Origin of the sequence: Corynebacterium amycolatum SK46 (genome assembly GCF_000173655.1) — a bacterium.
GTDB lineage: Bacteria > Actinomycetota > Actinomycetes > Mycobacteriales > Mycobacteriaceae > Corynebacterium > Corynebacterium amycolatum_A.
In genome coordinates this window covers 57672-99072 of record NZ_ABZU01000011.1, presented here as the reverse complement: position 1 = coordinate 99072, position 41401 = coordinate 57672, and the positions used below count along the sequence as shown (strand labels likewise).

27 protein-coding genes (1 of these 27 running past the window's edge) are annotated in these 41401 nt (G+C 55.4%); 17 read left to right on the top strand and 10 right to left on the bottom strand.

Annotated features, from left to right (window positions below; genetic code table 11):
* Positions 1-90: 90 nt before the first annotated feature.
* The gene (locus CORAM0001_RS11090; RefSeq protein ID WP_081451119.1) at positions 91-1095 is read right to left on the bottom strand and encodes a tyrosine-protein phosphatase; all 1005 of its coding nucleotides are present in this window, start codon (positions 1093-1095) and stop codon (positions 91-93) included.
* Positions 1096-1442: 347 nt separating this feature from the next.
* Between CORAM0001_RS11090 and CORAM0001_RS08125 the strand changes: the two genes are divergently transcribed.
* The 14 genes from CORAM0001_RS08125 (at position 1443) to CORAM0001_RS08065 (ending at position 15424) form a co-directional block, all read left to right on the top strand.
* Positions 1443-2450 (top strand): siderophore ABC transporter substrate-binding protein, encoded by a 1008-nt coding sequence (locus CORAM0001_RS08125; RefSeq protein ID WP_005511302.1) that lies wholly within the window; start codon positions 1443-1445, stop codon positions 2448-2450.
* A 39-nt stretch (positions 2451-2489) separates the two neighbouring features.
* Entirely contained in the window at positions 2490-3437 is a 948-nt protein-coding gene (locus CORAM0001_RS08120) for an ABC transporter permease (RefSeq protein ID WP_005511296.1), read from the top strand.
* The gene (locus CORAM0001_RS08115; protein WP_081451118.1) at positions 3430-4473 is read left to right on the top strand and encodes an iron chelate uptake ABC transporter family permease subunit; all 1044 of its coding nucleotides are present in this window, start codon (positions 3430-3432) and stop codon (positions 4471-4473) included. Before CORAM0001_RS08120 ends, CORAM0001_RS08115 begins: the two co-directional genes overlap by 8 nt.
* Positions 4470-5228, top strand: a complete 759-nt coding sequence (locus CORAM0001_RS08110; protein WP_005511226.1) for an iron ABC transporter ATP-binding protein — start codon at positions 4470-4472, stop codon at positions 5226-5228. Before CORAM0001_RS08115 ends, CORAM0001_RS08110 begins: the two co-directional genes overlap by 4 nt.
* 44 nt (positions 5229-5272) lie before the next feature.
* Positions 5273-6178 (top strand): RNase H family protein, encoded by a 906-nt coding sequence (locus CORAM0001_RS08105; protein ID WP_005511261.1) that lies wholly within the window; start codon positions 5273-5275, stop codon positions 6176-6178.
* 94 nt (positions 6179-6272) lie between these two features.
* On the top strand, positions 6273-7418 hold the full coding sequence (locus CORAM0001_RS08100; protein ID WP_425265865.1) for a hypothetical protein: 1146 nt from the start codon (positions 6273-6275) through the stop codon (positions 7416-7418).
* Positions 7419-7538: 120 nt separating this feature from the next.
* Entirely contained in the window at positions 7539-8579 is a 1041-nt protein-coding gene (locus CORAM0001_RS08095) for an HAD-IIA family hydrolase (protein WP_005511288.1), read from the top strand.
* 6 nt (positions 8580-8585) lie between these two features.
* A complete protein-coding gene (locus tag CORAM0001_RS11085) occupies positions 8586-8867 on the top strand; it encodes a hypothetical protein (protein WP_005511229.1) in 282 nt (93 codons plus the stop codon).
* Positions 8868-8872: 5 nt separating this feature from the next.
* The gene (locus tag CORAM0001_RS08090; protein WP_005511300.1) at positions 8873-9712 is read left to right on the top strand and encodes a TlyA family RNA methyltransferase; all 840 of its coding nucleotides are present in this window, start codon (positions 8873-8875) and stop codon (positions 9710-9712) included.
* Positions 9705-10691: an NAD kinase gene (locus CORAM0001_RS08085; RefSeq protein ID WP_005511257.1), complete on the top strand. Its 987-nt coding sequence runs from the start codon at positions 9705-9707 to the stop codon at positions 10689-10691. Before CORAM0001_RS08090 ends, CORAM0001_RS08085 begins: the two co-directional genes overlap by 8 nt.
* Before the next feature lie 58 nt (positions 10692-10749).
* Positions 10750-12489, top strand: coding sequence for a DNA repair protein RecN (gene recN / locus CORAM0001_RS08080; RefSeq protein ID WP_005511222.1), 1740 nt, complete (start codon positions 10750-10752; stop codon positions 12487-12489).
* 25 nt (positions 12490-12514) lie between these two features.
* The gene (gene steA / locus CORAM0001_RS08075) at positions 12515-13699 is read left to right on the top strand and encodes a putative cytokinetic ring protein SteA (RefSeq protein ID WP_040361640.1); all 1185 of its coding nucleotides are present in this window, start codon (positions 12515-12517) and stop codon (positions 13697-13699) included.
* 89 nt (positions 13700-13788) lie between these two features.
* The gene (locus tag CORAM0001_RS08070) at positions 13789-14697 is read left to right on the top strand and encodes a copper transporter (RefSeq protein WP_005511253.1); all 909 of its coding nucleotides are present in this window, start codon (positions 13789-13791) and stop codon (positions 14695-14697) included.
* Positions 14698-14986: 289 nt separating this feature from the next.
* The gene (locus tag CORAM0001_RS08065; protein WP_157752544.1) at positions 14987-15424 is read left to right on the top strand and encodes a hypothetical protein; all 438 of its coding nucleotides are present in this window, start codon (positions 14987-14989) and stop codon (positions 15422-15424) included.
* Positions 15425-16797: 1373 nt separating this feature from the next.
* On the opposite strand, the gene CORAM0001_RS11540 is transcribed toward CORAM0001_RS08065, so the two are convergent.
* The 6 genes from CORAM0001_RS11540 to CORAM0001_RS08035 form a co-directional block, all read right to left on the bottom strand.
* Positions 16798-17103 (bottom strand): IS110 family transposase, encoded by a 306-nt coding sequence (locus CORAM0001_RS11540; protein WP_050773632.1) that lies wholly within the window; start codon positions 17101-17103, stop codon positions 16798-16800.
* 665 nt (positions 17104-17768) lie between these two features.
* Complete coding sequence (locus CORAM0001_RS08055; protein ID WP_040361636.1) at positions 17769-18305, bottom strand: hypothetical protein; 537 nt, start codon at positions 18303-18305, stop codon at positions 17769-17771.
* Positions 18306-18330: 25 nt separating this feature from the next.
* Positions 18331-20676: a 3'-5' exonuclease gene (locus tag CORAM0001_RS08050; protein ID WP_005511246.1), complete on the bottom strand. Its 2346-nt coding sequence runs from the start codon at positions 20674-20676 to the stop codon at positions 18331-18333.
* A 23-nt stretch (positions 20677-20699) separates the two neighbouring features.
* Positions 20700-27053, bottom strand: coding sequence for a DEAD/DEAH box helicase (locus tag CORAM0001_RS08045; protein WP_005511234.1), 6354 nt, complete (start codon positions 27051-27053; stop codon positions 20700-20702).
* Positions 27054-27059: 6 nt separating this feature from the next.
* Positions 27060-31622, bottom strand: coding sequence for an Eco57I restriction-modification methylase domain-containing protein (locus CORAM0001_RS08040; RefSeq protein WP_005511321.1), 4563 nt, complete (start codon positions 31620-31622; stop codon positions 27060-27062).
* A gap of 9 nt (positions 31623-31631) precedes the next feature.
* Complete coding sequence (locus CORAM0001_RS08035) at positions 31632-34646, bottom strand: DEAD/DEAH box helicase (protein WP_005511295.1); 3015 nt, start codon at positions 34644-34646, stop codon at positions 31632-31634.
* Positions 34647-34729: 83 nt separating this feature from the next.
* On the opposite strand from CORAM0001_RS08035, the gene CORAM0001_RS08030 reads away from it, so the two are divergent.
* The 3 genes from CORAM0001_RS08030 (at position 34730) to CORAM0001_RS08020 (ending at position 38464) form a co-directional block, all read left to right on the top strand.
* Positions 34730-35716 carry a restriction endonuclease gene (locus CORAM0001_RS08030; RefSeq protein WP_040361655.1) on the top strand — a complete coding sequence of 329 codons (987 nt, stop codon included), beginning with the start codon at positions 34730-34732 and terminating at the stop codon, positions 35714-35716.
* 82 nt (positions 35717-35798) lie between these two features.
* A complete protein-coding gene (locus CORAM0001_RS08025; RefSeq protein ID WP_244262033.1) occupies positions 35799-36680 on the top strand; it encodes a ParA family protein in 882 nt (293 codons plus the stop codon).
* A gap of 113 nt (positions 36681-36793) precedes the next feature.
* Positions 36794-38464, top strand: coding sequence for a hypothetical protein (locus CORAM0001_RS08020; RefSeq protein WP_157752542.1), 1671 nt, complete (start codon positions 36794-36796; stop codon positions 38462-38464).
* Positions 38465-38593: 129 nt separating this feature from the next.
* Here CORAM0001_RS08020 and CORAM0001_RS08015 read toward each other — a convergent pair whose 3' ends face one another.
* The 3 genes in view from CORAM0001_RS08015 to phnE are tightly spaced (at most 45 nt apart) and all read right to left on the bottom strand, a layout consistent with a single transcriptional unit that may run on beyond the window.
* Entirely contained in the window at positions 38594-39670 is a 1077-nt protein-coding gene (locus CORAM0001_RS08015; RefSeq protein ID WP_005511276.1) for a zinc-binding dehydrogenase, read from the bottom strand.
* A 41-nt stretch (positions 39671-39711) separates the two neighbouring features.
* A complete protein-coding gene (locus CORAM0001_RS08010) occupies positions 39712-40380 on the bottom strand; it encodes an HAD hydrolase-like protein (RefSeq protein WP_005511264.1) in 669 nt (222 codons plus the stop codon).
* Between the two features lie 45 nt (positions 40381-40425).
* Positions 40426-41401 carry the 3' portion of a phosphonate ABC transporter, permease protein PhnE gene (phnE, locus tag CORAM0001_RS08005; protein WP_005511287.1) on the bottom strand. 728 nt of this gene lie beyond the right edge of the window, so the window shows 976 of its 1704 coding nt (coding positions 729-1704); the start codon falls outside the window, past its right edge; it ends in the stop codon at positions 40426-40428.

Sequence of the window (41401 nt, the reverse complement as noted above, 5' to 3'; positions counted from 1 at the left end):
TCCCCTGTTGTGTGGGGGGTTGGTGGCTGCGGCCCGCTTTTTGTTTTACCCACAAGTAAACGTAGTTCAATTATTGGGTAAGGCGTGGCGCTATACCAAGTACTTCTGGCGCAATTGGTTGATGTCGGCGTCGGAAAGCCCGATGCCCTGTCGTGCGAAGTTGTCGAAAGAACCGTAGTTCTCTTCGATAGCGTCCCACGACATCTTGAGCCACTCTTTGTCTACCGCGTTCTCGCGATTCAGGTAAGCATTGCTGGCCAGGAAGTCCTGCTCGATAGCTTCGTAACTAACTCCTAGGATAGCCAAGAAGAACGCGGCACCGAGGCCTGTTCGATCTTTGCCCGCACTGCAGTGGAATACAACGGCACCGTCTTCGTATGCGAGGGCTTGGAGGAGATCTTTCCAAGCGGTTCGCGGTGCTTCTCCGGTAATCATCAACTCATAGCCAAGCAGTTGGCCGAAGTACTTCACTTCATCGTCGAAAATCTCTGCATCGTGCGCTTTGATGCTTTCTCCCGCCGCTTCGTAGAACTCCGGTGCATGGCCGTAAAGCTGCTCGCCAGTTGTTGCGACAGGACTTTTCACGAAGCCCAAGCCATTGCGAACATCGATGATGTCCGCTACTTGGTAAGTCACGCTGTCGGGCAAGATATCTGGGGCTTCGTTGCGCTCTTTAATGTTTCGCAAATCGACGACGCGTGTCACGCCTGCCTGCGTCATCCGGTCAAGGTCTTCGTCACTAGGTTCTCGTAAGGCGTTTGACCTGTATCCCAGGCCGCGGCGGATGTGGCGACCGTCCTCGGTCATGATTGGGTTGGCGCTACTGCCCGCTACATCGCGGAAGTTACTGAGCGAGGAAAGTGAGCCGGACTCGATAGGGGCTGGGGATCCGGTTGGCGCTGTGGCGGTTGTAGTCTGCCCGGTGACCTGTGTCTCGGTCGCACTAATTCCTAATGTGGCTGCATTCAACAACGAGGCGTCAGGGCTAGCCGATGCGGCCGATGGGGAAATAGTGCCGAGTGGTAGAAGAAGGGCCGCGGTTAGGGCAGCGGCTTTAGCGCGATAGTTCGCGCGGCTCAGGTTAGTTGTATTCACAGGTGTTGAGGTTAGCGTGCCTCAGGTTTTCGGCAACTTATAAGAAAAGCTCTTTCGTGCATAGCCATGCCCGCACAACAGACCGCTCTGAAACGCGGTAAGAACGTAACAGGGGTACCTGACTGCATTACTCAGAAAAGGCTCTCTACCAGCGCAAATTAGCCAACGCTAATCAAAATCTGAAACATGCCCTAAATATTGCGCAATTTCATAACGTATTTACTTGTTAAATAGGGAATCCTAAGCTAAGGTTGCGCAGGTAATGATTACCTAAGTAAGTGATTGGGTAATGGCGTCTAAGTGACGTTTGCTCAACAATCCTACTGTGACCGAAGGGATGCCTTTCAGTGGCGCGTTCTAACTCCGGCCGTATTCGTAACATTGTAGTCGCATCTGTTGCCAGCTTTGGACTCGTTCTTGGCGCATGTTCAACCGATGGCGGCAACGAGGATAAGTCTGCAGCTGCAGGTAACGAGGCAACTGTTACCGTTACCGACAACCACGGTGAGCAGACCGTACCGGCCGAAATTGACACTGTTGTGGCCACGGACAACCGTTCCTTCGAGATGCTCGATCAGTGGGGCATTAAGCTGGCTGCAGCTCCGAAGGCGATTATCCCGTTTACGGTTTCCGGCTACAAGGACAATCCCGACGTTCAGGACATCGGTAATCACCGCGAGCCGAACCTCGAGATCGTTGCAGCCGCCGACCCGGATCTGATTGTCACCGGTCAGCGTTTCGACAAGTACTACGACGACCTCAAGAAGCTCGCTCCGAACTCCGCCATCGTGGACTTCGAGCCACGCGAGGGCAAGCCGCTGGATGAGGAGCTCAAGCGTCACGCCAAGGGCATGGGCACCGTCTTCGGTAAGGAGAAGGAAGCCGACCAGCTTATCGCGGACTTCGACAAGGCTCTGGAGCGCGCCCGCAAGGCCTACAACCCGGACGTGACGGTCATGGCACTGAACTCGTCGGGCGGCACGCTCGGCTACATTGCTCCGACCGTTGGCCGTACCTTTGGTCCGCTGTTTGACCTGATTGGCATGAAGCCGGCGTTGGAGGTCGACAAGGCCAGCGATGACCACCAGGGTGATGAGATTTCCGCCGAGTCCATCGCTAAGGCGAACCCGGACTTCATCATGGTTCTCGACCGCGATGCTGGCACCTCGGTCCGCGGTACTGATGAGTACCGCTCGGCGCAGTCTGTGGTCGAGGAAGCTGCTCCGCTGAAGAACGTGAAGGCCGTCAAGGAGGGCAAGATCTACTACGCCCCAGAGGACACTTACACCAACGAGTCCATCATCACGTACACGGAGATTCTGAACGAGCTTGCCGACGCCTTCGAGCAGGCCTAATAGTTCTCTGACCAGTCACAGGAGTACCTCACCAACTCTATGCAGAAGTTACTGGAACCCCGATTAGCCATTGGGATTGCCTTCGTGGCAGTCCTGGTGGCTATGTCGCTGTTTGTAGGTCAATACGACATCCTGGGCGCCGACGACGGCTGGGAGATGTTCGCCACTACGCGTATTCCGCGCACCATTGCACTAGTGCTCTCGGGTGCCGCGATGGCGATGTGTGGCCTGGTCATGCAGCTGCTTACACACAACAAGTTCGTCGAACCCACCACCACGGGAACCACGGAATGGGCTGGTCTTGGCCTAATTTTCGTAATGTATTTCTTCCCCTCGGCGTCGTTGCTCGGCCGGATGAGCGGCGCGATTATCTTCGCTTTCATCGGCACAGCAGTGTTCTTCCTGTTCTTGCGCCGAGTGACTTTGAAGTCGAGCCTGGTCGTGCCCATTGTGGGCATCATGCTGGGCGCGGTAGTCAGTTCGATTTCGACTTTCTTTGCGTTGCAGACAGACATGCTGCAGTCACTGAGCGTCTGGTTCGCAGGCTCCTTCACTGATATTTATAAAGGGCAGTACGAATTCCTGTGGCTGGTCGTCATTGTGGTCGCAATCGTCTTCGTATTCAGTGATCGGCTGACGGTTGCGGGGCTTGGTGAGGATATTGCGACCAACGTAGGCCTGAACTACAAGCGAATCGTGTTCCTGGGCACGGGACTAATCGCTATTGCAACAGGCCTGGTCACAGTAGTGGTGGGTAACCTGCCGTTCCTGGGTCTTATCGTCCCGAATATCGTCTCCATGTTCCGTGGCGATGATCTGCGCTCCAACCTGCCGTGGGTGTGCCTGGTGGGAATTGGCACCGTGACAATCGCGGACCTGATTGGCCGCGTCATTATCGCCCCGTTCGAGATACCGGTATCGGTGATTCTCGGCATCCTGGGAGCTGCCATTTTCGTCTATCTGATTGTGGAGCGGCGTCGTGCTTAATCTCAGTTCAACTCACACGGTGGCCGACCAGGCTGGAACGCAAACGACGTCGTTTAGCACGGGTGCCTCGGCACGCAGGTACTGGATCATCATTGCTGTTCTAGCTGGCTTGGCGACGTTGTTTACCGCGGGCCTGCTCGCGTGGGACAACCCGTTGCCATTCGGTACGGATGGCTTTTGGCTGATTGCACGTCGACGTCTCGACGCCGTAATTGCCATGATCGTGGTTGCCTGCTGCCATGCCGTCGCGACAGTGGCGTTCCAGTCGATTGCGAATAACCGAATTATTACGCCGTCGATTATGGGTTTTGAAGCGCTGTACGTGGCTATTAGTACCGTTGCGGTGTACTTCTTCGGGGCGACGGGTCTGATGACTGCCAACTCGGTTGGGGCGTTTGTGCTGCAGCTCGTACTGATGGTGGGGCTGTCGCTTGTGCTGTATGCGTGGCTGCTGACTGGGCAGGGCGCGGATATGCACAGCATGCTGCTGGTGGGCATTGTCATCGGTGGCGGGCTGGCTTCGCTGTCGACGTTCATGCAGCGCATGCTGACGCCTTCGGACTTTGATCTGCTGACGGCGCGGCTGTTCGGGTCGGTCAACAACGCCGATCCGGAGTTTTTCCCGGTGGCGATTCCGCTGGTGATAGTGGCAATCGTGGTGATTGCACTGCATTCGCGGGCGCTCAATGTCATGTCGCTGGGGCGTGAAGTCGCGACGAATCTGGGCGTGAACTACCAGGTTCGGTCCATCACTGTGCTGGTTGCGGTGGCAGTGCTGATGGCAGTATCGACGGCTATGGTCGGCCCGATGACCTTCCTCGGCTTCCTGGTCGCGACCATTGCGTACCAGGCTGCGGATACCTATGACCACCGCTTTGTACTGCCGATGGCGGCGCTGATTGGCTACGTCACACTTGCCAGTGCGTATTTCATCCTCAACCACGTTTTCTATGCCCAGGGCGTGGTGTCCATCATCATCGAGCTGGTTGGCGGTTCGATCTTCCTCTACGTCGTTTTGAAGAAGGGACGGCTATGATTCTCCTCGATAGTGTGCGCAAGAGCTATACCAGCGAGGTGTCAATTGGCCCCGTTGACCTGGAAATTCCAACCAACGCGATTACGGCTCTGATCGGCCCGAACGGTGCAGGCAAGTCCACGCTCTTGACTATGATTGGCCGCCTCCTTGCGGTCGATTCGGGCGACATCAACGTCGGCCCATACAACGTGGGCAAGACCAAGTCGAAGGATCTGGCGAAGGTGCTGTCGATCCTGCGCCAGGACAACCACTTCGTCACGCGTCTCACCGTGCGCCAGCTGGTCAGCTTCGGGCGCTTCCCGTACAGCCAGGGGCGCCTGACCGCCGAGGACGAGCGCATCATTTCCCAGTACATCGAGTTCCTCAATCTTGAGGCGCTCCAAAGCCGCTACCTCGACGAGCTCTCCGGCGGTCAGCGTCAGCGCGCGTATGTCGCAATGGTGCTCTGTCAGGAGACGGATTACGTGCTTCTCGACGAGCCGTTGAACAACCTGGACATTTCCCATTCGGTCGACATCATGTCGTACCTGCGCACTGCAGTGCGCGAGTTGGGTCGCACCATGGTGGTGGTGTTGCATGACATCAATTTCGCGGCTCGCTACGCCGATTACATCTGTGCGGTCAAGGATGGCCAGATTGTTGAGCACGGCCCAACCGCAGAGCTGATGCGTTCGGAGGTTCTGAGCCCAATCTTCAATACCCAGATTGACATCGTCCAGGGGCCGCACGGCCCGGTCGCCTGCTACGGCTCTTAAGGCAATTCCTGGCCGGCCCCACGCAGCCGATACAATCTAGCCTCATGAATATTACTGCTGCCGTTGACGGTTCTGCCCTGCACAATCCCGGACCTGCCGGGTGGTGCTGGTATATCGACGACAGCTGCTGGGCCGCCGGCGGATGGAAAGAGGGAACCAACAACCGCGGGGAGCTCACCGCTCTTGCCGAGCTTCTCCGCGCCACCGCGCACATCCCCGACGAGCCGCTTTTCGTACTGTGCGATTCGCAGTACGTGATCAACTCCGTCACTAAGTGGATGCCGGGATGGAAGCGCAAGGGCTGGAAGAAGCGCGACGGCAAACCTGTCCTTAACGTCGACATTTTGCAGGACATCGACCAGCTTCTCGTGGGCCGCAACATTCACCTCGAGTGGGTCAAGGGACACTCTGGCCACGACATGAACGAGGCCGCTGATCAGCGTGCCCGCGCCGCCGCCACCGCGTATCAGAAGGGCACCGCCGTGCCGGAGGGGCCGGGTTTCGGCGGTGCGGGGAGTCGCGTCCAAACCAACAGCTCGCATCCGAAGAGCGCGCCCGCCGCCACCGCCACGCCTGCTTCCGACTCTAGGGCGCCCAAGACCGCAACCTTCGAGCAAGAAGGCCTCTTTGACCTCGCCGTCGACACCACCGTGACGCCCGAGGATGCCGCCAAGACCGCGCTCACCGTTTTCCGCCGCGCTGCACATCGCGCTGAGCAGGGCAACGCCCGCGCACTCAAGGCATTGCTTAACGACGCCCTGGGCGCCAACCTCGCGGTGCCAGACGGGCTTTCGGATGCCGAGCATGAGCTGCGCGTCGAGGGAACCACCGCCACCGCGCAGTTCACCACCGACGACTGGGTTGGCCTGGCTGTCTGGGATTTGTCCGAGGCAGTGGGGAAGGCCACAGGTTCCGCACGTTTGCTGGGCTGGAATGTGGGCAGGTCTTAGCAGTAGTATGAAAGTTTGGTCTTTTAGGTAGACCGCCAGGCAATCCGGGGTTACTGGTAGCCTGAAAACACATAAATTCTTTTACTCATTACATATAAGGAGCTCCGACTTCATGGCTGAGCACGAAGGTCCTCGTTCCGGCGAAGGCCGAGGAAATCGCGGAAACCGCGGGTCTAACCGTTCCCATGGTCGTGGTGAGGGCGGCTTTAACGGACGCAACCGCAACGATCGTCGTGGACAGGGCGGTGGCCCAGGTGGTCGTGGCCGTGGCGGTCACGGTGGTCATGGCGGTAACCGCGATTCCCGTGGTTCGCGGGGCTTCCGTCGTGATGATCGCGATGATCGTGACTTTAACCGCGGCGACCGCAATGAACGCAGTGAACGCGGTGGCCGTGGCGACCGCAATGAGCGTCGCGGCCCGGGCGGACGCGGTGGCCAGGGAGGCCGCAACTTCGACCGTCGCGGTGGCAGGCCACGTCGTTCCAACCGTGGTGGCCGCTTTCAGGATGAGAAGCGTACGCACCGCACCGGCCCGCAGCGCCCTGGTTTCCGCGAAGAGCGCATTGAGGCTCGCAAGAACGAGCCGAAGCTGCCAGATGACATTCGCGCAGACGAGCTCGACCCGAGCGTGCGCCAGGATCTGAAGAGCCTGGCTAAGGACAACGCCGACAAGGTTGCTCGTCACATGATCATGTCCGCAATCCTGATGGCTGAAGACCCTAAGCGTGCTCTGGAGCACGCCCGCGCAGCGAAGGACCGCGCAGGTCGCGTCGGTGTCGTTCGTGAGACCGCTGGTGTTGCCGCTTACCACGCAGGTGAGTGGAAGGAAGCCCTGGCGGAGCTGCGTGCTGCTCGCCGTATCTCCGGTGGCCCGGGCATGCTCGCGGTCATGGCTGATTGTGAGCGCGGCCTCGGCCGCCCAGAGAAGGCCATTGAGCTGGCTCGCTCCGAGGAAGCCAAGGAGCTGGACAACGAGTCCAAGACTGAGCTGGCTATCGTCGCCGCAGGTGCTCGCCGCGATATGGGCCAGATTGATGAGGCTCTGGTTGAGCTGGAGACCCAGGATCTGAACCCGGATCGCGAGGACTTCGAAGCAGCTCGTCTGTTCTACGCCTACGCTGATGCGCTGGCCGAGGCCGGTCGTAAAGACGATGCCAAGGTGTGGTTTACCCGCTGCGCCAAGATCGATGTGGACCAGATGCTCGATGCTCGCGAGCGCATCGAAGAGCTGAACAAGTAATCAGCCCGGCCGCCCGGTTCGTAGAACCAGCCACCGCTGGCGCACCGCTGACGCAATCCAGCTGCGCATCTACAATTCGTCGTAAAGCGTTCCTATTTCGTAAAAGGAGAAATGCACCTCATGGCTTCTGTCGCTTCTTCCTATGATGCCGCTCTGCTGGATCTGGATGGCACGATTTACGAGGGCGGCGCGGCGATTCCGAACGCGCTGGAGGGGCTGACCGAGGCGGCGCTGCCGATGGTGTTTATTACGAACAACGCCTCGCGCGCGCCGCAGACGGTGGCGGATCAGCTCAATGGGCTGGGCTATGACGTTCACGCGGAGGATGTGATGACGTCGGCGCAGGCGGCCATCGAGATGGCGGCGGAGGTCATTGAGCCGGGTTCAAATGTTTTCGTGTTGGGCGCGGAGTCGTTTAAGCAGTTGGCTCGTGAGGCGGGGTACACCGTGGTGGATTCCGCTGATGACAGCCCTGCGGCGGTGTTCCAGGGGCTCAACCGTGAGATGACGTGGAAGCAGATGTCGGAGGCGGCGCTGGCGGTGTCGCGAGGTGCGCGCTTCCTGGTGTCGAATTTGGATACGACGTTGCCGTCGGAGCGCGGTTTCCTGGTTGGCAATGGTTCGGTTGCTGCGGCGATTTCGACGACCACGGGCGTGGCGCCGCTGTCGGCGGGTAAGCCGAAGCCGCCGATGTTCATTAAGGCGGCGGAGCGTGTGGGCGCGAAGAAACCGCTGGCGATTGGGGACCGCCTGGATACAGACATCGCGGGCGGCAACGCTGCGAAGGTAGACACGTTTATGGTGGTCACCGGCGTTTCCACGCATATGGATGTCGTCGCAGCGCCGCCTGAGCACCGCCCGACGCTTATCGGTGCTGACATGACCGCGCTGAATCGTGAACTGGATCAGGCACGTCCGGCTCCGCAGGCTGGTTTCACCGCGCGTTACGACGACGCGGAGGCCGGTGTCATCGTTCTTTCTGGCGGTGACAGGGAAGATCCTCGGTTGGCGAACCCAGCGGAGGCCGCGGTGGCGGCGCTGCTGACGGTCGCGGATGCGGTGTGGAACTCTGAGGCTGGTCGTGCTGGCGCGGTCGAGGTCGCGCAGGTCCGCGCGGAGGGCCCGGCTGCTGAGGCGGCGCTGGCTGCCTGGCGGAAGTGATAGCCGATGAGTGAGGTTGCACCGAAGCCGGGGCAAGGGCTGGGGCAGGGGTCTGGTGTTGGTCCGGTGCCGGGACCGAAACCGGGTCCTGCATCTGTACCGAGCCCTGCGCCTAGCCCGGCAGCGATGCCCGGTGCGCGTGAGGTTACTCCGGAGCAGGTTCGCGAGCAGGTGGCGGCAGCATTGTCCGCGCCTGCGCCGACTCCGCAGGAGAGAGTCGCGCAGTTTGAGCGGGCGCATGAGATTTTGTATGAGGCCCTGGGCTCGTCACGCAGGGAAGGAAAGTGAACGCGGTGGCAAAGAAAGCTCCTAAGCGCAGGCTCGATGCGGAGCTGGTGCGAAGGAAGATTGCTCGCTCCCGTGAAGCGGCAGTGGACATGATTAAGGCCGGCCGAGTGGAGGTCGGTGGTTTTGTCGCCTCCAAGCCCGCGACTGCGGTGACAGGCGATGTGTCCATTCGCGTCAGTGGCCTGGAAGAAGACGAGAACTGGGCTTCGCGCGGTGCGCACAAGCTGCTCGGGGCACTGGAGGCTTTCGAGCCACAGGGTCTGGACGTGAAGGGCCGGAAGGTGTTGGATGCCGGTGCCTCCACGGGCGGCTTCACCGATGTGTGTTTGCGTCGCGATGTCGAGACTGTCTACGCCGTCGATGTCGGCTACGGTCAGCTGATTTGGCGCCTGCAGGATGACCCGCGGGTGGTTGTGCTCGACCGAACTAACGTCCGCACGCTGACCCCGGAGATTCTCGGCGGCACGGCCGATGTCATGGTGGGCGATCTGTCGTTTATTTCTTTGAAGCTGGTCCTGCCTGCGATTGTCTCCTGCCTCGATGACGGAGCTGACCTGCTGCCGATGGTCAAACCACAGTTCGAGGTAGGTAAGGAGCGGCTTGGCTCCGGTGGTGTCGTGCGCAGCGATGCGCTGCGCCAGGAAGTTGTCCAGGAAGTCGCCGAATACGCCCGCACGCTGGGGCTGTCCTTCCGCGCAGCCGTGGCCAGCCCGCTGCCGGGTCCGAGCGGCAACGTGGAGTTCTTCCTGTGGCTGGTGAAAGACGGCGGCGCCAGCGATATCGGTGATGAGGCTATGGCGGCGGCCATCGCTAAGGCTGTTGAGGAGGGGCCGCATAATGGCTAGCGCGAAGACCAGCTCACCGACCAGCGCCAAAACGAGCTCACGGGATAGCAAGCCCAAGACCAGCGCCGGCAAGCGCGAGATCCTACTGGTCCCGCACACCGGCCGCAGCGCCAACCTGGAAATGGCCGCCGAGGCCGCCGAGCTGCTTGAGGCCGCGGGTATCGATATCCGCGTGCTGGCCGGTAAAAACCCGGAGGCGCTGGCCGCGCACCCAACGCTCGGTAAGTACCCGCGATACTGGCATTCCCCGCAGGCGGCGTCGGGATGCGAACTCGTCCTCGTCCTCGGCGGCGACGGCACCTTCCTGCGTGCCGCAGATATCGCGCACTCGGCTGACCTGCCGGTGCTCGGCATCAACATGGGGCACGTCGGCTTCCTCGCCGAGTGGGAGCAGGAGTCCATGACGGAGGCGATTAGCCGCGTCATTAAGCGTTCCTGGCGTATCGAAGACCGCATGACCATCCGAGCCACTGTCCGTGACACCACCGGCCGCGTGATCGGCTCGGGCTGGGCGCTGAATGAAGTCAGCATCGAAAACGTCAACCGTCGCGGCGTGCTGGATGTCATCTTGGAAGTCGATGGTCGCCCGGTGAGTTCTTACGGCTGCGATGGCGTGCTCATTTCCACGCCAACCGGTTCCACCGCCTACGCCTTTTCCGCAGGTGGGCCCGTGCTCTGGCCGGAACTCGACGCCATGCTGGTCGTGCCCAACAACGCCCACGCGTTGTTCTCCCGCCCGCTGGTGATCTCCCCGCACTCGACCATCGCCATTGAGACCAACCACGACACCGCCGAGGCGGTCGCGGTGCTCGACGGCTTCCGCAACATCACCATGCCGCCGGGCAGCCGCATTGAAATCGAGCGCGGCGCGCAGCCGGTGCGCTGGGTGCGTCTGGACGATCAGCCGTTCGCCGATCGGCTGGTGCACAAGTTCCGCTTGCCGACGTCCGGGTGGCGCGGCCCCGCCGAAGCTCAATAGCCCCTAAACACGGCAGACGAGACCCGACACTTCAAGGGAAGGACTGATTGCAGGCGCCATGCTGACTGAGATTTCCATCCGCGACCTCGGCGTTATCCCCGACGCGACGCTTGAATTCAGCCCAGGCCTCACTGTACTGACAGGTGAAACCGGTGCGGGTAAGACCATGGTGGTCACCAGCCTCAAGTTGCTCTGTGGCGCGCGTGCCGACGCCGGCCGCGTGCGCACCGGCGCAGACAAGGCCCTGGTGGAAGGCCGCGTGTCCACCGAACACCTCTCGGAGGAAGAGTCCACCACCATCGATGCGGTGGTCTCCGAACTCGGCGGCGAGCGCGATGAGAACGATGAGTACCTGCTTGCCCGTCAGGTCTCTGCGAAGGGACGCTCCCGGGCGTGGGTTGGTGGCCGCAGTGCGTCGGCTGCTGCACTGGCGGATGTCTCCACGCGACTGATTGCGATTCACGGCCAGAATGATCAGCTGCGCCTGCAGAGTGCCGATGAGCAGCGTGCGGCCATCGACCGCATGGATGCCGAGACTATCGCGCCGACGCTGGAAACTCACCGTCAGCAGCGCGCACACTGGCGCTCCCTGGTCAAAGAACTGGAAGAGAAGACCTCTAAGCGCCGCGAGTTGGCCATGCGTGCCGACCAACTCAGCTTCGCCATCGAGGAAATCGACGCAGTCTCGCCCGAACCAGATGAGGACCAGGACCTGGCCTTCCAGATTCGCCGTATGCAGGATCTGGATGGTCTCCGCGACGCCGCCGCTGTGGCGCTTGCCGCCATCGACGGTGCCGCCGCCGTGGGCGTGACCGGTATGGATGCCGCCACCGAGGACTCCGGAGCCGCCGAACTTCTCGGTGCCGCAGCAAATGAGCTCGCCGCCGCAGACGACGAGGAACTCACCGAGTTTTCTAACCAGCTCAATGAACTGACCAGCCAGCTCTCCGAAATCTCCGCTGGTCTCGGCGCGTTTCTCTCTGGCCTGCCGGAGGAAACCGAGTCCCTGGACAAACTCATGCAGCGCCAGGTGGAGATTAAGAATCTCACCCGCAAGTACGCCCCGGATATCGCAGGTGTGCTGGCTTGGCGGGATAAGGCGGAGCGCAAGCTCGCCACGCTGGATGTCTCCGGCGAAGCGCTGGACAAGCTCACCGCGGAGATCAAAACCGCGGAGAAGAAGCTCGGCACCACCGCGCGGAAGCTCTCCAAGGCCCGTGCAAAGGCCGCGAAGCACCTGGAAGAGGCCGTGACCAAGGAACTCACGGGCTTGGCCATGCCACACACTTCGCTGGTGGTGGAGATCACCAAGGCCGACACCTTTGGCCCCGCTGGCGTGGACAACATCGAGTTCAAGCTCCGTGCCCACGAAGGTGCCGAGCCGCGTCCGCTGGCCTCCTCCGCATCCGGCGGTGAGCTCTCCCGCATCATGCTGGCCTTGGAAGTTGTCCTCGCCGAAGGACAGGCCGGGCACACGATGGTTTTCGATGAGGTCGATGCCGGTGTTGGTGGGCGCGCGGCTGTGGAAATTGGCAAGCGCCTGAAGCAGTTGGCGGTGAATAACCAGGTGATCGTCGTCACGCACTTGCCTCAGGTGGCGGCGTTTGCGGATACCCACTTGGTGGTCAGCAAGGATGCGCGTTCGGGTGCGGTGTCGTCGAAGGTGACGAGCCTGGGTGATGAGGAGCGGATTGACGAGCTCGCGCGGATGATGGCGGGTTTGGACGATTCCGACTCCGGACGTGCGCACGCGCAAGATCTTCTGGATCAAGCTCGGCGCGCCTTCTCGGCCAAGTAGCTGCACTTATGTTTCACTAAGTGCCATGAGTCTGTTCTCTCGGAACGAAAAAGATCTTCCTGGCATTTCGGGGACTGTGCGGGATGGTTCCCGCCTGGATCGTGCGCTCAAGCGCATGGGCGAAGGCGACATCGTGGTGATCGATGCGCCGGATATCTCGCGTCCACTGGCACAGCAGTTGATTGATGCCAAGGTCGCCGCAGTGGTGAACACCGGTGCGTTTACCACGGGGTTTGTGCCGAATTACGGCCCGCAGATGATGCGCGACGCCGACATCCAGATGGTGCAGAGCGTCGGTGACGAGGTCTTTGAGAAGCTCAAGGACGGCAAGAACGGCAGGCTTGACGACGGCAAGCTCTACCACGGTGACCGCCTGATCGGACAGGGCGACGCAGTCGACCAGGACGAGCTCGAGCGCGCCTTTGATGAGGGCCGCACCAGCATGGTCGACCGTCTGGAGGCTCTCTCCGGCAACTTGGTGGAGTTCGCCAAGACCGAGTCTCCGCTCTACATCGATGGCTTGGGCATTCCGGACGAGACAGAGCCGCTGCGTGGCCGCAAGGTCGTTGTGGTCAGCCCTGGTGAGGGACACCGCAAGACGCTGGAAGACCTAAAGAACTTCATCCGCGAGTACGAGCCGCTGCTCATCGGCGTCGATGCAGGTGCCGACACGCTCTTTGATCTCAAGTACCAGCCGGACTACATCATCGGTGATCCGGAGAACATCAATTCCGAGGCGCTGCGGTCTGCCGGTTGTGTGATCCTGCCTGCCGACCCGGACGGTCACGCGGTGGGCCTTGAGCGCATTCAGGACCTTGGCATTGGCGCCATGACGTTCCCGGCGCTGTCCGATTCCGCCACTGACCTGGCGTTGGTCTTCGCCGCGCATCACGATGCCGACATGGTTGTCTCCGTCGGTGCCTCGCAGAACATCGACAGCATTTACCACGCTGAGAATCAGAGCGGCGTGCCGTCGGCGCTGCTGTCGCGTTTGAAGGTCGGGGAGAAGCTTGTCGACGGTCGCATGGTCGCCGACCTCTACCAGGTAAACAGCCGTGGTTTCGGTGTGGCCTGGGCAATCCTGGCTATCTTTGTCGCCGTTGCGGTGATTTTCGCTATCGCTGGTACCTCCGGTGATGGTTCTGTCAGCGAGAATCTGATCGATACCTGGAACTCCATTGCACTGTGGTTCCAAGGGTTGTTTAAGTAGTTTTAGCGGTATTAGAGCACTACGAGCGCCTAATGCTCTCGGCTGTCAGAGCTGATTGAGGCGTCGGCGAAAGGAAAAAGGGACAGGCGATGGCGAAGAAGCGCAGGAGCGGGAAGTTTACAGCCGGTGTGACAGGCGCTGCCCTCGGTGTTGCGGCAGGTGCTGCGCTGGGTGCTTATGTGCTGAACCCCGCTGGTGCTGGCATTGATTTCGGCACTGGTGCCGCCTCTGAGCGCGATGCCGCTGTCGTACGTGCCGATGCGCAGCAAGCGCGTGCCGATGAAGCCAACCGCATCATCGAGCCCATCGTCGGGGAGATCGTCAAGGACGCTTTGAAGGATGTACCCGTCCTTGTTGTCGTCACTCCCGATGCCACGGATGAGCAGCTTGCGGGGGTTTCCGAGACGCTGCGCGCTGCTGGTGCTCCGGACGCGGGCGTGCTGAAGCTGACCGATAAGTTCCTCTCTTCCGCTGGTGCGGATGAGCTGAAGGACACGGTTTCTACCTCGCTGCCGGCTGATGTGCAGCTGGATCCGGAGCGACGCGAGCCGGGCCGCCAGGCTGGCCAGGCGTTGGCTCCGGTGTTGGAGCTGGATAAGGATGGGGGAGAGCGAGCTTCCGCTGCTGACCGGAAGCTACTTCTGGAGGCTCTGAAGGGCGGCGGGTTCGTCGAGTACGAGGAGGGGACGTTGCGCCCGGCTGCTGGCATTGTGATTGTTGGTAATCACGGCACTGTCTCACGCGCTGCGATTGATAAGGGCGAGGACCCGGAGTTCGGTGCTGGACTGGTTGCGGATCTGGCTGTGGCGCTTGCTGAGGGCTTTGGTGCTGGTGATGACGTGGCTGGTCACGTTGTGGTGGGGACAGATGGCTTTGGCCGTGAAGGTGTCAGTGCTCTGCCTGATGAGCGTTGGGGCGCCGACCCTGCCGTGAAGCGTGTGGACGCTGTGTCGGATGCTGCGGGGCAGGTTGGGGTTGTTGGGGAGCTAAAAAGGTAAAAAGTTTAGTATTAGTCTGCTGGTCTTTAATTAATATTTTTTCCAGATTCACGTACCAGTATTTGAGAAGAACTGTTTGCGGCGGGGCTATCTTTAATTTTTTAGGCATTAAGGTGAGTAAAGATTGGGTAATATATTCTATCGGGTCGGTCCGACGCCTGATTATATTTACGATAAATATACTCGAATTATCGCCGAATCGTCATATTTGAGAAATATATTCTCACCACGATTCGGGCTATGCGGGCTGCTTCTTGTTAGGTTATCGGTATTTCTAATTACAGTGCTTTTGAGCATTCGCTTTAGTGTGCAAGAGCTAATAAGTAATAACGATAACCTTGCAGAATTTGAAAATGGGTACTGTTTCAGCATGGCTTTATTTTATCTTATTTTTACGGTTGGTTTGATTGTAGTTTTCATTGGATATGGAACAGTCGATATAGGAGCAAAGAGGATATTTTATTTTATCAGTTTTATTTTTATGGCATTTACTCTTGCTGTTGTAAATAACATTGTTATCTCGGCGGTTGTGGAAGATGGCTTTTTAGTCGGATATTTGCTGGCTGGAGTGGCGGCAATCTGGTTGATAACAGAATTCGTCGCGATGAGAATGCAAGAGGATTTCGTTAATGCAGAAGTCGTTCATATGATTGAAATTAAAGAAGATTTTTATATTGAAATATTACTAGCGAATCAAAGAAAAGAGCAGCGGTTGAATGGTGAATAGCGTACTTGATGTGTGTGGTTGTACTTTTAATAGAGTAGGTCGACGTGAACTATACTTGCCTCTTGTAGTTCTTGCATCCTATTAACTTTGATGTTCAAGAATGTGTTTGGATGCTTTTAGGGATATAATTCTTATTTCTGCTATAGTCGCAGACTCTAGTGGAGATTGTTGAAGCTCCGAATACTTGGTGGTATCCGGTCTTGATTCTATTGCGCGTGTAGCATCCAGTGTGTTGAAGACGTGAAATATAAAGAATACAATTCGAGAGATGTTATTGCAGGATGTGTGAATGCTGCTATTGTGAAATCTGTATTGATTCCCCTTCTCTCTTTTGGGTCTATCCCTATGTTTTTGGCAATCCGTTGTCGTGATTTCTGAGTGAAATTCTCGGGGATAGATTCCAAGTACGGTGATATGGCCCATTAACAACTGTTGATGGGCCTGGTTTTCGCGGGGGTTAGGTTGCGACTGGTCGACCAGTCGGTTTCTCTCTGTAGTACTCCTTGTTCTTGAGCAGCGCGTAGATGACGTTGTACCGGCGTCTAGTTAATCGCATGAGCGGGGTGCATTATGGCGCTCGCCTTCTGCTCGTTTGCGCACGTAATAAGTTCGGGATGTTACATTACTTCGGACGGCAAGAAAAGCTTCAGTAGAACAGTGGATTGTTCAGTCATTTATTCCCTGCCCTAGCTGAATCCTCTCCGCGAATTGATGAACCTAATCGTCGTGTCACAGGGGCAATTCTTATGTAGGAGGCCAAATGGACCGAATGAGGAAAAGTCGGATTCGACACCGATAGAAAACCGGATCTGTGCTGCGGTCTTGATCCAGATTCCTGGGCTGCTTGATTCAGGACCTGGGAAAGAGGGCAATCCACGATTCTGTTCTCGACTTGGTTGGCAATAGTATCTCGTTGGGCTCTCAGTGTTTTAATATTGGCTGCCAATTTTTTCTGGGGGGGCAAACTCGGTGGCCTCAGCGCCTGGAACAGTAACGGTTTGCGCTGCTAACGCCGCGAAGATGTTATCGACCAGTGTTGCTGTGGTTTTGGTGGGGGCGACATCCAGTTGAGCCCCCTTGCCCGCCCCCTCTTTTTAGCCCTGTTGGACCCTTGTAGTGGATTAGTAAGTCCAGTACTGGGGTTCGGGTAAGTGTGTTGCCAGCGAAAGCATGCTCCAGGCCTAGGTAGATTTGGGTAAGGATACTGTGCAACCGGTAAACGATTTAGGTGCAGTCGCGGGCAATGTCGTCATCGAAGACGGACAATATATTCAGCTCGGAAAGTACTTCATCGTTGAGACTTACCGCACGTGGCGTATGGGGCATTGTGCGGGTGGTATCGGCGATGAGCGAGGTGCCTCGCGTTTGTCTGTTTACGCACACCCCGGGTGGAGGTCGGCAGCTTTGCGCAACGCCAGGCCGAGTAGGTATGCGACTTCGCAGTTACAGTCACGAGCTACAGCGATGGGAAGCGCATTAATAGTTTTGGGTTGGTGGGCGGTAGTTAAGGCTGCGCCTCGATCCTGAAAGTCATTGAACAGTGCTGCTAGTTCGGATTTGAGTTGTGGTAGCGGTTTGTCGAAAACCTTGTTGCCTTCACGGTCGAAGGTACAGGTCTGATAATTAGATTTTCTGATGTCTAGGCCGAGGAATATGTCAATGGAATGCTTCGGTGACATGTTGAGCTTCTAGAAAAAGGAGTTGGGTATGTCGTTGTTCGAGTTGCTGGCGTCATGACATTCGGGAAGCACACCCACGTCTACACTGAGGCCTGGATATAGGTTCCGGTCGTGTTCCTATTAGCTGTCATCGAATTTCTTGGTGTCGGGCGGTACCACCTCGGATTATTGAAACTACGTGACGATTGAGCCATACCGGGACCAGCGGCTATCCCCATTATCGGGGATGTTCTCAAAGTAACGGAGCAGCGAAAACTGTGCTTTGGCATTGCAGATTGTCTCGCGTTGCTCCGTGTTTGAATTCGAGTGGGGGTATGCGATTTGGTCAGAAAACGCAAATCCCGTTGGTTGAAGATGTTGATTCTAATGGAGGTAGGACGGTATGTATCGCAAAGAGCTTAACCGCTGTTTAGGCGAACCGTTGTGGACCGATACCGCAATCATTTTGTAAAATGACTACTTAACTCGTTTTAATTATTCCTGCGAGCAATGAGTATTTGGTTAAACTTCAAATTATATTTGCTTTTAGTATGTGTGATTAAGTTTCGATATAATTTTATCTGAAAGAAAATAGCTTTACCAATTAATGAATCGTGGTTTTATGGTCTCTTGAATACCTGAAAAAGGTCAAAGATAATAAGTGGTTTGTAAATCTTTGATCAAATTCAAATCCTGGATCCTTTGTTAGGCTGTGTAGTAGCAACGGTTGCACGAAGGTTTTCGAGAAGCTGATCAAACTTAACCTTCTCATTTGATTGTCTTCCAAGTATTGGGTCGTACATGAAGTTAGTTACTGGAAACTGTTGAGAGAGGAATTCTCCAAGCTCGTAACTGGCTTTGCGTACGTCGTGGTCGACAAGATCAAGATCCATTATTTCCCAAATTCCAAAAAGTCTTCGCTGGAATTCGTTTCGTGCTCGTATTCCTTCTTCACATAGGGTTTTGTGGTTAGGAGATACTTCCACCGTTTGATTAAGTTCGGGGCTCGTCATTTCTGACTGTAGGTTTCTCAAGGATTGAAAGAAGGTCTTAACTGCATCCTTTTGATTTTGTGATAGTTTTCTTTGGTGTGCCTTCACTTCGTCGTCGTTTCGTTGTTTGTCGTCGTGAAGGATCTTCAAATAGTTCATTCCGAATGTCATCACTGATCCAATAAAAGCGGTAATTGTAGGAATCAGGGTGTGCCAGATTTCTATTTCCATTTCTCTCCCGGCTTTGCAAGGCGCCTTAAGGCAACAGCTCCGAAGGCGCACCAACCATCGTTATGACCAGCTGGTCACGAGCACGCGAGGCCGCTACGTAGAGTAGTGCCCGCTCACGCTGCAGTGCATCGTTTTGCTCGGACTCGGCGAGGGCATTGAATCCGAAGATCTTCGGCATATTGTCCAAGGAAACATCCGCGAGAATGACATTGGTAAATTCCATCCCCTTCGCATTGTGCATGGTCATCACCGACACCTCGTTCTTCAATGTGACAGCTCCGGAGCGATCTCCGGAGACCGAGATACCCCTCTCACCGAGGAATGTCTTTAGCTCATCAGACTGTCGGTTGGTTCGGGTAAGAATACCGACATGCATCGATGGGGAATCAGAGTCGAGCCACTGTTTGACCGTGGTTGCGATGATGTCGAACTCTTCCTGCTTGTCAGCTGCGTGCGCGATGATTGGCGCCGGGCCATTGGCAAGCGAACGGTAGCCAACGAGAGTATCGTTTTCAGCTTCCGAGTCAATCCACTCTGCACCCTCCAGAATCGAGGTTGCGTAGGAGAGATTTTGCGCGGTGGTTCGGTAGTTGACGCGGAGTCGTTTGGTTGCACCACCTCGGGTTTCAATACCGTAGTTTCGCAATATAATGCGGCGTCCATAGATTCGCTGGTGAGAGTCCTCTGCGATGAAGATGTCATCTGCCCCCTTGGCTACCGCTGCCCGAAGGAAACGCCAATGACCTGCATGGAAGTCCTGGGCTTCGTCGATAAGCGCATGCTCGAACATTGGGACGCCGCGGTGCTCGAGCACTTCGGCACCGACGACGGCGAGGGCGGGGAAAGGGAGCTGCTCTTCAAGCTCGCAGGAACGCAGGAATGAGCGGCAGATAGCCCACACCTTCTTGCGTTCGGCGCGGTTGAGCGAGGTACCGCGCCCCTGACGGGAAACGCGCAGGTACTCCTTTTCGGTGCTGATGGATGAGGTGAGGATGACATCGACGAGCTCGCCGCGGAGGAATTCCGGCTGGAGCTTAGAGGGATGCATGCCTTCGCCGTGGAGCTCAGCGGCTTCCTGCCACATCTGATCCTCTTGATAATCGCCCAAGGGCCGGGGGACGAAAGAACCGTGGATTCCCAAAGCGGATTCCATAGCTGCTTCAAGTTCTGAGGTCTGGGCGTTGTCCAATACCCGGCGGACAAGTGCATCGATGCCAGAGATCCACAGACCCGGAGCGCCGTGGGAGGAAGCTTCCGGGAAGGACGGATCGAGTGTGCTCATCAGGGTCTTCAACTGGTTTGCGAGACCTCGCGTAAAGGTAGTCAGCAGAATGCTAGAACCGGGGTACTTCTCCGCCAGGTACTTCGCGCGGTGAACAAGCACAACCGTCTTGCCAGTACCCGCGCCACCTACGACGCGAGCGGAACCCTTGTGATCGCCAAAGGCGGCCTTGCGCTGGGAGTGGTGCAGGAATACTCGCCACTCTTGGAAGGAGCCCTTCTCCCAAATCTCCTGAAGCTCCTCTTCGGAAGCTTCAAACACAAGTCCCTTTTCCTTGAGCTGAGTGACAATCTCGTCACCGCCAAGCTCGGCTTCGTCGGTGGGAGAAGCGGGGGCCAGACCGAGGTCTTCCTTGACCTCATCAATGGTCAGTCCCGCAATCAGGCCGACGATGGCATCCTTCTCCCAATCTGGGCTCTTAGCCAGCAGAGATTCGAGGTCATCCTCAGATTCGGCCCGCCACGTCGCACCGATGGAAACCTTGGAGATTCCAAGCTGAGTTTCCAACGCTTCTTGGTCAATCCCCGCGTCCATCAGTGTCTTACGTGGGGGAACGGCTGGCATAACGACGGTCGTTGTCTCACCCTGTTGCGTCTCCGTTCGCGACGCAGGTGCCTCCGCCTCACTGTCCTCCGTGCTTTCAGATTCATCGTGGGCGGCTGCAGCCTCCTGTTCTGCCTGGAGTTTCGCCAGCTTTTCTGCTGCTAGCTGCTGAGCACGTGATTCGATTTCGGCCGCGACATCGGCTTCATTGTCTTCGGTTTCTTCGACGACAAAATCAAGAACACCATTGACAGGATTACTGCGAATACGAAGTCTGGCCGCATAAGCGTTGGCCTCATCGTGGTTGTCAATCTTCATCAGAAGAAAATGACGCTGTTTGGATCCTTCGAGCTCAATCAGCACAGCTCTGTACTGGTCTGTGACTCTCGCCGTCCGCACACGAGGATCTACGGCATTCTTCAGTGGCTTCACTTTTAGAGAAGGGTTTGACGGATTCTCCCGCAGCTTCTCAATGAACTGCATCGTTTGCTTTTCGAAGCCCTTAATGGACTTGAAATCGCTTGCAAAGAAAACGTTGGCGGACATTTATTTAGACCTTTCTGTACTAGCTACGAGAGAAGAGAATCAGGAATAGCAGATGTTGTGAATCCATCGGAGTCGATGATTGTCCAACCATCCGCCACAGCAGCGGCAAAGGACTTTGCATCGCCAGGGAAAACCAGGGCTACATGCTTATCTGGCCAACTTACCGCAGTGGGAATGCCGTTAATCTCTCCACCGATGTCTGAAGGCTCGATGACATGTGAGGCCACCATAAGTTGCAGTGCTGCGACGACCTCGGACTCATCGCCTCGATACTCATCGATAGCCTCTGCCCACATGCCGGTCGCTGTTAATGTTTCCACCACAGATTCGTCATGGTCTGTCACTTCGGCAGCCCCGAAAGTCTCGGACAATGTGTCAGTCATGCCAGGCGCAGTCGGTGTTGCGGGCGTGGCACTTGGAGAGACATTTTCCACGCTAATGACATTGCGGCCAGCCGCATAAGCATTGAGGTAGAGCAAATTAGCCAAGTTCAGGAACCAATTCCAGATTTCTGTATTTGGAGTGCCATCCTCAACACGGAAATCGAGGAAGAACTGTGACCCCTTAACGCCGCACTCAATCAGTGGCCCAAATGCGCCTGGGGCCGTCGATGCCTTCGCCAACGTGTGCAAACCAGCAGCTTTAGAAAGGATGTCCCAGGGCTTTCTCGGGTTCTCGAGTATGGCCAAAAGCTGCGTCATTGGGTCTGCCAGTAGTAAGGCGTGCAAGCTGTCTTCGAGGTTTAGCTTCCCGTTGAGCGGTTGACGGAAACTATTAACGAACCATGAAGGGGCGTTAGGGATATTCCCTTTCACTGTGTTTTGGCGAGCTTCCAGGTCCTTCATGGTCAAAGACCACGGCACGATACCGTCAGCGTAGAGCGCGTTACGACGAGCAATATCGTCTGCCACACGATTGTGAGTGGTACTCGCATGGAATTGCACACCGTCGACGTAAACAGCAATCCGGTCGAGATCTGCACCATCTACATCAAAGTAAAAATCCGGTATTGTGATGGAACCCAAGTTACCGGGGAGCTTCTTCTGCTCTTCCATCTTCCATGTCATCTTGGAGTTGGGGAACTTAATGGTCCATAGAGCATTAAGTCCGCGAGTCGACTCGTTGACCACTGCACCTGCAGATTTCAAGTCGGCACGCAGTTGCTCGAGGAACATCGCTTCCAGCTCAGACCTTTCAGACTGAGCTGGCTTCTCATTGGTGATACGGCCGTGCCAGGAGTCCTCTGGAATGTGTGCATCAGAATCTTCTGGGTGCGCGTCGTCGAGAAGAATTTTGATCAGGGTCGCCAGGGCAGATTCCCGTGAGACGACATCCACATCACGAGCTGGTGTGAAAGGTAACAAGTAATGAGGGCAGGCCTTTAGCGAGGTCTTGCCGCACTCACAGTTGCGGAGTTTGTTATAAGCCTTAATCAGTAGGCGATGAATATCAGCGGAATCGGTGAATTGCGAAAGATAACCTGTTCCGCCAGGAATAGAGTCGTGGAGCAGCAGCATCTGGTGGACGCTGCCGTTTGATGCAGTGAATACTGAAGTGACATCGAGATGATTGGGATTGCCACCCAGATATTCCTTGAACCCCATCTTCAGCGCGGCAATTAGCGACGGGATAGCGCTAGTGTCTGTCGTCGATACAGAGGTGGGAAGGTGCATGAGAACACCCTGTGTTTGTAAACGACGGCCTAGAGCGAACTCGATAGTGTCTTCGTCACGAGCGTGTCGCAGAGAACACCAGGGTTTGTGATCCTGCCAGCGGTTAGCGCCTGCTTCAGAATCGACGTGTCCGCACTCGCGACATACTCGGAACATTGGTGCTTCAACTTCAGTGCCGGCAAGGTATTGACGGGCGCCGCCAGCAGGTTTACCTAGATTCAGCCAGCGCAATTCCACTGTGGGGAGATACTGAATACCGAAGCCCGTGTCAGCCAGGTACCAGCTTTCGCCCAACCCTCCATCTGGAATCACCATCGATAGGGCTCGCTCAAATCGTGTTGGGCGGCGATCATCGAAACGGTCCGTAATAGCCGAACGCGAGTAGTCCACTGATGCGGAAACTTTCCGCATCTCGACGACACTCTTAACTTGCGAAATATCGCCGAATTTAGCTTCACCGCACTGTGGGCATGGCCCCTTATTCGGTACCTCTCCTGCACCTGGATAAATCGCTGAATAGGAGCAAGACGGGCAGATTCGCCACTTTTCTAAGGCTGAATTCTGTGGCCCAAGATCTACTGAATCCACAGTGGCTGCAATGCCTTGGGCATAGAACGTCGCGCCGGGCGCAAGCTCGAACAGGGCAGAGGAAATACCACGCGAGTATTCGCGTGCCTCTGTTTGAAATTCACCCGTCGTTGCGTCCGTCCTAGAAATTGAGACTGAGAATTCCACAGAGTCATCAAGCAAGGTGAAGTTTGGCAAGATACCAAATCGCTCTAGCGCGGAGACCCAATGCTCGGAGTCAAAAGAGTCCTGCAGTTGAGCGCGAGTGAACCTGTAAGCGGCGCGTGTTTTTCGCAGCTTCAACCTGATTTCATCATCAGCAATAGCTGTTTCAGCTTCTCTCTCAAGCTGGTCAAGCAACTCTTCGAGGACTTTACGGCGGCCGATAAGTACCTGACGTGCCGCGCGCCAGTCCTTTTCAGCCCTGCGCAGCTGCTCGGCGAAGCCTTCCCGTACCCATTCGCGAAGTTCATCGAGAACGCTCGGGCGGGTTAGTCCCTCAATCGTGGACGCAAATTCGTCAACTAGGCTCTCAACTCCTGCCTCGAGCCGCTGGACCAGCTCAGAAACCAGGTTCTTGCCGCCGATACCGAATACTGAATTCGCATAGCGAGGTTTCACTTCGGTTTGAGTGAAGTCAATCGAATCAATCAAATAGCCTGCAAATTGGCGATGAAGAATTTCGCGTGCGGAAAGAAACGCTGCCGGCGGTTGGACTTCGCCGCCGATAGTTTCGGTCGGGTTCGTCAGCCGAGCAAGTGCTTTCTGGCGGCCGACTACCATGGCCAACACCAGGGAATTACCGGTGAGACGCCCGGCGCGGCCAACTCGCTGTACGTACGACGCGACCGTGTCTGGCAAAGAGGCCAGCATCACCGTAGATAGGTCACCGATGTCGATACCCATTTCTAGCGTTGGGGTAGCGACGAGGATATTCGGTGCATCTGCGTTTTGCTTATCGACCGGTTTTTTGAATTCTTTTTCCAGCTCGACTCGTTCATCAGAGTCGAGAAGACCAGTGTGTTCCTTGGCCACCACGGTTCGTGAGTTTCGGGAGTGGTAGAGCCGACGGTAGTAATTATCGTGATTTTCGGTGATACCGAAAGTCCCTTCACATCCCAGGGAAATACACGGTGAGCCATCGAGCAGTTCACGTCCGTGGGAATCGACCGCAAGACGACGCTGGCACACTGAGCACTCGAGAATCTCGCTCCTTTCTTCGGGGCAGATCACGATACGGGATGGCGATAGCGTATAAATTGTTCCACCGCTATCGGTGGTCACAGCATTGACAATTGCCCGGTCAGCCAAAGTCTTGAACAGCGAAGTTACTAGGTGTGCTGCATCGCTGGTTGAAATCTTCAGCATTGAAGCGGTCCACCGCGCATACGCGCCGCGTGCACTGGAAAGTGGGTTGAACGAATAGTCTGTTTTCTCAGTTGGAAGGGGTTTACCGACGCGCGGGAAAGAAGGAGCGCCACCACGGGGGAACTTAGGGATTCCTCGAGCCGATGCTTCACGACGGTTCAGAAGATATGCATTGCCGTCATGCTTCAAGTAACTCCGAAGCAGGTTAGTCTCGATGCCACCTGCTTGACGCATGTATTCCAATATGCCTCGAGCCCAAGCAACGTCCCGTGCTCCGAGAGATTCCGCTTGCGATGCAGGACTATCTTCGCGGAGCATTCCCAGTTCGCCGATGACCTCATCGAGCTCTGCATCCGATACGTCGACGCCGACACTCAGAGCGCCGGTTGATACAAGAGATCGAGACAGATCAGAGCGATCACCAAATTCCAATGCCAAGTCGAGTTCGAGAACATCGCGCAATAGCTCGGTAGCGCGCTCTCGATCCTTTTTACCGGCAAGGGGGTCCCAGAATCCGCGGAAGCGTTGATTCTCGGCGACCCAAGGTGGCAACAGCTCAAATTTGGCGCGGCTCGGGGAGGAATCCTGATCCGTCGAGTCAATCAACTTACTCGGCAGTTCGCTGAGCCGAATTGGGGTATCGCCAACCATTTGTCGCGTGCGGGTTCGAATTGCAAAGGTGCGAGCTCGGGATTGCACAAAACCAGCTCGGTGTGCGGCATCCTGGACAGAGTCGACAAAGACAAGAGATTTCTTCTCACTATCATCCAGGTCGCCCATGCCGAACAGGTTCGAAATTGCTACCGAAAGTAAGGTTGCGACTGATGAGCCGAGGTAGCGAATGGAATTGGTTTCTCCGCAGGACGGGCATGACTGTTTCTTGGCTAAATCCTCTGTATTCTCGCCTGAATAAGTGAGTACAGGAACGATACCGCCCTGTTCTTTTTCCTCTTCACTTGGTTCCGAAGTTGAGAGTTGCTCTTCGCGGACATTGAGCCAAAAAATTCCCGCCGATTCATCTTCTGTCCTGTAGTGCCCGGACGTAATTTCGCTCGTGGCATCTAGCAGGGGACGCATGAGGAAACCATTGTAAATCGACTGTTGACGAATTTTTTTGCCGCTGGTTTCAATTGATTCTTCGCCAGCGGCCAGGGCAGTCATCCAGCCCGAGCGACCGCAGTTGCGGCAGTAGCATGCGGGGAGCCAGTAGCTCTCGTTGTAGGAATTTTCGGTGCCGTTATCCGACCAGCGGAACATCGCGTCATCATCGTTCAGACTGTCGGTTGCTCCCAGGCCCACACGCCGATCCACGCGGGAGACTTCTCTTACCCAGAGATGTGTTTCTACACCAGGAAATTTCTTACCGTTCCATCCGTGAAGCCCACCAAACTTCGCACGCAAGTACGCAATCTCAGTTAAAGCATGGGAAAGAAACTCGGCAGCACCATTGTCGGGTAGACGCTGCACTTCGGCATCGAAAACAGCTTCGACCAAAGTTCCATCGGAAGAATCAGCGCTTCCTAGCTGAATTGGAGTGGAGGTGTTTTCCAGAATTTTGACTACGAGCTCGCTTGTCGACGCTGCCGCGACCGCCACATCGACATCTTCATTGCATCCAAATACCCGCTCGCAGAACACGCGATGCACAATCGCATCATGCTCAGCGGTGCCTTCGGCGGATTGATGAGCAATTTCATCATTGATGGCCACCACAACATCGCGAGAAGGCATCGATGTAGATGTGGAGGCCACACCAGTAAAGTCTGCGATTGTATTTTGCCAGCTTGGAATATCCAGTGTGGTTTCACGAACAATGGCATCCGGAGAAAGCTTTTCACCAAAAATGGTGTGGGCAAAATGGAGGATTTCCTCGGTGGCTTTCTCTCCACTACCCAGCGTGGCAGAGGTTGCCACGGGCGTAATCTTGCCTAGCGGTCGTGCCGATTCAGCCTCATTGAGAAAACCTTCGGGCTGATGTTTCTTTAGACGCAATCCCATCCGGCGCAGCAAGAGTGCAACGTCTGTACCCTGAGCGCCGTCATAGGTGTGGAACTCATCGAGCGCCACGTACTGAAGTGTGGTGGCAGACCTCTGCCAGATTTCGGCATCTGCATCACGAAGCAATAGCTGATCCAGCATTTTATAGTTGGTCAGCAGGATATCTGGTGGCGATTGCCGCATTGTCTCGCGGTCAGTAATTAGCCCAGTTTCGCTGGCCGACATCTGGTCGCCCTGATTCTCACCGGTGTAAATACCTGCTCGAATCCCAGCTAACTCAGGCTCTGTAGAAATCAGCGAGGCCAGTCGTGCCGCCTGGTCATTAGCCAGCGCGTTCATAGGGTAGAGGATGAGCGCCTTTACACCGCCTGAACGACCGCGTAGTCGTTCCCGTCGGCAATGATCCAGAATCGGGTACAGGAATGACTCGGTCTTACCTGAGCCAGTACCTGTGACCACCAGAGTTGGTTCGGGGCGACGCTCTTTGCCATCGCTTAACGACGACAACCTTCTAAATGCTTCAGCTTGGTGGCGGTACGGAACAAACCACTCCGGTAGCCACTCCAGCAGGCCTTCCCATCGCGTTGCCGGTGCATAGGGTAGACGCGTGCGGATGTAGGGCCCGTGGAACATTCCATTGACTGGGTCTTTGAGGAAGCGCTCTAGATTTTCAGCAGTGTTTCGTTCGGCGAGCGAAAAACTCGTGGTCAAATATTCGCTCAACCCATCGAGTACATGCTCGGCAGCGTAGGCAGGCAGAAGGCTGGACACGGCTTTCTATAGCTCCTTCTCAAATCGTGCGTAGGCTGCGCGAAGATCTGCTTCGCGGTCTAGTGGCGCGAATGGATACTCAAAAGTGTATGTCACGCCTGACTGAGGATGTGTCCATTTCCGCTGTTCTTCGCTTAATTCCTCTCCGGGCTTCAGTTTTCCTTCGAGTTTTGCGATGTCCTTCGGAACCTTTCGCCCATTCGCGTCATACAGGTCTTCCTGGTCATACCGCCGCATCACAGGGAACTGAGTGCGGTAAATCATGCATAGTTCATCAGCCGTTACGCCAAGGGAAAGCGCGACAATTGCATCAATTTCATTTTGCGCATGCCATCGTTCTTTGGCATTCCGCAGCGGAGTATCCGTGGTCCACTGCTCACCAGTGATTTCTTCCCACAGTGGGGCATATGCAGACGTCAGACAGTTAAGGCGTAGATACCGCTGATTTAGCTTCCCCTGGAGGAAATCTGTCCTAAGTGGTGTGAGTTCGATGATTGCCGGCCATAAGTGTGAGCCAATTGCGCGAAGTTCGAAATCGGATAGGAAAGATGAGAGGAACGCTCCGACCGTTGCGAGATTGTTCCAAGGCACATTCGCGTCGAGCAAACCCGTAGAGATGACTCCATTAACATGTTGCGTGCCGGGAGGAATAAGGGATGGGTACATCGTTCGGAACCCTGTAAGTGCAGCCATCTGACGCCAGGCAACTCGGAACTGCTTGGAAACCAGCACCGGTCGATTTTCTGATTTCCAAGAGCCATAGTCGGCATCGTAGGTCGGTTTTTCGTCGCGGTTCGGAGCATAGGCCGTTGCCGGAATGAAGTCCTCTGGAATAGCCTCGAGATCGATTTCCGACCAGTCCTGGTTATGCTTCATTGTCGGATTGGGTTGCTTAATCATCGGAGTCGATACGCCGAGGTGAGGACCTTGAAGGATGACATCGTTCCATGACTCTGGGATCTGCCAAGAAGAATCAAAATATCCCTTCTTCTTGTCAATCGATTCATCCCATCCTCGAGAGAATTGCAGTCCAAGTTTTTTCACTCGTGGTGCAGCAGAGAGTTTTTTCAACACGGCAGCTGCATCAGTGTTGACTGTGTAGACAGTTCTCGAATTGATAATTGGCGACTCAGGTTCTTCGAGAATAGAGTGCCAAAGCTTCAGAGTGTCCATGTCTACCGTAATGATGCGATCGCGGTGTGGGCGAAGGTCCCAGTTGCCGTTGTCATCCTTTAGACCAGGTAGCGGACCGGTGCCATCGTGGCGAAGGGAATCGAGAACTGTCTTTGGATGATATAGCGAAGCAGCACTAATAAAACATGGTTCTTCCGCTTTAGTGCCATAGATATGAATCCCGTACTTAACTAGATCATGGACGTCAAAAAGGACGAGTTCATTGATAAATTGCCAATGCCTCCGGAGACGTCGATAAGCACCTGCACGCAGCGGTGCAGCTTTCTTCTCGGTGAAATGCGACTCCGGGTGAATCAGCGAAACAATACCGCCATGAGCTGCGTTAGCCCAGGTTCGTTCCATGAATCCTCGGTAGAGATCTGGCTGCTGACCAACTAAATGCGGAAAGCGAGTAGCGTCGCCAAGCACAGCAGAGGTCACGACAGAGTCCGACAATCCTCGTGCAAGGGTCGCCAGAACGCGTTCATCGTTTGCTAGCTGCTTTCGGCGAGCCTTTTTATCCGTCTGCGTTGGCTTATGAGCAAGGCTAAACCATGGGTCGTGTTCAGAATATAGAGCATCGACATCGGTGCGCGGACGAACCCAAGGCGGGTTACCGACCTGGAAACCGAAGCCTCCCTCAGCCATCACCGCAGCGAAATCAAGATCCCAATGGAAAAACGCCTGATCAGCTGACACTTGTCGAGCGGTTTTCAGCCAAGGATGCGCCTCAATCAACTTGGAATAGGGGAGTGCACTGAACTCCAGCTGCTCCACAGAATTGAGCTCATCCCACTTCAGGTCATAACCGATTGAGTACTGGCCCGTTTTGGCCGTCGATTCCGTAGAAATACCAAGAGCATCGACGAGTGTTGACAGCCATTCGTCCTTCGATGGAAGAAGACTGACCTCAGTCAGTGGCCAGAACCACAGTGCATTCCACGCATCCATCACTAAGCGCAGACGCTGATAGGCACCGTCCATGTTGCCGAAGAGCTCGTGTTCTATCTGCTCTCGAGTGACGGATTGACCGGATTCAGCAACTTCTTGTCCCCACACCGAAACGGTTCGGCTTACCTGGGATTCTGCGATACGCAGGCGTACTAGTGCCAGTTGCCACAGTCTTTCCACCCGTTCACTTAGTTTCTTCAACTGCTTGATCTCAGGTGCTGCGAAGGCTCTTTGAATGGACTTGCGCCAATTCTTCATGGAAGCAACTTCTTCGGGTGCGACCTCTTTGAGATCCTTCGAATCTGCCGCTGCACCCCAACCAGTTGATGGCACAAGGAAGTGGTGCACCCGACCAGCGACAGACGGATCTGGCTGGCCACTTTCAATTGCGCAAGAAATAGATTCCACTGAATGGTGTCTTGGAGTTTGTTTTAAGTAATCCCGTTTTTTCAGTGATGCTGAAGGAAAAGTCGAACGCTGGGCTCCAATCAGGGAGTTACCGTGACGCAGGTGAAGTCCGAACCATGGTGCCTTTAGCTCGGCAGACATTGTGTCGAGCCACAACGATATTTCAGCGAGCTCGACAGCAGTTTTATTCAGGTCCACTCCGTAAACCTGGTGGAGTGCGATAGAGGCCTTAACTTTCTGCAATTCTTCTGTAAGACGCTCAGGTTCAATCTTTTGACCGAGCTCTTCTTGCTTTTTGTTCAGGTAGAGCTCCGCTAACTGATTCACTGCTTCCACGGCGAAGGCGCCGGAGCCCATCGCCGGCTCACAAATACTGAGCGTGAGGATATCGTCAGCGGTATCGATGCGATGGGCAGCTTTGAGTTCCTCGATAGCTTGGCCAACCACAAATTCGGTAATCACCGGTGGCGAGTAGAAAGACGCGGAGCGCTCACGATCTCGGGATGACTGCCGGAAAACGAAGTCGCCTGGCGCATAGCGTCGGTTTCGAGTTGTGCCATCCTCGAGCTTTTCCTGAACGAATGAATCTGCTGGCAGGTTTTCTCCGAGCTCAGGTGTTACTAGCCACGTACCTTTGGAAGAATCTCCCTTTGGGGCGACCTCAAACATTTCTTCTTGAGCAATTGAGCCAGTAAAGGACATTAGTCCCTCGTAGACCTGCCCCAGCTGGGTAACCCCTAGGGTTGCGTAGGAGACATAGCCGCGTTCTTTCCCCGCGGCTTCACGAGTTAACAGAAGGTTTTGCAGTACGCGGTGAAGTGCAGCATTAGACAGCTTTGAACGAGAGATGTACGCGATAGCGCTAGGCACAAATAAATCAGCTGACAGATTGCGGAAGGTCAGGCCTTCTTCTGCGTGAGCATCATGCAATGGGTTTTCTTGGTCATTCGGATCGTGACCGGTATTGACCAAGTTAAACAGCAGATTCAGACTGTCATAAAGGTATGTGCCATTTGCCGCACGATCGGTGGGGGGCTCGACCAAGATCTGGTCTCGTAGATTAGCGAGCCCATAGCCCTCGTCATAGTCAGGCACACCTGTAGGCAGGATATTGAGTTCAGGGGACGCCTCGGCGAAGAGCAAAAAGAGAATGCGGTAAAGGTAGCGTAGAGCCTGCTTGGACAACTCATTTCCGTCGACATCATCGACGTCGAAGCCTTGATGGCGGTAACGGTCAAGGACATCGTTGCCGATAATCTCAATCGACTCTTTAATCGCTTCGCGCAAGTCTTCGGAGACTTTCACCGCATGTTCGCGGGATTCTTCAATCGTCTTCTGCCACCATGTTGTTCCGTCAGCAGCGCGCTCAATGTGTTCGCGGGCCAAGGAAGCGACCACCAGACTTAACTCGCCGCGAGCCTTCGTATCATTGCGCTCTGCAGCCAGGGCCACATCGATTGCTAGGAATCGGCCGAGAGGCCACGATTCCCGCTCGGCTAAGACAACCATGTTGCCTGCGATTAGAACGACAAAAGTCGGAGGGTGTTCAGATAGAAATACCTCAGTGATGATTCTTGAGACCGGTACGTCCCAAGGTTTTTCATTCTTAGTAGCTGCCTCGAGCGGTTTAGTGGTGGGAAGATCTTCTACGTCGGCAAGACAATCGGTACGTAAATAAAGCGTCGTTCCTGCTGCATCGCGTGCGGCAGACAGTTTGATGGCGTCCCCGGAGTAGTCGATGGAAACTTCTGTCGGCGGGGGATAGCCGAACGTCTTCTCAATTTGTTCGACGGCATTGATGACACTGATTTTCACATCGGCATCAATGGTCGACAGCGCAGTCTGCAGCTGGTTGCGATTAGAGGTCATTCGCCCCCACGGTGAGACCGCGGCGCCGCTTGACTTATCGTCAGCTTTCCACTGTTTAATTGCGGCATCGGCTCGCTTACTGAATGACTCACCCTTTTTGTCGTCAGTAGTGAGGTAGTAGTCGCTAATCCACTCGTCGACGTTGATGATGGAATCAAAACTTGCCATGGGAAGCTCCTACTTCTCTGTAGAGGGGATAATGACGGCGAGCGGACGAATCAGCGTTCGCTCAGGAACAGATGCGGTCAGTAGTTCTCGCTCCTGGTTAACGAACCGCTGAGACCTGATAAGACTCATAGTGCCGGGACGGTCCTCAGCATCAGCTTCCCAATTGGTGGCCAATTCGGACCAAGCATTCGTACGATTATTAGCGTCTTCGGTCGCAGCTTGCTTTGAAATATCCGTGAGAGACCGTGCTTCGCGGAGACCTTCGCGAATCAGTACTTCAGCGTCCGCAGGCACGGTCAACGTACCGGTAGAAATCGCATCACCCGCAAGCCCCGTGGACCTCAACCAACCAATCGGATCCGAGATAGTGCGACAAACAGCACGGGGCATTCCCTCAGGTGCATCCAGACCGAATGGGCCAGGCTGCGCGACAATGAAAGCACGCGTGATTACTTGGCCACGTGAGTTGGTGAGAGTCGACATGAAAAGAATCGACAGCTCATCGATTGAGCCAGAAAATGCGGGTATTTGAGAACGCTCCATGGAACTCAACGCACGGTCGACAGCCCAATTCGTTACTGGGTGCAGAGGGCTGAGGAAGTGCGCTTTTGGCCAGGACTTCTCAGACTTCCCCTCACGAGCCATTCGCAGCTGAGAGATACCCCGGTGCAGCGAAGTAGCGAGCATGAGGCGATCCTTGACCCTCCGATACGAGACGTAGTCTTGGGGGAGGTAATCGAAACGGCGCTGTAAATCTCTTGGTGGTGTGAGCTCGAGAATATCGCCTTCTTGAATTGTTAAGTCTACGCCTCCGGCAGTGGAACGTTGCTCCGGAACTTCGTTGAAGGCCTCAGTGAGAGCATCGACGAGATAATCCTTCTCCGATTGGTACAAGCTGAACGAACCAGGTCGCGATGTTGACTGTTGAGCTTCAGAAGAAGTATCAGCGGTGGATCCCGATGGGCTTGCCAACAAACTGGCTAGGAGAACTTCAATATCCTCTTCGTCGTCAACCAATTTTTCAGTCGATGAGGTGGGCGCTGAAGCAGCGTGCTTACCAGAACCAGGAGTAGAGTTGTCGGCCGTGGCCGCAGCAGCGGAACCGAGTATCTGCTGTGCCGTTTTGACAGTGGAGTCAAAGTCGCGAGCGCCGCGGAGGACATCTCGAATTTCGTCTTCTTCACGTTTGGCGGAATGTTGCCCCATCAAAGAAGAAGCGTCACCCAGCAACTGGTTTGCCTCATATTCGCGTTCAATCAGTTTAGTGAGAACGTGGATTTCCCCGACGGCGTCAGCATCAGAAGGGTCGAGAAGTAGAGCTGCAATACGCGGGTTGTTCTCCTGCCCGTATCGGTCAATGCGGCCATTGCGCTGCTGAATTCTGATGAGAGACCAGGGAATATCGTAATGAACGAGATCGTGGCACTGCGCATGTAAATTAACTCCTTCAGATGCCACATCGCCGGTAATGAGGACTCTTAGCTTCGTATCCGTACGTTTGAATTCGTCGATAAGCTCCATCTGCTCGATGTCAGACATTTGGCCGTGCATTGTCTTGACCGCGGCAGGGGAGAGCTTTAGATCCCGAATCAGGTTTTCCTGCAACCAGCCCAACGTCGAAACGCGCTCGGAAAAGATGACTACCCGGTTCTTGGAGCGCTTGCTGATCCCCACCGTTTCAATCAGATAATTGACTAAGGAGGCATATTTGTTCGAAGCCTCTGGGGTGACCTTGTAGTTGAGCTCAAGGAGTCGCTGTAAAGCCAGCTGCTCTTGATTGTTGGTCGTGCCATGCTGAGTTTCAATCGTGCGTAAACGATTCTTAATAGACGCTTCGAGTGCAGCTGGTGACGACAAGAATGCCTTCACCAGAGTCCATGCAAAAAGATGAGAACGCGAAGTATCAACCGAATCAGTGGCGGAGATCCATGTATCCCGAAGCTCGTTGGCTACTGCGTTTTCCTCAGCTGAGGCTTCGACCGGAATGTTAAGAGGCTCCTCGCGGGGAGCCCACTTAGCACCGACGACGGACTTTACCTCAGGCGAGTTTCGGTGACGGCGGATAATGAGTTTCTTCGCCAACCCCATATCGATGGAACCATCAGGCCGTACTGCGAGTGGGTCTAGCAGTTTGAGGATTTCCTTGAAAGACTCCGGATTGCCATTGTGCGGAGTTGCCGATGCCAGGATGAGCGCCTCGGTGCGCGGTGCGAGCGTCCGCGCGAGGTCATTGTTCTGGGTGCCCGAGTTAGTGGCATTGTGAATCTCGTCGATGACGACGATGTCCCAATTCACCTTTTCCAACTGCGCCTTATACTTCGCAGACTTCAGAGTGTCCATAGAGACAATGACACGAGGAAAGTAAGAGAAAGGGTTCTTGGAAGCGGGTAGCTTCTGGCGAACCTTTTGAATGCCGTGGGAATCGAGGCGAACGAGCGGAATCGCAAAACGAGTCCATATCTCCTGTTGGAATTGTTCAAGGACATGCTTAGGGGTAACAACCAGAATGCGTTCACCGCGGCCACGGCGAATGAGCTCGGCAACAATCATGCCGATTTCAAGAGTCTTGCCCAAACCTACGGCGTCGGCAAGCAAAATGCGCGGACGAATGTGTTCAGGGCTGAGCGCTTTACGGACGGCGTTGAGCTGATAGTCAAGAGGATCGGCCAACATTCGTGTGGAGACCTCAAGATTGTTCTGATACAGCGGCACAGGTGTCTGGCGGATTGTGGACTCAAGCCAGAGGCGGGAACGACGGAAGTGCGGGGAATTATCTGGCTCGATGGTGACTTTTGCTGGATCGAAAACTTCGAGGTCGCGATCGAGGGCTGTGTAAAAGGTTGCCGCGGTATCGCGCACATAGTCTGAAATGCCACGAGCTTTAACTTTGAAGCCGTCACTCGACTTGGTGACGTGGGTAACTAGCCAATACTCGTCACGAACTTTAATGGTGACGCCAGGAGAAAGCTGATCGAAAGCATCAGGAGTGTTCCCGCGTGACGGGGCTTCGGAAGTTGCGGCCATGGAGCCCAATCTACCGTTACAAAGCTTTAGGAATCGAAAGGGACACCTGTATGGGCGGGGCACTAGGTGGCTATAGTTTTCTTATGACTTCAGATAATACTCCGACCATCGATCAGTTCCGCCCCGCAGTATTACGAGTATTAGCCGACGGGCGAGAGCGTCGAATTAGTGAACTAGGCGACGAAGTAGTCAGATACATGGGGCTTTCTCCTGATGTCTTAGCGGAGACAGTTCCGTCCGGGCAGCCACGCTATAGAAATCGAATTGCATGGGCTTGTTCCTCATTTGCTCAGGCTGGTTTGGTGCTTCGTCCTAAGCGCGGGCGATACGTGATTTCGGACGATGGACGCGAAGTTGATTCAAGAAACCTTGCGGAGTACTCCGAAAAGGACATGCTGGAGTGGTCTAAGTGGCGGCAATATCAGGATGAGATTCGGGAGCGTAAGAGCTCTGGCCATGCAGCATCTGATTTGCCGGCATCCTCGGGTGAGCGTAGCGGAGGAACTTTAGCTGCATGGGGTGAGGCTTCGAGTAGTCCGGCAAAGTCGCCATTAGAGATGGTGGAAGATGCGCAAGCTGATTGGAACGCGAAGGTTTCAACTGATTTGCGGCAGCGCCTGCAGGACTCGACTCCGGAGTTCTTTGAACGTGCAGTTATTGAACTGCTGTGGGCGATGGGATACGGCGGTGTCCACGGCCAGAAGCAGCATCTGGGACGGTCGAATGATGGCGGCGTCGATGGAGTAATTCGTGAAGATGCCCTGGGCCTTGGGAAGGTCTATGTACAGGCCAAACGCTATGCTGACTCGAATTCTGTTGCGAATTGGGAGATTAGGAACTTTATTGGCGCTCTAGATTCCCGAGGTGCGAATAAGGGCGTATTCATCACGACTTCTCGTTTTACTTCTGGCGCTGTAGAAGCCGCAGCGAACTATAGGCATGGAACAATCGTTCTGATTGATGGCGTGAAACTATCCGCGCTCATGCTCGACTATGGCGTCGCGGTCCAAAAAGCACACGAGATTACTCTTTATGAACTGGATGAAGATTTTTTCGAAGAGGATCAGTAGGGCATCTCACAGCCGGGTGTGACCTGTCGGCAGGAGGGCCACACAGCTCATGCTGACTGAAGAGCGGCATGAGGAGATCTACTTGAGCAGCACGAATGATGAACAGTCCGAGCGAGATTTGTTGGCTAATACCGTCTACTCGCTGTTTATTCCGCTACGAGAAGGCGAGACCGATATCGAGCCCGATATCCGGCCAGTGCGCTCGGAGCGGTTTGGAGTCGATGTCCTGCCAGGACACCCGGCACTTTCCAACATTGAAGATGTCATGAGTGACGTATGGCAGTCATCGCTAGCCAAGAAGACCGGTGACTTTCGTCGAATCCACTGGGCCGGGCAGTTGGCGGTGGCTATGGAGGACGAAGATCGATATGACTACATCTTCTACGACGTGGGACCGTCGTTAGGCCCTTTCAATCGCACCGTGCTTTTGGTCTGCGACGCCTTCGTCACTCCTACGTCAACCGACCTGTTTAGCTTCCACGTCTTTGGAAACCTCGCCAAGTGGTTCAACGACTGGGTCACTGAATACAGCGAAATTTCTGAGGGGAACCTTGCCCAGTGGAGGAACTACTCGCCAGATATCTCGAAGAAAACTCGAAAGCTTCGGTTGCTCGGGCATGACGGACGTGGGCTTCAGTACCTTGGCTACACAACGCTGGAATACGTGAAGCGGCGCTCGAACGGTAAAGAACAGCTTGTCGGAGCCTTTGAACGATTCCGCGGCAAGTTTGACGACGAAGCAAAGCGGATCGGCGATAGTCTCGGGCATTCGTGTGACCATTACCTGATTGGGCATGTGCCGCACATGTACTCCGTGCCGACGGCTGCCCAGGACAGTCATTCACCAATTGCAGACCTGCAAGCAACCGATGGCGTGCGGGGAACTCAGCTGAACCAGCGCACTGGCTATGCAGAGAAAATTGATGAAGTCGCTGCGCTGGTTTTGGAGCGGTTGGAGAGCTAAGAAAATCAACACCGCGGAGCTCAGCTAGCTGAATGGCTAGCGATTGAGGCAAATATCTCATCGTCGAAACCAAATGACTTCTTCACAGGCACAATAGAGATATGGACTTCTGCATGCAGCCGCTGAATAGTTTTGAGGACTTGGTAGAGGTATTTGGTGCCGAGAGAGTTCGGCGTTGCCTTTCAATGGCGTTAGATGTTGCGCTCACCGGTCGAGGTATTGGCACCTATCTGGCTGAGGTCGACGGGGAAAGCGTTGAGTACGACGGGATGATGCTTCCTGGTGTCACCTCCTGTACGTGTGACAACTTCACGGTTAGACACTTTTGTGATCATGTCGCTGCTGTCGCCGTCATCGTATTTGGGCGCGGAAGCATGCCAGACGAAGCCGAGTTGGACTCTGAACTCGACAGTTTATCCCCGGTGGAAATCATCAACTCGCTTCCGGTGCAAGATTTGCGTGAGATTCTCTTATCTCAACTGGGAGCGACAATTCCCCTGGACATTGCGTTGCGATTGCGCGAGCAGACGGAGCAATCTTTGGCAGTTCCATACGGTTCTGATGACACTGAACGATTTGCTCCGGTCAGAAGCGCAGCAGAAATTTTCGATCAATTCGCCGGAGATTCCGATGCCTTAATTGCTGATGTTGAGAACTTCATTAATGTGGTCACACCATTCCTACAGGCAGGATACGGTCCACGGTTAGTGCAGCCTGTGATGGAAGCAGCCTCTAAAATTCAGAAACTAATCCAGAAAATTGGTCCTTCTGAACGGCTGTACTCAACTTGGGACTCAGTGGTCGACATAGTCAAGACTTGCTCTGTCCCGGCGGACGAACAGCTAGTCGGTTGGGTGGAAGAAACACTCGGAAATGAAAAGGCAGGCCAAGAGTTCCTAACCCTAGATAAGATTTTTAGCTTGCTCAGCGATAACCAGCTTAGAGAACTCGTTGATTGGCTATGTGAACAAAATGACGCTCGGATAGAGACTTGGGAACGCACAATCTCGATTTCCGAAAAATTGAGTCTTGACGATGTTTACAGCTATCAGATGTTGCACGTTCCTCGCGCGGCGTGGAACTTGGCGGCCGATAGAGTGTTGCATAAGAGTCCTACCACTGAGCGGGTTATGTATATCCGCAGTTTCTTTGAGCAAGGATTATTTGCCTTTGGTAGGAGTAGTGAAGCAACCTATGCAGCAAAGCCTGCACTCAAATGGCTAATGGAATCGAGCTTGCCGGAAGCAAACGGGCTGTATAACGACATGGTCTTAGCACTTTTTGACCCGCGTCACCCATGGGAGTCATTGGAGGCAGCGGCAGCAGTTGGGCCGATGACAGCAACCGACGAAGAAAAGTACCTGGCGCAAGCAGAAGAGATTTTAAGTGCAGAGCAGTTTCGCCTGTTCCAAGTGATATTGAAAACCTTTAGGTTAGAAGCCAAGCGTGATTCTGTGTTGATTAGTCGTGGCGATGCAGCAATGCTTGACTACGATCAGTCGTGGCTTACGTTTGAAAAATTGCGACACAGCTTTCCACTGACAGCAATCAATCTCGGATTGGGATCGATTGAATGCGAATACCGCCTATTCCCGTCCTATCATCACCAGGCAATTGTTGATCGTCTTTTAGAGGTCGAAGCAGAAGCAAGACTTGTTGGAAGGATTGAGATATTCGATGAGTTTCTCAATGAATTTGCGGCTATGACGTGCAGTGACGAGAGGATGGCATCTGCGCTCCAGGATGCGGGTTTGATACCAAGAACTGACGAGGGCGCAGATTAGAGTTTTAACTAACCTTTTGGAATTGTGGTTTGAGAAAACTACGAGGCACTGGTGATTCGTGTTTTGAGGGAATCGAAACCAGCAGTAAGTACGGCTAGTTGGGAAGAATCTCGCTTTCAAAGCTCGGTCTTACGATAGTTTGACTGCAGCCCGCAACAACGCATTCGGTGATGGCGCAGCTTCCACCTCTGCAGGCGCATCCTCCAGCGCAATTGGCTTTGACACAACGGTGTCCCAATCAATCTGGGAATCAGCAAGGAGATTCACAGCCTGCTCCAGATGCCGTGGCTCGTAGTTGTGGACGCCAGTGATGGTGCGCCAGCCACGGACGAGCCACTCGGGATCGAGGGCATAGCTCGGGGAAGTAGCAACACTTCCGGCCAGCACCGCTCGGCCACCTATGTCGAGGCTGCCGATGCAGGTAGTGACTCCGAATTCGCTACCGGACAATTCGAGGGTGATATCGAAAGGCTCTGGTTCGGAATCGGCACCAGCAGCCGACGGGTCGGGCACAACCGCACCCAACTGTCGTGCCCATTCAAGCCGTGTCTGATTGCGGTCAATGGCCACAACCTCAGCGGCGCCATCCCGAACAGCTGCCTCAACTGCGATAAGGCCAAGCATGCCGATGCCCATAACCAGGACTCGTTTACCTGCAAGGGGTCCAGCCTGTTCCATACAAGCCATCACTGTGGCGCCGGCGCAGGTGGCGATGGAGGCCGCTTCATCGGTAAGCGAGTCGGGGACTACTACCACCGGCTGATGGTTGCGCAGCACAATGTGGGAAGCATAGGTACCCGAAAGAGGCCAGTCGCTATCGAAAGCCTCGTGACCAGTCTTTTTCAAATTCCGGCACTTGGCGGTCATGCCGCGTTCACAGCGGTCGCACTCCATGCATGGCGCGGTGACAGAGAACACCACACGCTGGCCAGCCTGCAAATCTGGGTTGCGGGTGGCACGGACAATGCCGACTCCCTCGTGGCCGAGAACGCTAGGGCAAGGCGCGCTGCGGCGACCGAACACGGTGTGACGGTCGGAGCCACAGATGGTGGCGGTGGTGATTTCCACCAGGGTTTCGCCTTCCTGCAGTTCAGGAATAGGAACCTCCTGCATGCGAAAGTCGCCACCGCCGTGCCAGACAAGCGCCTGGGCCATTTCCACCGGTGCAGTAGAAGTGGAAGAGGTTGGGGGAGTCGGAGTCGTCATTACCGTTATGTGCTTACTTGTGCAGATTTACAGTCCAGGTCCTACTCTCCAACAAGGTCCAGCAGGTTCGCGGAAGAATCCAGCACGTGATCAGCGCTGAGGGATTCGAACTGTTCGCGAGTCAGGTGGCCGGTGAGCACACCGACGCTGGTGACGCCAGCTTTCTGTGCGGAACGAACATCGGCCTCGGTGTCACCGGAGCTGATGACAGCCGACTTGTCGGTCACACCGAGCTTCTCCATGACAGTCAGAATCTGGTCGGGCTCGGGGCGGCCGTGCTCGACTTCGTCACCGGCGACAACGGTGTCGATAATCCCGTTGTCCCACCCCATGGAGGAGACAATGATATCGACGATTTCGCGCGCAAAGCCCGTCGTCAAGCCGACTTTGATGCCCTTGTCGTGCAGTACCTTCAGCATGTCTTCGACGCCTGGTAGCGGGGTCGGCGGGTTTTCCTTGTATGTGCGAGCAAGCTCGGCGCGGAAGAACTCCCAAGCGTGGTTGTGAACCTCTGGCGTCGGCTCGATTCCACCTTCACGGAGCAGATTGCCGATTGCCCAGAACTTTTCGGTGCCCATGTAGCGCTGGAAAGCCTCGTCGGCGTAGCGGGCACCTTCGCGTTCGGTGGCTTCGCGGAGGACGCGGTAGACCTCGTCACGGTCGTCGATGGTGGTGCCAGCCATGTCGAAGATAGCGAGCTGGTAGGTCATGGAGTTTTCCTTTTCGGTAGAAGGGGACGGGGACTGGGGAGGGGATTAGCGGACGGCGGCACGCAGCCACATGGACAGCGCCTCGACGACGAGGACGACAGCGACCATAAGGATGAGGATGTAGGTGACGACGTCGAACTGGTTGACTCGAGAGGCATTGAGCAGCTGGAAGCCAATGCCGCCTGCACCGACGACACCGAGTAGCGTGGCCGAGCGGATGTTGGTGTCCAGCAGGTAGAGGCAGTGGGCAATGAAAGACGGGATTGCCTGGCGGACGGTGGCAGCGAAGAAGATCTGCGACTCGGTTGCGCCAGTAGTGCGCAGGGCTTCCTGCACGTCAGTGTCGGTTTCTTCCAGCGAGTCAGCGACCAACTTGGACAGCAGACCAACGGCACCGAGAGCCAGTGCGAGCGTACCGGCGACCGGGCCCAGGCCGGAGATGACCACGAAGATGATGGCCAGAATCAGCTCCGGGATACCGCGGATGACCACGATGAGCACGCGGAAGAAGCCGTGTACCCACTTGTTGGCGACCACGTTGGAGGCAGCCATGATGCCAATCGGGATGGCGAGGATAGCGCCGAGGAAGGTGGCGGCGAAGGCGATCTGCAGGGTATCGAGAAGCAGCTGGAAGATCTCGCCGGCAATACCGCCGGAGGACGGCGGCAGGAACAGAGCCATGGTCTCTGGCAGGTTGGCCAGGCCGGTGAAGAAGTTGGAGGCGGAGATTTCTGTCTCGGCAAATGCAGCGATGGTGATGACCACAAGTGCGATGGTGGTCAGCACGCGGGAGACTCGAGCAGCAGTCCACGGCGGGTTAATCGACGGCTTACCGTCGGTGGCACCCTGCTTAGCAGCCTTGCGCTTGTCCTCGATCTTCGTGCCCCACATGCGGTCGACCCAGGTGCCGGACAGCAGGGAAGAGTCGGACTTGCGCATAATGATTGCACGCAGCGAACCGGAGAGTAGCTCCATGACGATACACAGCAGCAGAACTACAAGCGCCAGAGCCATGCCCTCG

Bases quoted from the DNA above. Each gene is read 5' to 3' on its own strand.
- CORAM0001_RS08120 (WP_005511296.1), top strand. From the start codon at position 2,490: ATGCAGAAGTTACTGGAACCCCGATTAGCCATTGGGATTGCCTTCGTG.
- CORAM0001_RS08110 (WP_005511226.1), top strand. From the start codon at position 4,470: ATGATTCTCCTCGATAGTGTGCGCAAGAGCTATACCAGCGAGGTGTCA.
- CORAM0001_RS08105 (WP_005511261.1), top strand. From the start codon at position 5,273: ATGAATATTACTGCTGCCGTTGACGGTTCTGCCCTGCACAATCCCGGA.
- CORAM0001_RS08095 (WP_005511288.1), top strand. From the start codon at position 7,539: ATGGCTTCTGTCGCTTCTTCCTATGATGCCGCTCTGCTGGATCTGGAT.
- CORAM0001_RS11085 (WP_005511229.1), top strand. From the start codon at position 8,586: ATGAGTGAGGTTGCACCGAAGCCGGGGCAAGGGCTGGGGCAGGGGTCT.
- CORAM0001_RS08085 (WP_005511257.1), top strand. From the start codon at position 9,705: ATGGCTAGCGCGAAGACCAGCTCACCGACCAGCGCCAAAACGAGCTCA.
- recN (WP_005511222.1), top strand. From the start codon at position 10,750: ATGCTGACTGAGATTTCCATCCGCGACCTCGGCGTTATCCCCGACGCG.
- steA (WP_040361640.1), top strand. From the start codon at position 12,515: ATGAGTCTGTTCTCTCGGAACGAAAAAGATCTTCCTGGCATTTCGGGG.
- CORAM0001_RS08070 (WP_005511253.1), top strand. From the start codon at position 13,789: ATGGCGAAGAAGCGCAGGAGCGGGAAGTTTACAGCCGGTGTGACAGGC.
- CORAM0001_RS11540 (WP_050773632.1), bottom strand. From the start codon at position 17,103: ATGTCACCGAAGCATTCCATTGACATATTCCTCGGCCTAGACATCAGA.
- CORAM0001_RS08055 (WP_040361636.1), bottom strand. From the start codon at position 18,305: ATGGAAATAGAAATCTGGCACACCCTGATTCCTACAATTACCGCTTTT.
- CORAM0001_RS08050 (WP_005511246.1), bottom strand. From the start codon at position 20,676: ATGTCCGCCAACGTTTTCTTTGCAAGCGATTTCAAGTCCATTAAGGGC.
- CORAM0001_RS08040 (WP_005511321.1), bottom strand. From the start codon at position 31,622: ATGGCAAGTTTTGATTCCATCATCAACGTCGACGAGTGGATTAGCGAC.
- CORAM0001_RS08035 (WP_005511295.1), bottom strand. From the start codon at position 34,646: ATGGCCGCAACTTCCGAAGCCCCGTCACGCGGGAACACTCCTGATGCT.
- CORAM0001_RS08030 (WP_040361655.1), top strand. From the start codon at position 34,730: ATGACTTCAGATAATACTCCGACCATCGATCAGTTCCGCCCCGCAGTA.
- CORAM0001_RS08020 (WP_157752542.1), top strand. From the start codon at position 36,794: ATGCAGCCGCTGAATAGTTTTGAGGACTTGGTAGAGGTATTTGGTGCC.
- CORAM0001_RS08015 (WP_005511276.1), bottom strand. From the start codon at position 39,670: ATGACGACTCCGACTCCCCCAACCTCTTCCACTTCTACTGCACCGGTG.
- CORAM0001_RS08010 (WP_005511264.1), bottom strand. From the start codon at position 40,380: ATGACCTACCAGCTCGCTATCTTCGACATGGCTGGCACCACCATCGAC.